This is a genomic window from Streptomyces sp. NBC_00425 (assembly GCF_036030735.1).
In the GTDB taxonomy this organism is placed as follows: Bacteria; Actinomycetota; Actinomycetes; order Streptomycetales; family Streptomycetaceae; genus Streptomyces.
The window spans coordinates 6,970,900-7,027,016 of record NZ_CP107928.1 but is presented as its reverse complement, the minus strand read 5'-3'; the positions used below and the strand labels follow the sequence as shown (position 1 = coordinate 7,027,016).

Here is a 56,117-nt window from a genome sequence, read left to right as displayed (position 1 = left end):
AGCGTGAAGACGGTCCCGTCGGGGCTGAGCACGATCAGGGCGCCCTCGTCGAGGAACACGCGCGCCGTGGCGTAGCCGGACGCGACGACCCGATCGGCCCTCGCGGCGGACTCCCACAGCAGCTCGCCCGTCCCGACGTCGACGGCGGCGACCCGTCCGGAGGCGCTGGCCGCGAACACCGCCCGTCCCTGTCCGTCGGCGGCCGGCCTGCCGGGCTGCTGCAGCGTCGTCGCGGTCTGCCACAGCCGCTTGCCCGTCCCGGGCGCATGGGCGACCAGCTGGCCTCGGGAGTTGGCGAAGCAGAGCACCCCGCCCACCAGCGCCACCTGTCCGCGCGGACTGCCGGGCAGCTTCAGCTTCCGCACCGCGCCGGTGCCCGGGTCGATCAGCAGGACCTCGCCGTACGCCGACTCGTCGAAGGTCCGCTCGCCCCGCGGGACCTGCGCCACGAAGACCAGGTCGCCGTCGACGGAGCCGACGTAGTCGACGTCGCCGTCCGGCACGCTCACCTTGCGGGTCGAGCCGTCGGCGGGGTCCACGGCGTAGAACACGTTGCGCGAGGGTGTGCCCGCGTCGGTGCAGTCGGCGTACGGGACGCCGTCGGCCTCCTGGAACTCACAGGAGTAGGTCGACTTGGCAGGCACGGTGGCCGTCCAGCGCACAGCGCCGCCGCGCAGTTCGCGGGCGGTCACGCGGTAGCCGTCCGCGGTCAGCAGGAGGTCGCCGACGACCGCGGGTTCGACGGAGCTCGTCCCGCGCAGCGGGCGCGACCAGAGCAGCTTGCCGGTGGCGGTGTCGAGGGCGAGTGCGGTGGCGCTCTGGTCGTTGCCCGCCTTGTTCATCACGAACTCCGACACCACCAGCACGCCGTCGTGCACCCCGAGGACCCTGCTGTTGAATCTCATCTGCGGCAGCCCCGGGGGCAGGGACTCGGCGCGCCAGGCGATCCGCCCGCTCGCCCCGTCGACCCGGACCGGGAGGGTGCCGTCGCCGCCGCAGTACAGGGCGCTCTTGCCCATCACACAGGACAGGGAGGCGTTGTCGGGGGCCCCGCCGCCCAGCGGTTTCTTCACCCCGGTCACGGCGGCGCCGTACACCGAGGTCTGCCAGGGCTTCCAGCCGCCCGGCAGGGGGTCCCAGCCGACGGACGGGCCGCCGGTCGCGCTGCCCGATTCCTCGGTCCTGCTGAAGGGCGTCAGGTCGAGCAGCAGATACCCGGTGACGGCCAGGGCGAGGACACCCGCCGTCCCGGCCGCCACCGGCCACCGGCGCAGCCGGGAACGGCGGCCGGGGCGGGCCCCCATGGTGGGGCGGCCCGGTTCGTCGTCCGTCGCGGGCGGCGGCGGCAGGCGCAGGGACACCGTCTCCATGTCCCCCGCCGCGGGCCCGGGCAGCACCCGGGCGAACTCCTCGGCCAGCTCCTCGAGTCCGGGCCGGCTCCCGGCGTCCTTGGCCAGACAGCGGGTCAGGACCGTGCGCAGCGGCTCGGCCACCGCCTCCACCTTCGGTTCCTCCTGCATCACCCGCCACGCCGTCAGATACGGGCTGTCCGCGTCGAAGGGGCCGCGTCCGGTCGCGGCGAACACCAGCAGCGCGCCGAGGGAGAACACGTCCGAGGCGGGGCCGACCGAGCGGGCGTCCGAGAACTGCTCGGGCGACATGAACGGCGGGGTGCCGATCATCTTGCCGGTCTCGGTGAGCGTCTGGTTCTCCGCAGCCCGGGAGATCCCGAAGTCGATGACGCGCGGCCCGTCGTGGGCCATCAGGACGTTGCCGGGCTTGAGGTCCCGGTGGACGACACCGGCCCGGTGGATCTCCCGCAGTGCCTCCACCAGGCCGAGGGCGAGCCGGCGCAGTTCCGCGCCGCGCAGCGGGCCGTGGTCGCGAATGCGTGCGGAGAGCGTGGGGCCCGACACGTACTGCGTGGCCATCCAGGGCCGTACGGCCTCCGGGTCGGCGTCCACGACCGGGGCGGTGAACGCGCCGCTCACCTTGCGGACCGCTTCGATCTCCTGCCGGAAGCGGGCGCGGAACACCGGGTCCTCGGCGTACTGGGCGTGCACCACCTTGACGGCGACCTCGCGCCCCGAGCGGGACCGGCCGCGGTAGACGACGCCCATGCCTCCGGCCCCGAGCCGGTCGACGATCCGGTAGCCGCCGAGTGCCTTCGGGTCGTCCTTGTGCAGCGGCACCGCGCCCGTCCCCCTCTCGCGCAGATCATTGAGGTGCCAGCATAGGGAAAGCCCCCAGGGGACGGAGACTTGAGGGAAAGGGGTTCACCCCCCGCGGACCGAGGACGCCGCCCTCACTCCGCCCTCGGACGTACCAGGCCCGACTCGTAGGCGATCACCACGAGCTGCGCCCGGTCGCGCGCGCCCAGTTTCGCCATGGCCCGGTTCACATGCGTCTTGACCGTGAGCGGGCTGACCTCCAGCCGTTCGGCGATCTCGTCGTTGGAGTGACCGCCGGCGACCAGCACGAGGACCTCGCGCTCGCGCACGGTGAGTGCGCCGAGCCGGGCGGTACGGGTCGGGTCGTGGTCGTCGTCCGCGCCGCCCTGGGCGAGGAAGCGGGCGATCAGGCCCTTGGTGGCGGTCGGCGAGAGCAGCGCCTCGCCGCCCGCGGCGATCCGGATCGCGCTCAGCAGCTCCTCGGGCTCGCTGCCCTTGCCGAGGAAGCCGGAGGCCCCGGCCCGCAGCGACTGCACGACGTAGTCGTCCACCTCGAAGGTCGTCAGGATGACCACCCGGACATGTCCGAGCGTGGGATCGGCGCTGATCAGCCGGGTCGCGGCGAGGCCGTCCGTGCCGGGCATGCGGATGTCCATCAGGACGACGTCGACGGGCCCCTCCTTGGCCAGCCGCACCGCCTCCGCGCCGTCGGACGCCTCACCGACCACCTCCATGTCGGGCTCCGAGTCGACGAGCACGCGGAAGGCGCTGCGCAGCAACGCCTGGTCGTCGGCGAGCAGGACGCGGATGGTCATACGGGATCCTCTGCGGTGCGGGGCTCGGCAGTGCGGGACGGCGAGCTACGGGACGGCTCCGTAGCGGGCGACTCCCTGCGGGACGGCTCCGTGCGGGGCTGCGGGGGGCGGCAGCGGGCGGCTGAGGGCCCGCCGGACGGGAGCTGCCCGGCGCCGGGCTCCTCGGCACGGCTCCCGATGGCCCGGGTCTCCGGCTCGGCGGCGCCGGCACGGGGCTTGACCGGCAGGATCACGTGGACGCGGTAGCCGCCGCCGTAACGGGGGCCGGTGGTGAGGGTGCCGCGCAGCGCCGTGACGCGTTCGCGCATGCCCAGCAGACCGTGGCCGCTGCCCGCCGCCGGCGGGGCGTCGTCGTCCGGCGGCTGCCCGTCGTCGAGGACCGTCACCTCGATGTTCGCCCCCACCCGTACGACGCTGACCTCGGCCTTCGCTGCCGGTCCGGCATGCTTTTGGACGTTGGTGAGGGCTTCCTGGATGACCCGGTAGGCGGCCAGGCCGACGGCGGCCGGGAGCTTCGTCTCCTGGTCGGCGCGGGCCACCTCGACCGGGAGGCCGGCGCTGCGGAAGGTGCCGGCGAGCTCGTCCAGGCGGTCCAGGCCGGGAGCGGGCTCGGTGGGGGCCTCCGGGTCGCCGGACTGGCGCAGCAGACCCACCGTGGCCCGCAGCTCGTTGAGCGCGGAGCGGCTGGCCTCGCGGACGTGCGCGAGGGCCTCCTTGGCCTGGTCGGGCCGCTTGTCCATGACGTGCGCGGCGACCCCGGCCTGGACGTTGACCAGGGCGATGTGGTGGGCGACGACGTCGTGCAGGTCGCGGGCGATGCGCAGTCGCTCCTCGGCGACCCTGCGGCGGGCCTCCTCCTCCCTGGTGAGCTCCGCCCGCTCGGCACGGTCCCGGATGGCCTGGACGGCCGCCCGGCGGCTGCGGACCGCGTCGCCCGCGGTGGCGCCGATGCCGGTCCAGGCGAGGATCCCGAGGTTGTCCTGGGCGTACCAGGGCAGCGGTCCGGCGAGCATGGCCGCGCCGGTGAGGACCGTCATGGTGAGCAGGCCGGCCCTCAGGGTGGTGGGGCGGTCGGTGGCGGAGGCGACGGTGAAGAGGGCGACGACGGCGGACATCGCCACGGGGGCGCGGGGGTCGCCGGTTATGGACTCGGCCACGGACGCCGCGCCGGTGAGGACGAGGACCGTCATGGGGGCGCGGCGGCGCAGGACGAGCGCCGCGGCGCCGAGGGTCATGAGCAGGAGGCTGAGCGGGTCCGGTGTGCGGATGCTCCAGCTGACGCTCTGCTCGCCGTGCGGGTCGACGAGGGAGCCGGCGAGCATGCAGAGGAAGACGCCTGCGGCGAGGGCGGCGTCGAGGGCGAGGGGGTGGGCCTTGAGGCGGCACTCCGCCCGGGAAAGGAGGGTCACTCTCTGGTTGCCGTCGCTTTCCTCGCCGTAGCTGGGGGCTGCCGCCCCCAGACCCCGCTGTCGGCCCCGAACGGGCCTCGTCCTCGATCGCCGGACGGGCTGAAGGACCGTGACCGGTGCCGAGACCCCGGCCGGGGCTGAGGGGGCGTCGGTGTCAGCCCGGGATCAGGCCGTCGTCGCTCAGCATCTCCCGGACCTCCTCCAGACTCGCGTCCGGCGAGGGGAGGATGAGCTCGGAGGGTTCCAGAGCCTCGTCCGGCAGGGGGGCTCCGAGGCGCCGTACGGCGTCCAGGAGGGCGCCGAGGGTGCGGTGGAAGCCGTCCTCGTCGCCGCTCTCCATCTCCGCGAGGAGGTCGTCGTCCAGCTTGTTCAGTTCGACGAAGTGGGAGTCGGCCAGTTCCCACTGGCCCTCCCCCATGATCCGTACGATCACGTCGCCCTCCTCGGCTCCGGGCCCCGGCGCCGGTTACTGCTTGTCGAAGCGCGGGGTGTCCTGCGGCTGCTGCTGGGACTGCGGTTGGCCCGTGCCGCCTTCGATGGCCTGCTGACCGGCGGACGGGCCGCCGGCGAGCTCGGCCTTCATGCGCTGCAGCTCCAGCTCTACATCCGTACCACCGGAGAGCCGGTCCAGCTCGGTCTGGATGTCGTCCCTCGCGATGCCCGTCGGGTCGTCCAGGGCGCCGGAGGCGAGGAGCTCGTCGAGGGCGCCGGCACGGGCCTGGAGCTGGGCGGTCTTGTCCTCGGCGCGCTGGATGGCCAGGCCGACGTCGCCCATCTCCTCGGAGATGCCGGAGAAGGCCTCGCCGATGCGGGTCTGGGCCTGGGCGGCGGTGTAGGTGGCCTTGATGGTCTCCTTCTTCGTACGGAAGGCGTCCACCTTGGCCTGCAGGCGCTGGGCCGCGAGAGTGAGCTTCTCCTCCTCGCCCTGGAGCGTGGCGTGCTGCGTCTCGAGGTCGGTGACCTGCTGCTGGAGGGCGGCGCGGCGGGAGAGCGCCTCGCGGGCGAGGTCCTCGCGGCCGAGCGCGAGCGCCTTGCGGCCCTGGTCCTCCAGCTTGGAGGACTGGGACTGGAGCTGGTTCAGCTGGAGTTCCAGCCGCTTGCGCGAGGTGGCGACGTCGGCGACGCCGCGGCGGACCTTCTGCAGGAGCTCCAGTTGCTTCTGGTACGAGTAGTCGAGGGTTTCGCGCGGGTCCTCGGCCCGGTCAAGGGCCTTGTTCGCCTTCGCGCGGAAGATCATCCCCATACGCTTCATGACACCGCTCATGGGCTTCGCGCGCCCCCTTCTGACGGACTCCGGCTCTCAGGTCTGCGACAGAACCCACAGTACGGGCCCTGCCTCCATTGACGCACTGTTCGGGGGCGGATGCGCTCCTCCCCAAGGACGACTGACGGGGCCCGGGCTCCGGCGTGAGGAGTAGGTGACCGTCAGGGGCGCGACGCGCCGCCCTTCGCCCCTCTTCCTCGTTCTCGCCCGGTCTGTCCCTTCTACAGACGACTGGTGTTGCCGGATCGTTCCCCTCCGGGCTGGGGTCCATGCCCAGAAGCGCTTACCCTTGGGTTTTGTGTTCCGTAGCCGTGCCAAGGAAGAGAAGGCCCCCGCTGACGCGGTGGTGACCGACTCCAAGCAGCCCCGTGACCCTCAGGCGAAGAAGGGCAGGCCCACGCCCAAGCGCAGTGAGGCCCAGACCCAGCGCCGCAGCGTCGCCAACACCTCGACGTCGCGCAAGGACGCCGCCAAGCGGCAGCGCGACGAGCGCCGCGCCCAGATGGACCGGCAGCGCCAGGCGCTGGCCGGCGGCGACGAGCGCTATCTGCCGGTCCGCGACAAGGGCCCCGTCCGCAAGTTCGCGCGCGACTTCATCGACGCGCGGTTCAACGTGGCGGAGTTCTTCCTGCCGATGGCCGTGGTCATCCTCGTGCTGAGCATGGTGCGGGTGGGCTCGTTGCAGACCATCGCGCTGCTGCTGTGGCTGATCGTGATCGTCCTGATCGTGCTGGACTCGTTCGCCACCGGCTTCCGGCTGCGCAAGCGGCTGGCCGAGCGCTTCCCCGACCAGAACCGCCGGGGCGCGGTCGCCTACGCGCTGATGCGCTCGCTGCAGATGCGCCGGCTGCGGCTGCCCAAGCCGCAGGTCAAGCGTGGAGCGCAGCTCTGAGCACTGCGGCTTTCTCCGGGGGAGCGGCCGAGGCCTGGCTGAACAAGCTGGGCGGGCTGCGTGACGTCGTGCGTCAGGAGCTGGTGGCCCGGCAGCTCGACGAGCAGATGGCGGGGCGCTATCCCGTGGGGCAGCGGTTGCGGGTCCTCGACGTCGGGATGGGGCAGGGCACGCAGGCGCTGCGGCTGGCCCGGCTCGGTCACCAGGTGACCGGGCTGGAACAGGACGCGACCATGGTCGCCGCGGCCCGCGAGGCCCTCAAGGGCGAGCCCGAGGGCATCCGGGAGCGGATGCGGATCATCGAGGGCGACGGCCGGGACACCGGGGTCCACTTCCTGCCCGGCAGCTTCGACGTGGTGCTGTGCCACGGCGTGCTGATGTACGTGGAGGCGCCGGACGCCCTGCTGGCGGGGCTGGCGCGGATGCTGGCTCCCGGCGGGCTGCTGTCGCTGCTGGTGCGCAACGCGGACGCGCTGGCCATGCGGTCCGGGCTGGCCGGGGACTGGGCGGGCGCGCTGGCTTCCTTCGACACCGTCTCCTACCGCAACCGGCTGGGCCTGGACGTCCGGGCGGACCGGCTGGCGACGCTGACCGACACGCTCGCCGGGATCGGGGCGCCGCTGCAGGCCTGGTACGGCGTGCGGGTCTTCACGGACACGGCCGCGGACGACGCGGAGATCCCCGGCGACCTCGAACGGCTGCTCTCCGCCGAGGAGCGGGCCGGGCGGACCGACCCCTACCGGCAGGTCGCGGCGCTGCTGCACCTGTGCGGGGTGCGCGGCTGAGCCGGGTGCGCGCCTGAGCGGACGTGTTCCGCTCGTTCGGGTGAACGGCCGCCCGCCGCACGACGCGGGTGAACGGGGGCGGGACGGCCGTGGTCCGGCCGCCCCGCCGCAGGGCTACGCCTCGTTCGCGTGCAGGCTCATCGGGCCGTAGATCTCGGTGGACTCCTCGTAGAGCCGCACCTGGTCCGCGCCGCCTTCGAGGAGGTCCTTCCAGACCTCCCCGATCCAGGACTCGGCGTCCCCCTGTGTGGTGAACTCGTCGGGCTGCACCGCGGGTTGGACCTCCGTCCCGTCGGCCTTCTCGAACCGCCACGTCCATGCCGCCATGTACGCCTCCCAGCTGTGACCACGTGCAGAGCAGAAGCCGGATCCAGGTCCGGCTTCCGCCCTGAGCCTAGGGCCTGTCCGGCGGCCCGTGCCGAAGACGCGGGATCTCGTGGGCTCCGGGCCGGCGCGGGCCGGATGCGCGGGACCAGGCCGGACGCGCGAAAATCAGCTCCGTGGAAGTCACTCTGCTCGGTACCGGCGCCCCCGCGGGACTGCCCCGCCCCGACTGCTCCTGCGCCGTGTGCGCGACCTCGCTCGGCGTGCACGCGCGGGCCGCGACCGCGCTGCTCGTGGACGGCGCCCTGCTGCTCGACCTCACGCCGGGCGCGGCCTTCGCCGCCGCGCGGGCGGGGCACTCGCTGGCCGGCGTCGGCCAGGTGCTGCTGACGCATCCGCACGACGGTCCGCCGGTGGAGGTGCCGGCCGGGCTGCCGCAGCCCGGCCGGGTGCCGGACGGGCAGGAGTTGGCGCCGCTGACGGGGCATCGGGTGCGGGCGGTGGCGATGGACGCGCCGGGCACCGGGTACGCGGTGACCGGGCCCGACGGGCAGCGGCTGCTGTATCTGCCGCCCCGGTGCGCGCCGGCCGGCCTGGAGGAGGGGTCGGAGCACGCAGGGCGCTACGACATGGTCCTCCTGGACGTGGTGGGGCGGCCGGACGCGCTGGCGAAGCTGCGGGCGGTCGGGGCGGTGGGGCCGACGACGGACGTGGTCGCCGTCCACCTGGACCATGACGTGCCGCCGGGCGCGGAGCTCGGCCGGCGGCTCGCGGCCGCGGGCGCGCGGGCGGTGCCGGACGGGGCGACGCTGACGGTGGGGGTGTACGAGGACGTGCCCGACGTGCCGCGGCGGACGCTGGTGCTGGGCGGAGCCCGGTCGGGCAAGTCGGTGGAGGCCGAACGGCGGCTGGAGTCCTTCCCGGACGTGTTGTACGTGGCCACCGGCGGGACCCGGGGCGGCGACACCGAGTGGGCGTCCCGGGTGTCCGCGCACCGGGAGCGGCGCCCGGGTTCCTGGCGGACGACGGAGACCTGCGACCTCGTCCCGTTGCTGGCGCAGTCCGGGGCGCCGCTGCTGATCGACTGTCTGTCGCTGTGGCTGACGGACGTGATGGACGCGGCCGGGGCGTGGGACGACGCGGTGTGGGCGGACGGCGGCGAGAAGACGCTGCGGGCGCGGGTGCGGGAGCTGGCGGACGCCGTGCGCTCGGCCCGGCGGACCGTCGTCCTGGTGTCCAACGAGGTCGGCTCGGGCATCGTGCCGGCGACGGCGTCCGGACGGCGCTACCGCGACGAACTGGGGCGGCTGAACGCGGCGGTCGCGGCGGAGTGCGAGCAGGTCGTCCTGGTGGTGGCGGGCCAGGCGCAGGTACTCCGCGGCTGAACCCCGGCACTGAACCGGCGTCCCCGGCAGGCCCGTTCCGGCACCCGGGTGCGCCCACCGCCCGTCGAGCCGCGGGCCAGGCGGTGTGCCCCGGCGCTGAACCGCCGTCCCGGCAGGCGCGGTTCGTTGTTCGGGTGGGGTGCCTTCGGCCGGCGCTCGTACCGGTGGGCCGTGGCCGTGCGGTTCGCCGGCGCAGCGGTCAGGGTCTGCGGGCGACGATCCGGTAGGCGTTCGAGAAGCGGGTGCGGCGCAGGGCCGGGGCCAGGAGGTGGTCGAGGGCGGCGGCCAGGGTGATCAGCGGGCCGGCCGCCGGGCGCAGCCGGGTGCGGCGCAGGCAGAGCGAGGCCGCGGCCGCCAGGTCCCCCGGCGCGTGCGGGCCGCTGCGGTCCGCCACGACGATCTCGCAGCCCCGGGCTTCGAGTTCGGCCCGCAGGTTGGCCTGCGGGATCAGTTGGAGGTGGCGGGGCTGGTCGTGGTCGGGCCACCACTTGCCGAGGACGGCGGCAAAGGCGCTGGCCGGATCCGGGAGTTCGAGGAGCAGATGGCCGCCGGGACGCAGGGCCGTCAGCGCCGCGGCGAGCTCCTGCCGTGGGTCCCGGGTGTGTTCCAGGTGGTGGAGCATGCTGACGACGTCGTAGCGGCCGCGCAGCCGGGACAGCGTCTCGGGGTTCGTCAGCCGTCCCATGTGGGCCTCGTCGAGCCGTCCGGCCGCGTGCGCCCACCGCACCGCGGGCGCCGGGTCCACCCCGTCGAACGCCGTGTAGGCGAACAGGTCCCTCGCCGCCTCCGGGAAGGCCGCGTCTCCCGTCCCGACGTCCAGCCAGCTCTCCGGCTCGGGGAAGGGCAGCATGGTGCGGGCCGTCGCCCGCAGGCGTCCGCGGGTGGTCCGGCGGTGGTCCTCCCGCGCGGCGTAGAGCTCCAGTCCCTCGGCGGTCAGGCGCGGGTTCTGGAAGGCGTGCCGGCAGTCCCGGCATTCGTCGACCACGAACGTGCCCGGCCTGGGGTGGCGCAGGTCGGGTGCGCGCAGCCGGGTGCGCAGGCTCTCCGAGCCGCACCAGGGGCAGTCGTCGCGACGCGGCTCGTGGACGGGCCTGGGGGGCATGAGCGGCTCCGGGAGGGCGAGGCGGACGAGGGACAATGTGCGGCAAAACGGAACGTATGGGATAGCGACCACGGGTGCAACGACGTCGGGCGGGCGTGGTGGCGACGGGGCGCGGAACCGTTCGATCGGTGCCGGTACTGTTCGGCGAATGAGCTCGCTTAATCTCGACGACTTCACCGATCTGATCGAGCGTCCCGACGGCGGCGTGCGCCGCGACGCGGAGGCCCGCCGGGAACGTCAGATCGTGCCGCCCGGGTCGCTGGGGCGCCTGGACGACCTCGGCGAGTGGCTGGCGGCGGCGCAGGGCTCGTCGCCCGTGCGGCCGATCGTGCGGCCGCGGGTGGTGCTGTTCGCGGGCGACCACGGGGTGGCCGAGCTCGGTGTCTCCGTCCGGCCGCCGGGCGGCGCGGCGGAGTTGGTGCGGGCGGTCCTGGAGGGCGGCCGGCCGGTCTCCGTGCTCGCCCGCCGCCTCGACGTCCCCGTGCGGGTCGTCGACATGGCGCTGGACTGCGATCCGGACGCCTTCCCGGAGGACGTCGTACGGCACCGGGTGCGGCGCGGCAGCGGCCGCATCGACATCGAGGACGCGTTGACGGCGGAGGAGGCCGAGGCCGCCTTCGCGGCGGGCGTGGCCGTCGCCGACGAGGAGGCCGACTCGGGAACCGACCTGGTCGTGCTGGGCGACGTCAGTGTCGGCGGGACGACGGCCGCGGGCGTGCTCGTGGCGGCGCTGTGCGGGACCGACGCGTCCGTGGTGACGGGGCGCGGCGGGGAGGCGATCGACGACCTGGCGTGGATGCGCAAGTGCGCCGCCGTCCGGGACGCGCTCCGGCGGGCGCGGCCGGTGCTCGGCGACCAGTTGCAGTTGCTGGCGACGGTGGGCGGCGCCGACCTCGCCGCCATGACGGGCTTTCTGCTCCAGTGCGCGGTACGGAAGTTGCCGGTCGTCCTCGACGGTGTCGTGGCGGCCGCCTGTGCGCTGGTCGGGCAGCGCGTCGCGTTCCGGGCGCCGGACTGGTGGCTGGCCGGGCACGCCAGCGGCGAACCGGGTCAGGCCAAGGCACTCGACCGGATGGCCCTGGAACCGCTCCTCGACCAGGGCGTGAAGGTCGGCGAGGGCGCCGGCGCGCTGCTCGCCCTGCCGCTGGTGCGAGCCGCCGCGGCGCTGGCCGCCGAGCTTCCGGAGAAACCCGAGGTCTCGCCGGAGGAGACGAAGGACGACACAGGGGCGGACACCCGGAACGAGACCCGGGAGGGGACTCGGGAAGGGGCCGGGGCGGAGCCCCAGGCTGGGCCCGAAGACCACTAAAGTGGACAGGCGGCACCAAAGGAGCGGTTTTCCACAAGTGCACCCATATGATCACCGCTCATGGGCAACACCCGGGGCGCCGCCGCCTTCGCCGTCTGGTACCTGCGCGCCGTCGCGTCCGTCAACTTCCTCAGCGCGGTGTGGGTCACCCTGGGGCAGGACGTACGACGGCACAACCAGGCCGACTTCTTCACGCCGTACCTGCTGACGGCCGGGTTCGCGTCCGGGCTCTTCACCGCGTTCCTCGCCGTCACCATGGGGCGGCGCAAGCGGGCCGCGTGGATCCTGAACCTGGCCCTGAGCGGGTCCTTCCTCGGGCTGCTCGCCCTGGCCATGGCGTTCCCGGAGATCCGGCGCCATCCCCAGAACTGGGTCTCGCTCGGGCTGACCGCCGTGTTCGTCGCCGCGCTGCTGGCCGGGCGGAGCGCGTTCTACGCCAAGGGCGACCGGTCCAACCCGCGGCTCGCCGCGGCCGTCGGCGCGGGCGGGCTGCTGGGCGCCTCGCTGCTGGCCGCGCTGCTGGTGACGGTCACCGACCGGGCGTCCGCGCCCTCCACGTTCCTCGAACGCTGGCGCTACGGCGCGCTGCGGCTGGTCTCCGTCACGGCGGACGCCCACCGCGTCCCCGGGATCGCGCCTCCCACCTGGGTCGACGTCGCCGTCAACGTGCTGAGCACGGCGCTCCTGCTGGCCGTGCTGTACGCCGCCTTCCGCTCCCGGCGGGCCGTCGACCCGCTCACCGAGGACGACGAGAAGCGGCTGCGGGAACTGCTCGACCGGCACGGCGAGCGGGACTCGCTCGGCTACTTCGCACTGCGCCGGGAGAAGAGCGTGTGCTGGTCGCCGACCGGGAAGGCCGCCGTCGCCTACCGGGTCGTCGGCGGGGTGTCGTTGGCCTCGGGGGATCCGCTCGGCGACCCGGAGGCCTGGCCGGGGGCGATCGAGCCGTGGCTCGCCGAGGCGCGGGCGCACGGATGGATCCCGGCGGTGACGGGCGCGAGCGAGGAGGCCGGGACGGTGTACGCCCGGCACGGGCTGGACGCGCTGGAGCTCGGGGACGAGGCCGTCGTCGAGGTCGCCGACTTCACCCTCGAGGGACGCGCGATGCGGACGGTCCGGCAGGCGTGCAACCGGGTCCGCCGGGCCGGTCACACCGTGCGCGTACGACGCCACGAGGACATCCCGGCCGACGAGATGGCGTACCTGGTGCGGCGGGCCGACGACTGGCGCGACGGGGCCGCCGAGCGCGGGTTCAGCATGGCGCTCGGGCGGCTCGGGGACCCGCGGGACGGGCGCTGCGTGATGCTGGAGTGCACCGACGCCGACGGCGAACTGCGCGCCCTGCTCTCGTTCGTGCCGTGGGGACCGCGCGGGCTGTCGCTCGACCTGATGCGGCGCGACCGCGACGGCGACAACGGGCTGACCGAGTTCATGATCATCGAACTGCTGCGGCGCGCCCGGGAGACGGGGATCGTCCAGGTCTCGCTGAACTTCGCGGTGTTCCGCTCGGTCTTCGAACGGGGCGCACGGCTGGGCGCCGGACCGGTGCTGCGGCTGTGGCGGTCGCTGCTGTGCTTCTTCTCCCGATGGTGGCAGATCGAGTCCCTCTACCGCGCCAACGCCAAGTACCGGCCCGTCTGGGAGCCGCGTTTCCTGCTGTTCGAGAAGAGCGCGGACCTGCCGCGCATCGCCGTGGCGTCGGCGCGCGCCGAGGGCTTCCTGGAGGCGCCCTGTCTGCCCGGTCTGCCGGGGCGTCCGCGCCGGGGGCGCCTGGAGAGCCGGCGGTGAAGCGGCTCGCCGGCTGGGCCCGCGCCGAGTGGGGGCCGCTGTGCCAGGCCGTGTGCGGCCCGCTGGCGCGGCGGCGGTGGCGGGCGGTCCCGATGACGCTGGCGGCGGTGGGGCTGACGTCCCTGACCCAGATCGTGCAGAACCAGTCCTGGGGCTACCGGCCCGTGCAGGACGTCGGTGCGGTGCGGGCCGAGGACCCGCTCTGGCTCGCCCTGTCCCGCACCCCGCTGTCGCTGTTCGTGCCCGCCCTCGACCTGCCGGTCTGGGGCGCACTCGCGCAGATCCTGCTGGTGTTCGGGATCGCGGAGCTCTGCCTCGGCCGGCCGCGCACCCTCCTCGTCGCCTACACCGCCACACTCGCCGGCACCCTGTACGCCCGCGTGGGGCTGGCCCTCGGCCCCGGCGGCCCGTTCGGCCTGCCCGCGTCCGACGCGCTGGTGGTGGACACCGGTCCGTCGGCGGCGGTGGTGGGCCTCGCGGTGTTCCTGGGCTGGCGCCTTCGCGCGTACACGACGGCGGCCGCGGTGATCGTCGCGATGACGGTGGAGGTGCTGCTGAAGAACAACCTGGCCGGCAGGGAGCACCTCGCGGCGATCGCGGCCACGGCGATCCTGTACGCGTGTCTGCGCCGACGGGACCGGACGGACGGCGCGGCCCGGCGCCCTGGCGGCCGGTGGTTCCGCGGCGGGCTCCGGGCGGCGGGCACGGAGGCGGCCACGGAACCGGAACCGGCCCCCGCTCCCCGGCAGCCGCCGACGGGCCCGCAGCCGCCGGACGGGGGGCGCGGCGGCCCGGACCGGCACCGTCGCCCGCGCTCGCCGGACCGGCGCCGTCACCCCCGTTCGCCGGACTGAGCCAGCTCCGCGTCGGTCTTGCCGCCGAGCCAGTCCCCCACCAGCCGGCGGGGCCCGGCCCAGCGCCGGTCGTGCCGGTAGGCGCGCAGCATCGCCTTCGCGCGCGCCCGCGGCCGCCGCCGGTAGAACCGCCGGGCCCAGGGGGAAGCCGGCCGGGCCACCCGGACCAGGCCGATCAGCCCGATGAACGGGACGAACACGCTGAACACGGCTGTCTTGACCTTGCCCTTGGTGAGCACGGCCAGCGAGAAGAGGACGTTCGCGCCGACGGTCGCGAGGACGCTTCCCCGGTCCTGCAGCTCCTCCTCGCTCATCCCGTCGACGCCGAACGGCGAGAAGCCCACGAGCAGCAGTCCGCCCAGCGCCGCCGTGAGGACCACGGCCTCCACGCTCTTGCGGCCCGCCTCCGTCCAGTACACGTCGTCCAGGTGCAGGATCAGCGCGAACTCGTCGAGGACCAGGCCCGTGCCGATGCCGAAGACCACCGCGAAGGCGCCCGCCCCGAAGCCGTGCCGACCGCTCGCCACGGAGCCGAATCCGCCCGCGACGGTCAGCACGACGCCCGGCACGACGTGGTGGATGTGCACCCCACCGGAGCTGATGTTGCCGAACGGGCCCTTGCCGGCCCGGATGAGGCGGGTGATGACCCGGGTGATCAGGAAGGTGGCCACGAACGCGGTCAGGGCGAGGAGCAGCGGGAGCTTGCCCGGTTCGACGATGTTGCGCTGCAGCCAGTCGCCCATGCCCCCAGTCTCACGGGGAGCGGGGCGCACTGCCTCGCGGGCGGGGCGTCCGGGCTAGGCGGTGCGCGGCCCGGCCGGGCCGTGTGCGGCCGGGGCCTGCCCGGTGGACGTCCCCGGCACGATCCGCCGGGCGGGCAGGCCATAGTCTGCGGCGGTGTCCACTGTCTCGCCCCCCGCCTCCCCCCTCGACGGCCTGCGCTTCGCCTTCGGCACCCTCACCGTGCTGCCGGTGCGGGTGACCCGCTGGGACCGTCCGGCCGCCCGTGGCGGGATGCTGAGCGCGCCCCTGGTCGGGCTGGTCGTCGGCGGCTGCGCGGCGGGGCTCGGGCTGCTGCTGCTGTGGCTGGGCGCGAGCCCGCTGCTCGCCGCCGTCGCCTCGGCCGCCGGGCCCGCCGTCCTCACCCGGGGACTGCATCTCGACGGGCTGGCCGACACCGCGGACGGTCTGGGCAGCGGCAAGCCCGCCGAGGACGCGCTGCGGATCATGAAGCAGTCGGACATCGGCCCGTTCGGCGTGCTCACGCTCGTGCTGGTGCTGCTCGCCCAGACGGCCGCCCTGGCCCAGGCGTACGGCGATTCCTGGAGGCGGGGCGCGGTCGCCGCCGTCGTCTCGGCGGTCGCCGCGCGGCTGGCGCTCACCCTGGCCGCCCGCACCGGGGTTCCGGCGGCCCGGCCGGAGGGGCTGGGCGCGGCGGTCGCCGGGGTGGTGCCGCTCGCGGGCGCGGCGGCCGTGGCGGCCGCCTGCGTCGCCGTCGCGGCCGTGGGCGGCGGGCTGTCCGGCACGGCCGACGGGGTGCGAGCGGCCGCCTCGGTCGTCCTGGCCCTCGCCGCCGCCGAACTCCTGCTGCGCCACTGCACGCGCCGCTTCGGCGGGGTCACCGGGGACGTGTTCGGCGGGCTGGCGGAGACCGCGGCGACGACCGCGCTGACGGTGCTGGCGCTGGGCGGGTAGGGCGCGTTCCGGCGTCGCGCGGAGGGCTGCCGCGGCGGGCGGGGAACCCGAGGGGTGTGCGCCGGTCACGGTAGTGCGAGGATCGTCCGGCGGAGACGACGCCACCGACAGGGGCGAAGACTCGCGTGCATGAGCGAACGCACAGGCACGCGTACGCTCGTTCCGGGATTCGCCACGCCGGTTCGCCGCGCCGGTGGGACGCACCCCGGACACGACCGCACCCACGACCCTCATCCGGGGTCGGCTGTCGGGCCCGGTCGACCCGTGCTCCGGCCACAGCAACTCCACATCGGAAGCGAGATTTCACCACCGTGACTGCTCTCACTCTCAGCACCGCCGCGGCGCCCGGCCTGCGGGCCGACGCGATCGTGATCGGTGTCGCCAAGGGCGCAAAGGGCCCGATCGTTGCCCCGGGCGCCGAAGCCGTCGACACGGCGTTCGACGGCCGGCTCGCCGGCGTTCTGGAGACCCTCGGGGCCTCCGGCGCCGAGGGCGAGGTGACGAAGCTGCCCGCACCGGCCGGCTTCAAGACGCCGCTCGTGCTCGCGGTGGGGCTCGGCTCCGAGCCCGAGAAGGACGCCGCGTACGAGCCCGAGGCGCTGCGCCGGGCGGCCGGCGCCGCCGCCCGCATCCTCGGCGGCTCCAAGAAGGCCGCCTTCGCGCTGCCCGTGACCGACGCGGGCGACATCGGCGCGATCGGCGAGGGCGTGGTGCTCGGCGCCTACTCCTTCGACGCGTACAAGCAGAACGCGCGCTCGGGCAACGGCGCCAAGGCCAAGAACGCCAAGGCGCCGCTCGCCGAGGCCGCCCTGCTCGGCGGGAAGCCGCGCGACGCCGCCCACAAGGCCGCGCTGCTGCGCGCCGCCGCCGTCGGCGAGGAGCTCAACCGGGCCCGCGACCTGATCAACATGCCGCCGAACGACCTCGACCCGGAGGCGTTCGCCGGCATCGCGCAGGCCGCGGCGAAGGAACACGGCATCAAGGTGCAGGTCCTCGACGAGAAGGCGCTCGCCAAGGGCGGCTACGGCGGCATCCTCGGCGTCGGCGCCGGCTCGGCGGCGGCTCCGCGCCTGGTCAAGCTGTCGTACACGTCCGCCAAGGCGACCAAGCACCTCGCGTTCGTCGGAAAGGGCATCACCTACGACTCGGGCGGCATCTCGCTCAAGCCCGCCGGGCACAACGAGACGATGAAGTGCGACATGAGCGGGGCCGCGGCGGTCTTCGCCGCGGTCGTCGCCGCCGCCCGGCTCGGTCTCGAGGTGAACGTCACCGGCTGGCTGGCGCTCGCCGAGAACATGCCGTCCGGCTCCGCCACCCGCCCGGGTGACGTGCTGCGCATGTACAGCGGCAAGACCGTCGAGGTCCTCAACACCGACGCCGAGGGCCGTTTGGTCCTCGCGGACGCGCTGTGGGCGGCCTCCGCGGAGAAGCCGGACGCGATCGTCGACGTGGCGACCCTGACCGGCGCGATGATGCTGGCGCTCGGCAGCCGCACCTTCGGGATCATGGCGAACGACGACGCGTTCCGCTCGGCGGTGCACGAGGCCGCCGAGGAGGTCGGTGAGCCGGCGTGGCCGATGCCGCTGCCGGAGCACCTGCGCAAGGGCATGGACTCCACCGTCGCGGACCTCGCGAACATGGGCGAGCGGATGGGCGGCGGACTGGTCGCCGGCCTCTTCCTGCGCGAGTTCGTGGGCGAGGGGATCACCTGGGCGCACCTGGACATCGCCGGTCCGGCGTTCAACGAGGGCGGCCCCTTCGGCTACACGCCCAAGGGCGGCACCGGCACCGCCGTGCGGACCCTGGTGCGGCTGGCGGAGCTGACCGCCGCCGGCGATCTGGGCTGACGTTCCTTTTCCGGTGAGCGGGGACTGTGCGCCTGATCACTCGGTCCATCCGTCGTACGGCGGGTGCGGACCGTATGTGGCCCGGTCGCGCAGTTCCCCGCGCCCCTGGAGTACGTCCCCTCCCGTCCGTCACATGTGAGCGTGGGGTGTCTCACACCCCGGCCCCGTGTCTCGTCGGGGTCCGACAAGTGCGAGGATGGGGCTCGGCAGGACAGGGCCCCCACCACAGGGCCGAGACAGAGCGGCCGGACACCAGCCCCCGACCGGTCACTGGAGACCGGCGTGGCGCACATGCATGGAGGACGTGACGTGGCGAACGACGCCAGCACCGTTTTCGACCTAGTGATCCTCGGCGGTGGTAGCGGTGGTTACGCCGCGGCCCTGCGCGGGGCGCAGCTGGGCCTGGACGTCGCCCTGATCGAGAAGGACAAGGTCGGCGGTACCTGCCTGCACCGGGGGTGCATCCCCACCAAGGCCCTGCTGCACGCGGGCGAGATCGCCGACCAGGCCCGCGAGAGCGAGCAGTTCGGCGTCAAGGCCACCTTCGAGGGCATCGACGTCCCCGCCGTCCACAAGTACAAGGACGGCGTCATCTCCGGCCTGTACAAGGGCCTTCAGGGACTCATCGCCTCCCGCAAGGTGACGTACATCGAGGGTGAGGGCCGGCTGTCCTCCCCGACCTCCGTCGACGTGAACGGACAGCGCGTCCAGGGCCGTCACGTGCTCCTGGCGACCGGCTCCGTGCCGAAGTCGCTGCCGGGCCTGGAGATCGACGGCAACCGGATCATCTCCTCCGACCACGCCCTCGTCCTGGACCGCGTGCCGAAGTCCGCGATCATCCTGGGCGGCGGCGTCATCGGCGTCGAGTTCGCCTCGGCGTGGAAGTCCTTCGGCGCCGACGTGACGGTCATCGAGGGCCTCAAGCACCTCGTGCCGGTCGAGGACGAGAACTCCTCGAAGCTGCTCGAGCGCGCGTTCCGCAAGCGCGGCATCAAGTTCAACCTGGGCACCTTCTTCTCGAAGGCCGAGTACACCGCCGACGGCGTCAAGGTCACCCTGGCCGACGGCAAGGAGTTCGAGGCCGAGGTCCTGCTGGTCGCGGTGGGCCGCGGGCCCGTCTCCGCCGGTCTCGGTTACGAGGAGCAGGGCGTCGCGACGGACCGCGGTTACGTCCTGGTCGACGAGTACATGCGCACCAACGTCCCGACCGTCTCCGCCGTCGGCGACCTGGTCCCCACGCTCCAGCTCGCGCACGTCGGCTTCGCCGAGGGCATGCTGGTCGCGGAGCGTCTGGCCGGCCAGAAGGTCGTTCCGATCGACTACGACGGCGTCCCCCGGGTGACGTACTGCCACCCCGAGGTCGCCTCCGTGGGCATCACCGAGGCCAAGGCCAAGGAGATCTACGGCGCGGACAAGGTCGTCGCTCTGAAGTACAACCTCGCGGGCAACGGCAAGAGCAAGATCCTGGGCACCGCGGGCGAGATCAAGCTCGTCCAGGTGAAGGACGGTGCCGTCGTCGGCGTCCACATGGTCGGCGACCGCATGGGCGAGCAGGTCGGCGAAGCCCAGCTGATCTACAACTGGGAGGCGCTGCCCGCCGAGGTCGCGCAGCTCATCCACGCCCACCCGACGCAGAACGAGGCGCTCGGCGAGGCCCACCTGGCCCTGGCGGGCAAGCCGCTGCACTCGCACGACTGACCCTCGGTCGTACCACGTCGAAGCGACGACCCAGACTTCCGCAATCGTTAAGGAGCAACCGAAACCATGGCGGTTTCCGTAACCCTTCCGGCGCTCGGCGAGAGCGTCACCGAGGGCACTGTCACCCGCTGGCTGAAGGCCGAGGGTGAGCGCGTAGAGGCCGACGAGCCCCTGCTCGAGGTGTCGACCGACAAGGTCGACACCGAGATCCCCTCCCCCGCAGCCGGCATCCTGGCCTCCATCAAGGTCGCCGAGGACGAGACGGTCGAGGTCGGCGCCGAGCTGGCCGTCATCGACGACGGCAGCGGTGCGGCTGACGCCAGCCCGCCTGTGGCTGAGGCCACCGAGCCGGCCCCCGAGCCGGCCCCGGCCGTCCAGCCCTCCACCGAGCAGGCGGCTCCCGCCCCGGCTCCCACCGCCGAGGCCGCTTCCGGCGCCGGCTCCGCCGAGGGCACGGACGTCGTCCTGCCCGCGCTCGGCGAGTCCGTCACCGAGGGCACCGTCACCCGCTGGCTGAAGTCGGTCGGCGACTCGGTCGAGGCCGACGAGCCGCTGCTCGAGGTCTCCACCGACAAGGTCGACACCGAGATCCCGGCGCCCACCTCCGGTGTGCTGCTCGAGATCACGGTCGCCGAGGACGAGACCGCCGAGGTCGGCGCCAAGCTGGCCGTCATCGGCGCCCCGGGCGCGGCTCCGGCCGCCGCTCCGGCCCCGGCCGCCCCGGCTCCGGCGCCCGCCGCCGAGGCCCCCGCCCCCGCGGCTCCGGCTCCGGCCCCCGCCGCGCCGGCTCCCGCCCCCGCTCCGGTCGCCGCCGCCCCGGCCCCGGCTGCTCCGGCGCCCGCGCCGGCCGTTCCGGCCCCGGTCACCCCGGCTCCGGCCGCGGCTCCCGCGCAGCCTGCCGACGAGGGCGCCTACGTCACCCCGCTGGTGCGCAAGCTCGCCGCCGAGAACGGCGTCGACCTGGGCGCCGTCAAGGGCACCGGCGTCGGCGGCCGCATCCGCAAGCAGGACGTCATCGCCGCCGCCGAGGCCGCGAAGGCCGCCGCCGCTCCGGCTCCGGCCGCAGCCGCCCCGGCCGCCCCCGCCGCGAAGAAGGCCCCGACGCTCGAGGCCTCCCCGCTGCGCGGCCAGACCGTGAAGATGCCCCGCATCCGCAAGGTCATCGGCGACAACATGGTCAAGGCGCTGCACGAGCAGGCGCAGCTGTCCTCGGTCGTCGAGGTCGACATCACCCGGCTGATGAAGCTCCGCGCGCAGGCGAAGGACTCCTTCGCGGCCCGCGAGGGCGTGAAGCTCTCCCCGATGCCGTTCTTCGTCAAGGCGGCGGCCCAGGCGCTGAAGGCCCACCCGGCCGTCAACGCCCGGATCAACGTGGACGAGGGCACGATCACCTACTTCGACACCGAGAGCATCGGTATCGCGGTGGACTCGGAGAAGGGCCTGATGACCCCGGTCATCAAGCACGCGGGCGACCTGAACATCGCCGGCATCGCCAAGGCCACGGCCGACCTGGCGGGCAAGGTCCGCGCGAACAAGATCACCCCGGACGAGCTGTCCGGCGCGACCTTCACCATCAGCAACACCGGCTCGCGCGGCGCGCTGTTCGACACGATCATCGTGCCGCCGAACCAGGTCGCGATCCTCGGCATCGGCGCGACGGTCAAGCGTCCGGCCGTCATCGAGACGGAGGAGGGCACGGTCATCGGCGTCCGCGACATGACGTACCTGACCCTGTCCTACGACCACCGTCTGGTCGACGGCGCCGACGCGGCCCGTTACCTGACCGCGGTCAAGGCGATCCTCGAGGCCGGCGAGTTCGAGGTCGAGCTCGGACTCTGACCCCCTCGGTCCGGCAGCACAGGCGCCCCCGTCCGGTTTCCCGGGCGGGGGCGCCTTTGTCTCGGTTCCGGGAGGGTGCGCCCGACGGGCTCGCCGACGACGCGCTGCCCGCGGTTCCCGACCGCTGAGCCGGCTCGGGGCCGACCCGCGCGCCGGCCCCGGTCACGCTCGTGTAAGTCTCGTCTCACCTGCGTAAAAGCACCCCCGCGTGCCCTTCTGGAAAGCGCTCACGGCCGTATTGTCTAAACGTCAAACGCCCCCGGGGGCCCGTGGGGCCTCTCCTCAAAGGAGCTCTCATGACCGCGCCCGTCGTCCACTCGCTGCGCGAACAGATCCGCGAGCACATCGTGGAGGGGATCGTCAGCGGGCGCTGGCAGCCGGGCGAGCGGATCGTGGAGCGCCGGATCGCCACCGAGCTGGAGGTCAGCCAGACGCCGGTGCGGGAGGCGCTGCGCGAGCTGGAGTCGCTGCGGCTGATCGAGTCCGCGCCGAACAAGGGCGTGCGGGTGCGCAACCTGACGGCGGCCGACCTGGAGGAGAGCTACCCGGTCCGGGCGGGCCTTGAGGCGATCGCGGCGGAGCTGGCGGCCGGAAGGCTGGCCGAGGACTGCTCGGCGCTCGAACCGCATGTCGCCGCCCTCTACGAGGCCGACCGCGCGTCCGACGGCACCGGCCAGGTGCGGCACACCGTCGGCTTCCACCGCGAGCTGGTGCGGGCGGCCGGGAACTCCGTGCTGCTGCACACCTGGGAGGGCCTCGGCATCGAGGTGTTCACGGCGCTGTCCATCCGCTGGCTGGGGACCGTGCAGCAGTCGTACGCGGAGGAGCACGAGGAGCTGGTGCAGGCGTTCCGGCGGCGGGATCCGCGGATCGCGGAGCTGGTGAAGGCGCACGTCCTCGGGTGCGCTCCCCGCCCGTAGGGCGGGCGTACGACCCGGGCGGGGCCGGCGCACGCCCTCCGGGCGGGGCCTGGCGCAGGGCGGGGATCAGCTGCGTCCAGGGGAGCGTGCACGCGCTCATACGTGGGCTCCGACCTGCGAAAACCGCCGAAATGTACGGCACGCGGTGCCTGCCCGAAAGGCACCGCGTGCCTACTTTCTCGTGATCAAGAGGTTTTCCCCCTCAACCCTTTGATCGATCATCGATCAGCGGGTTATTGTCGCCGACGGGTCTCGCGCGGAGCCGTACAACGACGCCGCATCCGGGCTCCACGCCCTGTCCTGCCAAAGACCTAGGGCACCCCGAACCCTTGCCGATGAGGGAACCCCCTTCGACTGAGGAAGGCGGCGACATGACCGACCCCCAGGCCATCCAGCCCAGTGCGCTCGACCAGCTCCCCGACCGGGACCCGGAGGAGACCGCCGAATGGCAGGCCTCGCTGGACGCGGTCGCCAAGGCGGCCGGGCCGCACCGTGCCGCATACCTGATGCGCCGCACGCTGGAGCGTGCCGAGGGCAACGGCATCGCGCTGCCCAAGCTGCTCGAGACGGACTACGTCAACACCATCCCCACCGCCGCCGAGCCCTCCGCGCCCGGTGACCCGGAGATGGAGCGCAGGATCACCGCGTGGAACCGCTGGAACGCGGCGGCCATGGTCACCCGCGGCAGCAAGCACGGCGTCGGCGGCCACATCGCCACCTTCGCCTCGGCCGCCTGGCTGTACGAGACCGGCTTCAACCACTTCTTCCAGGGCAAGGAGGCCGACGGCTCGGGCGACCAGCTCTACATCCAGGGCCACGCCTCCCCCGGCATCTACGCCCGCGCCTTCCTCGACGGCCGGCTGACCGAGCGGCACCTCGACAACTTCCGCCAGGAATCGGGCGGTGAGGGTCTCCCGTCGTATCCGCACCCCCGCCGGCTGCCCTGGCTGTGGGAGTTCCCGACGGTGTCGATGGGCCTCGGCCCGCTCTCCGCCATCTACCAGGCGCGCTTCAACCGCTATCTCACCAACCGCGGCATCAAGGACGTCTCCGCGTCCCACGTGTGGGCGTTCCTCGGCGACGGCGAGATGGACGAGCCCGAGTCGACGGCGGCGCTCGCACTGGCCTCCCGCGAGGGCCTGGACAACCTGACCTTCGTCATCAACTGCAACCTGCAGCGACTCGACGGCCCGGTCCGCGCCAACTTCAAGATCGTGCAGGAGCTGGAGGCCCAGTTCCGCGGCGCCGGCTGGAACGTGATCAAGTCGCTGTGGGGCTCCGCCTGGGACGAGCTGTTCCAGCTGGACACCACCGGCGCGCTGGTCCGCCGACTGCGCGAGGTACCGGACGCCCAGGTGCAGACGTACCAGACGCGCGGCGCCGCCTACATCCGCGAGGACTTCTTCGGCAAGGACCCGGCGCTCGCCGAGATGGCGAAGCTGCTGAGCGACGACAAGATCCTCGAGTGTTTCCACCTCTCCCGCGGCGGTCACGAGGCGCGCAAGGTGTACGCCGCCTACAAGGCCGCCGTCGAGTTCAAGGGCGCCCCGACGGTCATCCTGGCCCAGACGGTCAAGGGCCACACGCTCGGCGAGGGCTTCGCGTCGAAGAACGCCAACCACCAGATGAAGAAGCTCTCGGTGGACGAGTTCAAGGCGATGCGCGACCTGCTGGAGCTGCCGATCTCCGACGCGCAGTTCGTCGACGGGGTCGTCCCCTACGGGCACCCGGGCGCCGACTCCCCCGAGGTCCGCTACCTCCAGGAGCGCCGCGCGGCCCTCGGCGGCCCCGCCCCGGCCCGCCGTACGCACGCCCTCGCCCCGCTGCCGGCCCCCGCCGACAAGACGTTCTCCTCCTTCGACAAGGGCTCCGGCTCGCAGAGCCTGGCGACGACCATGGCCTTCGTCCGCCTCGTCAAGGACCTGGTCCGCGACAAGGAGACCGGCAAGCGCTGGGTGCCGATCGTCCCCGACGAGGCGCGCACCTTCGGCATGGAGAGCCTGTTCCCGTCACTGGGGATCTACTCCCCCAAGGGCCAGACGTACGAGCCGGTCGACCGCGACCAGCTGATGTACTACAAGGAGGCCGAGAACGGCCAGATCCTCAACGAGGGGATCACCGAGGCCGGTTCGATGGCCGACTTCATCGCCGCATCCAGCGCGTACTCCACGCACGGCGAGGCGATGATCCCGTTCTACATCTTCTACTCGATGTTCGGCTGGCAGCGCACGGCCGACCAGATGTGGCAGCTCGGCGACCAGCTCGGCCGCGGCTTCCTGGTCGGCGCCACCGCGGGCCGGACGACGCTGACGGGCGAGGGCCTGCAGCACGCCGACGGCCACTCCCCGGTCATCGCCGCGACCAACCCGGCCGCCCTCAGCTACGACCCGGCGTTCGCGTACGAGATCGCGACGATCGTCAAGGACGGTCTGCGCCGGATGTACGGCGAGGCCGCCCCGGGCGAGGACCAGGACGTCTTCTACTACCTGACGGTCTACAACGAGCCGATGCCGCAGCCGGCCAAGCCGTCGGCGCCCGGCGTCGACGAGGGCATCCTCAAGGGCCTGTACCGCTTCAACACGGCGGAGTCGGCCGGCGTGCAGGTGGCGGCGGCCAACGCGCCGCGCATCCAGCTGCTGGCCTCGGGCACCGCGATCCACTGGGCCCTGAAGGCGCAGAAGCTGCTCGCCGAGGAGTGGGGCGTGGCCGCCGACGTGTGGTCCGCGACCTCCTGGACCGAGCTGCGCCGCGACGCTCTGGACGCCGACGCGGCCCTGCTGCGCGGCGAGGAGCGCCAGCCGTTCGTGCGCCGGGCGCTGCAGGGCGCCGAGGGCCCGGTCCTCGCGGTCTCCGACTACATGCGCCAGGTCCCCGACCAGATCGCGCAGTGGGTCGAGCAGGACTGGTCGTCGCTGGGCGCGGACGGCTTCGGCCTCTCCGACACCCGTGACGCGGCCCGCCGCCACTTCGGCGTGGACGCCGAGTCGATCGTCGTCGCCGCCCTGGCGCAGCTCGCCCGGCGCGGCGAGGTCAAGGCGGCTTCGGTGAAGGAAGCGCGCGAGCGTTACGGCCTGTAGGTCACGGTTCGACGAAGGGGGGTGCGGCTCCGGCCGTGCCCCCCTTCGCCGTCGGCGGGTCCCGGCATCATGTCCCCATGCGCGCTGCCCGCCTCATCAAGATGGTGCTCCTTCTGCAGTCCCGGCCGACCATGACCGCGTCCGAGCTGGCGCGGGAGCTGGAGGTCTCGGAGCGGACCGTCACCCGGGACGCGCAGGCGCTCTCCGAGGCGGGCGTGCCGGTGTACGCGGAGCGGGGGCGCGCCGGGGGCTACCGGCTGGTCGGCGGGTACCGGACGCGGCTGACGGGGCTCGGGCGCGGCGAGGCCGAAGCGCTGTTCCTGAGCGGGGTGCCGGGGGCGCTGCGGGAGATGGGGTTGGAGGACGTGGCGTCGGCCGCCCGGCTGAAGGTGTCGGCGGCTCTGCTGCCGTCCCTGCGGGACGCGCCGCGCGCGGCGGCGCAGCGGTTCCATCTGGACGCGCCGGCCTGGTTCCGGGAGCCGGAGGCGCCGGCGCTGCTGCCGGTGATCGCGGAGGCGGTGTGGGACGACCGGTGCGTGCGGGCGCGTTACCGGCGCGGGGAGGAAGAGGTCGAGCGGGAGCTGGAGCCGTACGGGCTCGTGCTCAAGGCGGGGGTCTGGTACCTGTGCGCCCGGGTGCCGGAGGGCGACGTGTTCCGGACGTACCGTCTCGACCGTTTCCTGGCGGCCGAGCCTGCGCAGGATCGTTTCCTCCGGGATGAGGAGTTCGATCTGCCGGGTTTCTGGGCCACGCAGGCCGAACGGTTCGCGCGCTCGCTCCTGCGAGCCGAGGTCGTCGTCCGGCTGTCGGAGGCCGGCGTGCGCCGGCTGCCGTACGCCGTCGACCCGGTGGCGGCGCGGGACGCGCTGGCCGACGCCGGGGAACCGGACGGGCGGGGCTGGGCGACGGTCTCCCTGCGGGTCGAGTCGCTGGAGGTGGCGCACACCCAGCTCACGGCGCTGGGACCGGAGGCGGAGGTGCTCGCCCCGGCGGCCCTGCGGGAGTGGTTCGCCGCGGACGCGCTGCGGCTGGCGGCGCGATACGGGTCCCGGGAAAGCTGACACGGCCCGACACGGGCCCCGGAAAGACCGACGCGGCACGACACCCACCCCGCCGAACCCGACGCGGCACGACACCCACCCCGCCGAAACCCGACGCGGCACGACACCCACCCCGCCGAACCCGACGCGGCACGACACGGGACCCGGGGAAGCCGACGCGGCACGACACGGGACCCGGGGAAGCCGACATGGTGCGATACAGACGCCGGGAAGGCTGACGCGGCGCGGAAACGCGGCGGGAATACCGCGCACTCCGGGTGCGTCCCGCATCTCCAGGCACGATGCTGGACGCGTGATGGACGAGACGGAGTTCTGGGAGCTGGTGGACGCCTCCCGCGAGGCCGCCGAGGGCGATCCCGAGGAGCAGGCCGACCAGCTCGTGGAGCGGCTGCTCCGGCTGGACCCGGAGGCCGTGCTCGACTTCGCCCGGCACTTCGAGTCGCGCTACAACCGCGCCTACCGCTGGGACCTGTGGGGCGCCGCCTGGCTGCTGCTCGACGGGGCGAGCGACGACGCCTTCGACTTCTTCCGGTGCTGGCTGATCGGTCAGGGCCGCGAGGTCTTCGAGGGCGCGCTGCACGGCGACCCGGACTCGCTCGCCGACCTGCTGGACGACTTCGACGAGGAGATCGACGGCGACGGCGAGGAGCTCGGCTACGCGGCCGACGAGGCCTACGAGCAGCTCACCGGGATGGTCGCCCCGGATCTGGGCATTGCGCCGGCCGCCGCCGAGCCCGAGGGCGCGCCCGTCGACTTCGAGAACGAGGGGGCGCTGGCCGAGCGGTATCCCCGGCTGTGGCAGCGCTTCAAGGAATGAGCGTCGGCGGGCGGCTGCGTCCCGACGGCCGGCCTCACGCCGCGAACCTGCGGCGGGTGGTGTCGGCGGGGAGATAGGCCTGCGGCTGGTCGGCCCGCACCGCGTGGTGCATCGGGGCCCGGTTGGCCTGCTCCAGGGCGGAGGCGGTGGCCGCCGCCGGGCCCAGGACGACCGCTGCGACGGCGCACAGCACGGTCCAGGGGCTGCGGGCGGCCCTGGCGAGGACGCCCTGCTGCGTGGTCTGCGCGGCCCCGGTACGGCTGCTGTTCATGATCCCCACCTCCGGTCGGTGCTTCGTGTCGTGCACGACCGTAGGACGGTGGCATGGGAGAACCCTGAACGCGGCCTAAGGCGTTGCTGTGAGAGCGTGCGCGGCCGTCCTGCCCTGGAGGCGGGCGGCCGTCTCGCGGATCTCCGGGAGGCGGGCGGCGAGGGCGGCGCCGGGACAACTCGTCATGAAGCCGTCCCGGTGGCCGGCCAGGGCGGGCAGGGTGGCGGTGGTCCCGGCCGCGTACCGGCTGTGGCTGTTGCTGGAGGTCAGCCGCACGTGCGACCGCGGATCGACGCCGGACAGGCCGAGCTTCCAGGCGGCCAGGGCGGCGATCGCGTCGACCATGGCCTGCGGCACCGGCACCCCGGAGGTGAACGTGCCCAGCGCGGCGATGCCCACCGTGCGGTGGTTGAAGCCCTGGGTGTGCGCCCCGGTGACGGCGCGGTCGACGCCGCCCGCCCGGCCCTCGTAGATGGTGCCGCAGCGGTCGACGAGGAAGTTGTAGCCGATGTCGTCCCAGCCCCGGGCGGCGGTCTGGCCGGTGTACAGGGAGCGGATGATGCGGGGCGCGTCGGCGCAGTCGTAGCCGTTGGGCGAGTCGGTGTGGTGGACGAAGACGGCGACGGCCCTGTCGTCGTAGCGCGGCGGCGGCTGTGCGTGCCGGGCGAGGGCGTCCAGCCAGGCGGTGCGCGGCACGACGGGCGGCCGGGCCGCCCGGTGCCCGGCGGCGGGACGGGCGGCGGCGGGACGGGGGGTCCGGCCGGCGGAGGCGGCGTCGCCGACGCCCCCCGCGCACGCCCCCAGGGCGGCCACGGCGGCGAGCCCGGGCAGACAGCCCAGGAGCACGAGGAGCGGGCCCGGTATCCGCGTGCGGCGCGGACGGCGCGTTCCCCGCGGACCGTGCGACGCCGGTCGGAGGGCACACATGACCCCACTGTCCGACGAATCCGCTCCGTCCGCGATGTGGCGTGTGCCACCCGGTGGAACCATCATCCCGGTCCGTGACGTTTTCCGGAGTACACGCACGCGTGGCCGTCGGGCCGCACGCGCGCGTTCCGGCCATGACGGACGGACAGCTGATCACTGGACCCCTCCCGCGCGTACTAGGACACGACCTGGGGGATCCAAGAGAAAAAAAGGGGGGCCGGTGGACCTGCTCGACATTCTGCTGGTGCTGGTGATCCTGGCCTACGCCGCTTCCGGCTACCGGCGGGGCCTGGTGGCCGGCTGCGTGTCGTTGGCCGGTTTCGTGGGCGGTGCGGTGGTCGGCGTGTGGGTCCTGCCGTGGCTGATGGATCCGGTGACTCCGGGAACCACCGCGGCCACCGTGACAGCCGTGTTCACGGTGCTCCTTCCGGCGGCGGTCGGGCACGAACTGGCGGGGCGGCTGGCGTTGCGGCTGCGCCGGGAGCTGGACCGCGGGCCGCTGCGGGTGGCGGACGGGATCGGCGGCGCGGCGGCCAACGTGGTGGCGGTGCTGATCGTGGCGTGGGTGGCGGCGAGCGTGCTGGGCGCGTCCTCGTCGCCGGTGGTCACGTCGTCGATACGGGACTCACGGCTGCTGGGGGCCGTGCAGGACGTGATGCCGGACACCACGCCCACCTGGTTCGCGCGGGCCACGTCGGCGCTGACCCAGGCGGGCTTCCCGCAGGTCTTCAACCCCTTCGAGAACGAGTCGACGGCCGAGGTCGCCGAGCCCACCGGCGACAGCGTCACGGCGAGCGCCACCGAGGCGGCCAAGCGCAGCACGGTGAAGATCGAGGGCGTCGCGGGCGACCAGGGCCGCGAGGGCAGCGGCTTCGTGTACGCCGACGAGCACGTGATGACCAACGCGCACGTGGTGGCGGGCATCGACAGCCCGACCGTGCGGATCGGCGGCGTCGGGCCGTCGTACGACGCGCGCGTGGTGCTCTTCGACCCGGACAAGGACGTGGCGGTGCTCTACGTGCCGTACCTGAAGGCGCCGGTGCTGGTCTTCGACGACGAGGCCACGCGCGGGAACCCGGCGGTGGTGGCCGGCTATCCGCAGGACGGCGACCTGAACCTGCAGGCGGCCACGGTCGCGGGGCGGGTGAAGGCGACCGGCCGCAACATCTACAACGACGAGATCGTCACCCGGGAGATCTACTCGATCCGCTCCACCGTGCGCCCCGGCAACTCCGGCGGCCCGCTGCTGACCACGACCGGCCGGGTCTACGGCGTGGTCTTCGCGCGCTCCACCTCCGACGACGAGACGGGATACGTGCTGACGGCGGCGGAGGTCGCCGGCGACGCGAAGCACGCGGCGACCGCCACCCGGCCCGTGGACACGGGGAACCTGGCCCCTCCCTGAGCGGCGGTGCGGTCCCCCGCCGCGGCGCCGCTGCGATCCGTCCGAAGGGGCCTTACACCGGCCGGCCCATCAAGACGTCGTCCACGTATGCGCCGTCCAGCAGGAACTCCTCGGGGAGGACCCCCTCCACCGTGAACCCCTCGGCCTCGTAGAGCTTCCGCGCCGGGGTGTTGTGGCCGAGGACGCGCAGGGTGACGCGGCGGGCGCCCTGCCGGCGGGTCTCCTCGACGGCGGCCCTGACCAGCGCCCGTCCGACGCCGTGGCCGCGCGCCTCGTCGAGCACGGCGAGGCCCTGGATCTGCCGGACGTGCGCGTTGGCGGCGAGCGGGGTGGGCGGGACGAGACGCACGTATCCGACGACGCGGCCGTCCAGTTCGGCGACCAGGAAGTCCCGGGGAAGGTGCCGCTCGTCGAAGAAGGAGTCGTACGGCGGCTGCGGCTCGGGCATGACGGCGTGCAGCGGGGACCAGGTCAGCCGGTCGACGAGACCGAGCGCCTGGTCGTCGGCGGCTGACGCGGCCCGTATGCGGGGTGGGGACGGCTCGGACATGGCCGCCACCCTAATGCGGGCGGACGGCGACCCGGCCGGGGTTTTCCCGGGCCGGGGGGCAGGATGGCGGTATGGAACGTACGCGAATCGCGGTGGCCGGGGCATCCGGACTGATCGGCAGCGCATTGGCGCGGTCCCTGACCGCGGACGGGCACGAGGTGGTCCGGCTGGTGCGCCGGGCGCCCCGGGGGCCGTCGGAGCTGCGCTGGGACCCCGAGAAGGGGCAGGTGGACGCGGCCGGGCTCGCCGGGTGCGACGCCGTGGTCAACGTGGCGGGCGCGGGGGTCGGCGACCGGCGCTGGAGCGACGCCTACAAGAAGCGCATCCACGACAGCCGGGTGCACGGCACGGCGGCGCTGGCGCGGGCCGTCGCCTCGCTCGACGAACCGCCGCGGGTGTTCGTCAACGGCAGCGCGATGGGCTTCTACGGCGAGACGGGCGACCGGGTCGTGGACGAGAGCGCCCCGGCCGGCAGCGGCTTCCTGCCGGAGCTGTGCGTGGAGTGGGAGGCGGCCGCGGGTCCCGCCCAGAAGGCGGGCGTGCGTACGGCGTTCACCCGGACCGGGCTGGTCGTGGCGCGCGGCGGCGGGGCCTGGGGCAAGCTGTTCCCGCTCTTCACGGCCGGGCTCGGGGGGCGGATGGGCGACGGCAGCCAGTACTGGTCGTACATCGCGCTGCACGACGAGGTGGCGGCGATCCGGCACCTCCTCGACCGCGACGACCTGTCGGGCCCGTTCAACCTCACCGCGCCCGAGCCGCTGACGAACCGTGAGATCACCGCGGCGATGGGGCGGGTGCTGCACCGGCCGACGCTCTTCGCGGTGCCGGCGCCGGTGCTGCGGACGGTGCTCGGCGAGATGGCCGGGGACGTGCTGGGCAGCGCGCGGGTGGTGCCGAAGCGGCTGCTGGAGTCCGGGTTCACCTTCGCGTTCCCCGGGATCGAGGATGCCGTCCGAGCAGCCTGATCCGCCACGCGACCGTATGCGACCGGCGTGCGACCGTGCCCTGTCCATGCGCGACTGTTCTTGACCGATCACGGCCCTACCCTCGACCCGAACTCGGGTATCCCGGACGGCCGTCGGGGGCATGACGTCTCCACCGGCCGCGCAACCTCGAGGAGGGGCACGTGCTTGAGCCCGCGTACCAGGCAGACGTCGTCGTGGTGGGAGCCGGAGTCTCCGGACTCTCCGCCGCGCACCGGCTGACCAGCGCAGGAGTAAGAACCGTAGTCCTGGAGGCCGCCCCTTGCGTGGGCGGTCGCATGGCGACGGAGAAGGTCGACGGGTTCCGGCTCGACCGCATCGGGCAGCTGCTGTCCACGGCGTACCCCGAACTGACCCTGACACCGGGGCTCGACGCGCTCGCCTTGCGTCCGTTCGCGCCGGGGGTCCTGCTGCACAGCGACGGACGCCATCACCGCGCCGGCGCACAGGCGGGCGCGGGGAGCGCAAGGGGCGCACTCCACGCGGTGCGCGCCCTGGCGAGCACTCCCCGGCCGGGTGCGCTGCCCCGCCCGCGTGCCGGCGGCTCCCTGCCGGCTGCGGGACGGCCGCCCGCCCCGCCCAGGCTCCGGGCGGGCGCGCCGCTGGGCACCGCCGTGGACCAGGCCCGGCTCGGCGCCGCGCTCACCCGGCTCGCGGCCACCCCCGCCGAGCGTCTGCTGCGCCGCCCGGAACTGCCCGCCGCCCAGGCCCTCGCCGCCCGCGGGCTGCCCGCCCGCACGGTGGACGGCTTCGTGCGCCCGCTGCTCGCCGCGCTGCTGTGCGACCCGGATCTCACCACCTCGAGCCGGTGCGCGGACCTCGCGCTGCGCGCCTTCGCGGCCGGCCGGCTGGCGCTGCCGAAGGGCGGCGCCGAGGCGCTGCCCGACCTCCTCGCACGGACCCTGCCGCCGGGCTCCGTGCGCACCGGGGTGCGGGTCACCTCCGTCTCCACCACCTCGGTGACCACCGCGGGGCACGGCGAGTTCCGCTGCCGCGCGGTCCTGGTCGCCACCGACGCGCGCAGTGCGGCACAGCTGCTGCCCGGGCTGCGGGTGCCCGACTTCCACCCGGTGACGATCGTCCACCACACGACGGACGAGCCGCCCGGGACCGGCGCCTCGCTGCTCCTGGACGCCGACCGCGGCGGGCCGGTCGCGCACACGGCGGTGGTCAGCCGGATCGACCCGAGCCGCGCGCCCGCGGGCCGCACGCTGATCTCGTCCACCGTCCTCGGCACACCCCCGCCGGGCGTCGACACCGCCGTACGCATGCATCTGTCCCGGCTGTACGGCGTCTCCACCGCGCGCTGGGAGACGCTGGCGGTGCATCACACCGCCGAGGCCGTGCCCGCGATGCGCGCACCGCACGATCTGCGGCGCCCGGTGCGGCTGCTGGCGGGCCTGTACGTGTGCGGCGACCACCGGGACACCAGCACCGTGCAGGGAGCGCTGCACTCGGCGCACCGGGCGGCGTCCGCGATCGTCTCCGATCTGCGCGCCGCCGGTTCCCTGCCCCTGGCCGACCCGCGCCCGACGGCCCCCGAGGAGCAGGCAGCGGCGTGACCGGGAGGCCGGGAGGCCGGGGCGGAGCCCCCGGCCTCCCGGACTCCGGACTCCGGACTCCGGACTCCGGACTCCGGACTCCGGACTCCGGACTCCGCCTCCAGCTCCCGGCCTCCGCCCGCCCACCACACGTCTCCGGTCAGCGCAAGGGCGGCGGCCACGCACTTCAGCCCGTCCGGCGCGGGAGGAGCCCGGGGGTGGTCAGCCCAGCGCCGCCACCTTGTCGCGGTAGGTGCGGGCCGGGGACGCGTCCTTGTACGGCTCCAGCCTGCGTTCGAAGTCCCTGACGTACTCCAGGGCCCGGACCGACCGCATCTCCGCCGCCTGGCCGGCCGCCTCCGCGGCCAGCTGGCAGGCCTGGTCGAGTTCGCCCAGGCCGAGGCGGGCTGAGGCGAGGACGACACGGCAGAACAGCCGGCTGCGGGCATGGGCGGCCGGACGCAGCTGCAGGGAGCGCTCGGCGTGCTGGGCGGCCGCCCGGAACTGCTGCAGGTCGCGGTGGCAGTGCCCGAACTCGTCGGCCAACTGCGCCTCGTCGAAGAAGCGCGCCCAGTACGGCGTCTCGTCACCGGACTTGGCCGCCTCGAGCGCGCGCTCGGCGCGGACGAGGGCCGCGGTGGAGGCGCGCACCTCGCCGAGCACCGCGTGCCCGCGCGCCTCCGCCGCGTGCAGCAGCGCCTGCACGACGGGCGGCGCCCCCGTGCCGACGCCCTGCTGGGCCACCCGCGCGAGCTGCACCGCCTCCCGGCCGTGACCGAGGTAGACGGCCTGGCGGCTCATGGTGACGAGGACGAAGGAGCCGTAGGCGCGATCCCCGGCCACCTGGGAGAGGCGCAGGGCCTGCACGAAGTAGCGCTGGGCCAGGCCGTGCGCGGCGATGTCGAAGGAGGTCCAGCCGGCCAGGCGGGTCAGGTCGGCGGCCGCGCCGAAGAGGCGCCGGCCGGTCTGCTCGCCGTACGTGCCGCGCAGCATGGGCTCGCACTCGTGTTCCAGGTAGCGCACGAGGGCCTGCCGGGCGTGGCCGCCGCCGTACCGGTCGTCGAGGGAGCGGAAGAGCTCGCCGACCGAGCGCAGCGCGGAGATGTCGCCGCCGGTGACCCGCTGGCCGGGGCCGCGCTCGGCGCCCTGACCGCGCCGGCGCGGCACGGCGGACGGCCCGGCCGCCGCAGATCCCGGCGGGACGGCCGCCGCCGGGGTCTGCGCCGGCGAAAGCGGCGACACGAGCGACGCCGGGAGCGACGGGGAGGGGTGTGGGGAGGAGTGCGGGGAGAGGTGTGGGGAGGGATGCTGCGGCGTGGTGGGCCGCATGGCCGGGCGGCCCTGGACGGGCACCCGGGCGGGCGGCTCGCTGCGGGCGACCTTCTCGTCGGCCCGCCCGATCAGCCAGTCACGGCTCGGCACCACGAGCCCTGCCGGGGTGAAGGCGATCTTGCGCAGCTCGGCATGGCTGCCTGAGTCCTTGCGCCACAGTCCCCCAACGATGTCGACAGCCTCCTCGGGCGTGCCGGCGAACTCCAGTCCCGCGTAGACGGGGGCACACGCGTCCAGACCGAGGTCCTGGGCGCTCAGACGGCGGCCCAGACGCCGGGTGAAGACCTCGGCGATCAGGGCGGGGGTGGTGCCACGGGGCTGCTGCCCGCGCAGCCACCGGGTGACGGACGTCTTGTCGTATCTCAGGTCCAGCCCGTGCTCGAGGCCGAGCTGATCGACCCGACGGGCCAGTCCCGCGTTGGAGAATCCCGCTTCTGCGATGAGCGCGGCGAGCTGACGGTTTGGCGTGCGCTGCGCGGGTCGTTCCGTCATCTGCGGTGCGGTCTCCTGCCTTCCGGGCCTCCGACGTGCCCGGATGAAGTGCGCTGATGGGTGTGATCAGCCCTTTTGGCCTCGCGAACGGCGCGAATGTAGCGGAGCGTAAGCGGGCGATCGCACATCTCGAGGTTCATTCATCCGATCGTGTGAGGATTGGCTGTGCGGCTGACGCGTGGCACGCGGTCGTACAGTGGCTTGGGCGCGTCACGCGCCTGACGACTTTCAGGGAGGCGCTTGCCGTGAGCGAGTTGCGGTTCGTCCGGATGGGGTTCGGCGGGGACGCCGTCGAGTACCAGGAGGCGTGGGACGAGCAACGCCGCGTGCACGCGGCGCGCTTCGCCGACGAGGTCCCGGACACCGTCCTGCTCCTGGAGCACCCGGCCGTGTACACCGCCGGCCGGCGCACGGCCGACGCCGAACGCCCCCTCGACGGCACCCCGGTCGTCGACGTGGACCGCGGCGGCAAGATCACCTGGCACGGCCCGGGCCAGCTGGTGGGCTACCCGATCCTGAAGCTGCCGCGTCCGGTGGACGTCGTCGCGCACGTACGCCGCCTCGAGGACGCCCTGATCCGCGTCTGCGCCGAGTTCGGGCTGGAGACCACCCGGGTCGAGGGCCGCAGCGGGGTGTGGGTGCTGGGCGACCCGGTGGAGACCCGCCCCTCGCTCGGCGGCCTGTCGCTGGACTTCGACCCCCGGCTCACGGACGAGGAGTTCGACCCGCGGCTGAACGGGCCGGAGTACGCCCCGTCCAACGCCGGCCAGCGGCGCGAGGACCGCAAGATCGCGGCGATCGGCATCCGGGTCGCCAAGGGCGTCACCATGCACGGCTTCGCGCTCAACGTGAACCCGGACAACAAGTGGTTCGACCGGATCATCCCGTGCGGCATCCGGGACGCGGGCGTCGCCTCGCTCGCCGGCGAACTGGGCCGGGACGTGACGATCGAGGAGGTGCTGCCCGTGGTGGAGCGGCACCTGAGGGACGTCCTGGAGAATGCCGAGCTGAAACCGCGCGAGATCGAGAAGGCGACCGCCTGACCCCGCAGGGCCCGGCAGGGCTCGAAAAGCACGGGCGTACCCTGGTGTACGCCGAAGAATCGAAAGTCTAAGCAGACAGGCAGGGAGCCGACGTGTCCGCAGTCGCACCCGACGGACGCAAGATGCTGCGCCTGGAGGTCCGTAACAGCCAGACCCCCATCGAGCGCAAGCCCGAGTGGATCAAGACCCGGGCGAAAATGGGTCCCGAGTACACGAAGATGCAGAACCTCGTGAAGAGCGAGGGTCTGCACACGGTGTGCCAGGAAGCCGGCTGTCCCAACATCTACGAGTGCTGGGAGGACCGCGAGGCCACCTTCCTCATCGGCGGCGACCAGTGCACCCGGCGCTGCGACTTCTGCCAGATCGACACCGGCAAGCCCGAGGCGCTGGACCGCGACGAGCCGCGGCGCGTGGGCGAGTCCGTCGTCACCATGGACCTGAACTACGCCACCATCACCGGTGTCGCGCGTGACGACCTGGCGGACGGCGGGGCGTGGCTCTACGCCGAGACCGTGCGGCAGATCCACCTGCAGACGGCCGAGCGGGAGGCGGGGCGCACCAAGGTCGAGCTGCTGGCCCCCGACTTCAACGCCGTCCCGGAGCAGCTCGCCGAGGTCTTCTCCGCGCGGCCCGAGGTCTTCGCGCACAACGTCGAGACCGTCCCGCGGATCTTCAAGCGGATCCGGCCGGGCTTCCGTTACGAGCGTTCGCTGGGCGTCATCACGGCGGCCCGCGACAACGGCCTGGTCACCAAGTCGAACCTGATCCTCGGCATGGGCGAGACCCGCGAGGAGGTGAGCGAGGCGCTGCGGCAGCTGCACGACGCGGGCTGCGAGCTGGTCACCATCACGCAGTACCTGCGGCCCTCGGTGCGCCACCATCCCGTCGAGCGCTGGGTCAAGCCGCACGAGTTCGTGGAGCTGAAGGAGGAGGCCGACCAGATCGGTTTCTCCGGCGTGATGTCGGGTCCGCTGGTACGGTCCTCCTACCGTGCCGGACGCCTCTACCAGATGGCCGTCGAGAAGCGCGGTTCCTTCGTCGCCGGCCAGGCGGTCTGACGCAGCGTCACCTCTCTTGCGCCGTACGGGCGCAAGCCGAGTGTGTGAATTCGCGCACAAGCACCTACTCGCCAGTAGTGACCGATATGACGCGGTCCCGGTCGTCCTCGCAGATGAGGGCGTACGCCGGGGCCGCGTCAGCGTTTCGGCCCCCCGCACGGAGGCTTCATTCGCGTTTGACCGGCCGGTCACGCCCTGGTAACACCAATCAGTGACGCTGGTATCACACCACGTAGACCCGAGTCCGAGCCGTACGAGGGGGAACCTCCACCATGCAGGCCGCGCCCGTTAGCGCCACCGCCATCCCGTCCTTCACCACCGCACTGCGCGCCGTCGAGTCGCTGCTCATGAGCAGCGGACAGCGCACCGCCCGCCGCAACGCCTGGACCTCCGTCCTGGAGGACCGCCGTCGCGCCAAGGACCGTGTCGAGGCGCAGCGCATCCTCGAGACCGTCACCTCCGGCCGCCCCTGAGCTCCTGCCCGCGATCCCTCGGCCCACACCCGCCTCCTGCCGTCGTAGGCGCTCGTGGGGGCACGTAGACTTCGTGGCATGGCGAGAAGTGACAGCGCGGCGGACGCCGCTAACCCCGGGCGACTGAAGCAGATCGCCCTGACGTTCAAGATGACCCGCAAGGCCGACAAGACGATCGGCCTGGTGCTCGCGGGCGTCTTCCTCCTCACCTTCGGCGTCTTTCTCGCGATCGGCTTCCTGCTCGGCCATCCGGTCTACCTGGGCATCCTGGGCTTCCTGCTCGCCTTCCTGGCGACGGCGATCGTGTTCGGACGCCGGGCCGAGCGAGCCGCCTTCGGTCAGATGGAGGGCCAGCCGGGCGCCGCCGCGGCCGTCCTCGACAACATCGGCCGGGGCTGGACGACCACTCCCGCCGTCGCGATGAACCGCAGCCAGGACGTGGTGCACCGGGCTGTCGGCAAGGCCGGCATCGTCCTGGTCGCCGAGGGCAACCCGAACCGGGTGAAGAGCCTCCTGGCCGCCGAGAAGAAGAAGATGAACCGCATCGTCGCGGACGTCCCCGTGCACGACGTGATCGTCGGCTCCGGCGAGGGCCAGGTGGAGCTGAAGAAGCTGCGCACCACCCTGCTGAAGTACCCCCGGGTGCTGGCCGGACCCCAGGTCACCGCCACCAACGACCGGCTGCGCGCGATGGGCGACCTGATGAGCAACATGCCGCTGCCGAAGGGCCCGATGCCCAAGGGCATGCGGCTGCCGAAGGGCGGCGGCGGCAAGGCCCGCTGAGCCCCGCCGGCCCCGCGCCCGTGACGCTACGAGGAAGGGGCGCCCGGATCCATCCGGGCGCCCCTTCCTCGTACCACCGCTTCAGCGCTTTGCCCGTGTGCCGTGCCGCCGCGTGTGGGCGACGCCTCAGAGGCGGACCTCGACCGTGCGGGCCAGCCGGTCGTGCAGACCGCGGCCGTCGCGGTCCCAGACCAGCGCCGGCACGGCCAGGCAGAGCAGGACCGTGCGCGCCACGGAGCGCAGCGGGCTGACGGCGCCGGTGTCGGCGGAGACCACGCGCAGACCGAAGAGACGCTTGCCCGGGGTGAAACCGATCGTGCCGACGGTCAGGGCGCTCATGACGAAGAAGACGAGCAGCGCCCAGTTGCCCGTGGCGGGCCGATAGCCGTCCGTGATCAAGCTGTATGCGATCAGGACACTGAGCCCCCAGTCCAGGGCCAGCGCGCCGAGCCGTCGGCCGGGACGGGCGATCGAGCCCGGGCCCTCCTCCGGCAGACCGAGCTGCTCACCCCGGTATCCGAAGTCGGCGCCGGCGTCCTCCATGGCCGAGCGGGGTCCGGAGAGCCACGATCCGAGTGCTTGCCTGTTGTCCACGCGTCCACGGTACTGCCCGCGTTTCGTGATGCGGACAGGTGGGGTGGACCGGGGCGAGGTCCGGTTAACTTGTGCGAAACAAATGGGTCACGCCCGAGAAATCACCCGTCCCTAGGGTCGACGACAGCGTGTGCCACCGCACTGGCAGCACGAACGAACTACCACCCCGGCTCGACGGCCGGGAGTAGGAGGAGCTGGATGTTCCAGAACGCCGACGAGGCCAAGAAGTTCATCGCGGACGAGGACGTCAAGTTCGTCGACGTCCGCTTCTGCGACCTGCCGGGCGTCATGCAGCACTTCACGCTGCCCGTCGAGGCGTTCGACCCGGACGAGGAGCTCGCCTTCGACGGCTCGTCGATCCGCGGCTTCCAGGCCATCCACGAGTCCGACATGGCGCTGCGCGCCGACCTGTCGACGTCGCGCGTGGACCCCTTCCGCCGCGACAAGACGCTGAACATCAACTTCTTCATCCACGACCCGATCACGGGCGAGCAGTACTCCCGTGACCCGCGCAACGTGGCGAAGAAGGCCGAGGCGTACCTGGCGTCGACCGGTATCGCCGACACCGCCTACTTCGGTCCCGAGGCCGAGTTCTACGTCTTCGACAGCGTGCGCTTCAAGACCTCGGAGAACGAGTCCTTCTACCACATCGACTCCGAGGCCGGCGCCTGGAACACCGGTGCGCTCGAGGACAACCGCGGTTACAAGGTCCGCTACAAGGGCGGCTACTTCCCGACCCCGCCGGTCGACCACTTCGCCGACCTGCGCGCGGAGATCTCCCTGGAGCTGGCCGCGTCCGGCCTCCAGGTCGAGCGCCAGCACCACGAGGTGGGCACCGCCGGCCAGGCCGAGATCAACTACAAGTTCAACACGCTGCTCGCCGCGGCCGACGACCTCCAGCTCTTCAAGTACATCGTGAAGAACGTCGCCTGGCGCAACGGCAAGACCGCGACCTTCATGCCGAAGCCGATCTTCGGCGACAACGGCTCGGGCATGCACGTCCACCAGTCCCTGTGGAGCGGCGGCTCCCCGCTGTTCTACGACGAGACCGGCTACGCGGGTCTGTCGGACATGGCCCGCTACTACATCGGCGGCATCCTCAAGCACGCGCCGTCGCTGCTGGCCTTCACCAACCCGACGGTGAACTCCTACCACCGTCTGGTGCCGGGCTTCGAGGCTCCGGTCAACCTGGTGTACTCGCAGCGCAACCGTTCCGCCGCCATGCGCATCCCGATCACGGGCTCCAACCCGAAGGCCAAGCGCGTCGAGTTCCGCGCGCCCGACTCCTCCGGCAACCCGTACCTCGCCTTCTCGGCCCTGCTCCTCGCGGGCCTGGACGGCATCAAGAACAAGATCGAGCCGGCCGAGCCGATCGACAAGGACCTGTACGAGCTGGCCCCCGAGGAGCACGCGGGCGTCGCGCAGGTCCCGACCTCGCTCCCGGCCGTCCTCGACCGCCTCGAGTCGGACCACGAGTTCCTCCTCGCCGGCGACGTCTTCACGTCCGACCTGATCGAGACGTGGATCGACTACAAGCGCACGAACGAGATCGCCCCGCTGCAGCTCCGCCCGCACCCGCACGAGTTCGAGCTGTACTTCGACGTGTGATATCGCCCCAGGTCAGAGCGGGTTTCCGCTCCCCTGGGCCGTGTGTGCCGTCGGCCGTGTCCTTCCTCGTCGGAAGGGCACGGCCGACGGCCTGTTCGCTGCCCGGCCGGCGAGGAACGGGACGCCCTGGCGCTCATAGACACGGTGGGAAACCAACAGGGCTCCTGTGCCAGCGAGTCGAGACGTCGAACGCCTCACTCAACGGCACAGGAGCCTTGACTCAGCCGAGGGAGGTCAGCCCTCAGCACTGCGGGCAAATTTATGCATTGTCGTAATATGCATAGCAGGTGTATGCCGCACCTTGGGTGTGGTGGGCGTAGGAAGTCTCGCCCTTCGCCACCCAGCCACTTGAATGGTCGATGTTGATGACCCTGACCGTCGACTTGTGCTTCACGTCCGCGATGTAGTTGGAGTAGCACTTCCTCCCGGTTCCAGCCGACGTGACCTCCTGCCCATAGCACCACCTGCCATGAGTCACGTCCTTGCAGGTATTCTCATTCAACGCGGCCGGACGTTTCAGCTGCACGGCCGAATCGTTGATTTCCAGCTTTACGACGCCCCACTCGGAGGGGTTACCCAGTTCCGCCGGCGGGCTGACGCCGTCACCCCTCTTGTGGACGACGGGCTGCCCAATCACGAGGCCGTCGGTGGCCTCTGCCACGGTAGCGATTCCGCCCTGCGGGGCGTTAGCCGCTGCCGGGGTGGCAAGAGCGGAGACCGCAAGCACGGCGCCCGAAATGCCGAAAAATATCGACTTTCCAAAGCTCTTCATTTTTCCCCCATTTCCACCCCCGCTGTCGAGGGCCAGGAAAGATCTTCAACGAGGACGCTGCGAAGGTCAAGGCTTGGCCGATTTACAGCCCCGGAACGGCCTGAAATCGTTTGCCGGGCACTGGTATTCACGGGCGGGCCATCACACCGAGTACTCATCCTCCACCGGCATCACACGATCTCCATGCAACGGACGTGCGACCGGCCCCGGCCCGTCGGACGGCCCCTGCCCCGTCGGACGGGCCGACTGCGACGCCCCCGTTTTCCGGTTTTTCCGGGCGGGGGCGTCGTCGTATGGTTTCTGGCACTGCTGTTCGACGGGGGGAGTCGCAGGTATGCCCGAACAGGACGACAGCGAGCGCGAGTTCGACCTCAGATGGGCGGACGCCGCGACGCACAAGGAGCCCTCGGCGCGGGCCCGGATGCTGGCCGCCCGGTGGAAGGAGAACCCCCCGGAGCCGGTGCCGTTCCGCGCCGATCCCGGCCCGGCGGCGCGCCGCCGTTCGTCCTGGCTGTCGACGACGCTCGTCCTCGCCTGCGTGATCGGCGTGATCCTGCTGCTGGGGTACGCCCGCTTCCGGGCTCCGTACTAGAGGGGGCGCGGGAAATGTCGGTGGACATCCGGGGCGGGACAGCGGCGGCGGAGCTGCTCGCGGCGGGCACTCCCGTGCGGGAGACGGTGGCCGGGGCCGGTCCACGGGCCTGGCTCGCGCTGGACCAGGGAGCGCGACAGCCGGACCTGCATGCGTGGGACGGTCTGGCCCACTGGGAGCGCGTCGTCCCGCTGCCGGCCGACCTGTCGCTGCTCGACGAGCCCCGGCTCGCGCTGGCCCTGTGTCATCGCGACGGCCGGACGCGCGAGGCGGCGCTGGAACCGGCCGCCCGGTACGCCGGTCTGCTGCCACTGGTCGTCGTGCGGTGCGCCGACTGGGCCGCGCCCGTGCGGGAGCGGGCCCGCGAGGTCCTGGGCGAGCGGCTCGGCCCGGCCGACGCGGAGACGCTCGCGCCGCTGATCCTGCTGCTCGCCCGCCGGGAGCGGGGCCGCTTCGCCGCGGACCTGCTCACCGAGCTGCTGCGCGCCGGGCCGCGCGGCCCGCTCACCGGCCTCCTGTCCCACCCCGACCTCGCCGTACGCCGCTTCGCCCACCGGCTGGCGGTCGAGCAGAAGCTCCTCTCCCCCGGCGAACTCGCCCTGGCCGCCCACCGGGACCCCGACACCGTCGTCCAGCGCCTGTGCGCGGACGCCGTCCTGGCCTGCCTCGCGGCCGACGGCGCGGACCCCGACGACACGATCGGGCTGCTCCTGACCGCCCGCGGTGCGGCGGTGCGCGCGGCGGGCGTGACCGCGCTGCGACGAGCGGGGGCGCCGGAACGGGCCGCGGGGTTCCTGGGCGACCGGTCGGCTGTGGTGCGGGCGTGCGCGCGCTACGTCGTGCGGCAGCACGGCGGTGACCCGGCCGCCTGGTACCGCGAGCGGTGCGCGGCGCCGGCCGTCCTCTCGCCCGGGGCGGACCGTGCGCCCGGGGCGGACCGTGCGCCCGGGGCGGACCTTGCGCCCGGGGCCGTCCTCTCGCCCGAGGGCGCACTCGAGCCCGGGGCCGTCCTCGGGCTGGCGGAGTGCGGCGAGCGTGCCGACGCGGAGGTGCTGTGGCCGCTGTCCCGGCATCCGGACGCACGCGTACGGTCCCGGGCGGTGGCCGGGTTGCGGATGCTCGACGCCGACGACGTACGGCGGTTGTGGCCGCTGCTCGACGATCCGGCGCCGGGCGTGGTGCGGGAGGTCGTCGCCTCGGTGCTCCCCTCGGCGGAGGCGGTGCCGGCGCCGTGGCTGACCGAGCGGGTCGGCGCCGGGTGGCCCCCGCATGTGCGGTTCGCCGCGTTCCGGCTGCTCGTCCGGCGCGGCGGGGACCTGCGCCGCGGCGCTCTGCTCGCCCTGCTCGACGGTCCGGACCCGGAGCTGCGCAGGCGGGCCGCGCAGGTTGCGGAGCTCTGAGCCGGAGGCGGCCCCGGTGCCCGGCGGCCCGACCGGTGACACCGGGCGGCCGCACCGGCCGTGCACAGGGAGGTTTTGCTCCGCCTGGGGCCGTTACGGGGCCGTTCATGGGGGTGCGGCGGTGCACACTGGCAGTGGGACGAGTGCCTGACTGCGGGGTGATGCAGATGCGGAGCCGTTTCCAGAGCGATCGGCGGCTGACCGTGCGGATGACGGTCACGTTGTTCCTGCTCGGACTGTTGTACGTGGCGTTCGTCGCCGCGTTGATCGTGTTGCTGAAGTCCTGGGTGCTGGTCGTGGTCGTGGCGGCGGGGATGCTCGGCGCCCAGTACTGGTTCTCCGACCGGGTCGCCCTGTTCGCGATGCGCGGGCGGGTCGTGGAGCGGGAGGAGTATCCCGAGCTGCACGCCGTGATCGACCGGCTGTGCGCGATCGCCGACCTGCCCAAGCCGGTGGTCGCCGTCTCCGACCTGGGCATGCCGAACGCGTTCGCGACGGGACGCAGTCCCGAGCACGCGGTGGTGTGCGTGACGACGGGCCTGCTGCGGCGGCTGGAGCCGGCCGAGCTGGAGGGCGTCCTCGCGCACGAGCTGTCCCATGTGGCGCACAAGGACGTCGCCGTGATCACCGTCGCGTCGTTCCTCGGTGTGATCGCCGGACTGATCGTGCGGTTCGCTTTCTACTCCCAGGTGTTCGGCGGCGGGCGCAGGGACCAGAACACCGCCGCCGTCTTCGCCGCGGTGATGGGCGTCTCGGCGGCCGTGTACGCGCTCAGCTTCCTCATGATCCGCGCCCTGTCGCGGTACCGGGAGCTGGCGGCGGACCGGGCGGCGGCGCACCTGACCGGCCGTCCCTCGGCGCTCGCGTCCGCACTGACGAAGGTCTCCGGCGACATCGCCCGTATCCCGACGAAGGACCTGCGGACGGCCCAGGCGTTCAACGCCTTCTACTTCACCCCGGCGCTGGGCGCCGAGCCCGGTGTGGCAGGGCTGTTCTCCACCCACCCGAGCCTGGAGCAGCGGCTCGACCAGCTGGGCCGGATCTCCGCGGAGCTGGGCGAGGCGGCCACGCCCGGAAGGGCGGGCTGACGGGCATGGGGTTGCTGGACATCCTGCTCGGCCGGACGAAGCCGGTCGCGCCCGACCTCGATCAGCTGTTCGCGCTGCCCTCGGCGGCGGTGACGCTGGAGGCGGCGGCCGGGTTCACCCCGACCGGGCAGGGCGCCGTGTGTTTCGCGACCGTCGAGGGCTCGGCCTTCGAGCAGACGCATCGGGAGGTGCAGGCGCTCCTCGACGCCGACACCGAGCGCACCGGTCCTCCGGTACGGCTTCTGCGGGACGACTACGGCTACTCCTGGCTGGTCTCCGAACGCGCCCCCGACCAGCTGGCGCTGCTGGTCAACGATCTGCACGCGGTGAACAGCGCGATGGAGGTCAACGGCTTCGGCCCCCAACTGCTCTGCTCCCTCGCCGGGTTCGAGAGGGCCGCGGGGCCGTCGGCGGGGCCCCGGGGGGCGGACGGGCAGCGGCTGGCGCTGGTGTACCTGTACAAGCGGGGCGCCTACTACCCGTTCGCGCCGCTGCCCGGCGCGGGACAGCGACGCGACAACGCACTGGAGTTGCAGGTGAAGGCCGCCCTGGCGGACGACCTGCGGATCGAGCCGGACCTGAGCCGCTGGTTCCCGGTGTGGGGAGCCCCCGGCCTGTAGGGCCCGTCCGGCGGTCGGACGGCCCTACAGGTCGGACGGCCCTACTTGGCGCCCTCGTCACGGCGGTGCCGCAGCGGACGCTCGCGGCGGTAGCGGCGCTCCCACTTGGCCTGCAGGTCACGGCGCTCGCGGTACGCCTTGTACGAGGTGGGCGCGGCTGCCGGGCCCGGGGCCGGGCCGGGCGCGGACGACGAGGTCGGTGCGGCCGCTGCGAGCCCGTACCGCACGTACAGGAACAGCACGGCGACGGCGACGAGCCAGTAGAGCGGGTGGCCGAATCCCAGGACCACCAGGACGACGGCCGCGGAGAGAACGACGGTGCCCATGGCGTGCCTCCTTCCTGGGCGACGATGGTGACTGAGTGTGGCGATGGGGGCCGGGTGGCGTCTCAGAATACGAAATCCGTCACTCACCGTGCATCTCCTTTTTCTGCGCGCGGGAGTGCAGCAAGGAGCGGTTCGGGCGGCCGGTTGTCCGTGAGCCGGTTGTCAGTGGTGTCGGGGAGGATGCGGTCAGGAACGGGTGACGGGCGTGACGAGGCCCCGGGGCGGTGCGTCACGGGGGACGGAGGCAGGATGGGCGACGGGCTGCGGCACATCGACGTGGCGGAGCGGCGGGCCAGGCTGGCCCTGCGGCACCGGCTGGCCCCCGGGGCTCGGGGCACGACGCCGGAGGCGGTCGCCGACGCCCTGGTCGCCCTGCACGCCACGGACCCGGCGACGGTGTACCTGGCGGTGGGCGCCCGGCTGGCCGACCCTGCGCAGACGGTGACGCAGACCGACCGCGCGCTGTACGCCGACCGCACTCTCGTGCGCATGCACGGTATGCGGCACACGGTCTTCGTGTTCCCCACGGAGTCGACGGGGGTCGTGCACGCCTCGACCGGCATCGTGGTCGCCGCGCGGGAGCGGGCCAAGCTGCTGAAGGACATGGCGACGGCGGGCGCCCCCGACGCGGCCTGGCTGAAGGAGGTCGAGGAGTCGGCGTTGGCCGCTCTGGCCCGTCTCGGGCAGGCCACTTCGGGGGAGCTGGCCGCCGAGGAGCCGCGCCTGCGGGAGCGGTTCGTGTACGCGGCGGGCAAGCCCTACGAGGGCCTGCACAGCGTGGGGACACGGCTGTTGAAGGTGCTGGGGGTGGAGGGCAAGGTGGTCAGAGGGCGCCCGCTGGGCTCGTTCACGTCGAACCAGTTCCGCTGGGCCCTCGCTCCGCGGCATCCCGAACTGCCCGCCACCGAGGCCCAGTCGGACCTGCTGCGGCGCTGGCTCGCCGCGTGCGGCCCGGCCACGGAGGCCGACCTGAAGTGGTGGACGGGCTGGCGGGTCACGGAGGTGCGCCGCGCTCTGACGGCGATCGGGGCGCGCGCGGTGACCCTGGACGAGGGCACCGGGTACGTCCTCGGCGACGACGTGGAGGCCGTGCCCGGGCCGGCCGAACCGTGGGCGGCCCTGCTGCCCGGCCTCGACCCGACGGCGATGGGCTGGCAGGGCCGGGACTGGTATCTGGCCCCGGAGCTGCGCCCCGCCCTGTTCGACTACAGCGGGAACGTGGGACCGACGGTGTGGTGGAACGGCCGGGTGGTGGGCGCGTGGGCGCAGCGGGCCGACGGGGAGATCGTGTGGCGGATCCTGGACACACGCGGTGTGGGGAGCGAGGCCGAGGCGGCGATCGCCTCGCGGGCGGCGGCGCTGGGATCGTGGCTGGGCCCGACCCGGGTGACGCCGAGGTTCCGGACGCCGATGGAGAAGGAGCTGGTGAGCTGACCCGCGCGCCGGCCTCGCACCGGCCGGACGCGGGCCTCGCCCCCCGGTGGGCGCGGACCGGCCCGCGCGCTCGACGGACGTCCACCTGCCCGCGGCCGGCTGCTCGCGCCGACAGGCGGACGTCCACCGCCGCCGGTTGCCGCACCGGCTCCGGCGCGTACCGGTGCGTCAGCGCCGGGCGTCGTCCCGTGTGACGGCGCCCGGCGCCCGCCTCACCGGCTGTACCGCAGCAGCGCCCGCACCATGTGGCAGGTCGTGTCCGACGGCGGATGCAGGCCGATCAGCTCCGCCGTGCTGCGGATCCGCTCGTTGCGGGCCTGGTTCGGCATATACACGCCCAGGTCGAGCAGGGCGATGGCGAGGCGCATGGCCTTGAGGCGACGGTTGTGCATGACGTACCACTCACGCGGCCGCCCGGGCGGCAACGCCTGCTTCACCACCGGCCCGTAGGGCAGGTCGAGCTGGACGGAACGCTTCGCGGTGGACTGGGTCGGCAACGGCTTCGGCTTCAGTGCGGCAGCGGGCACAGGCATCCTCCTGTCGCGGTCAGGGCTCGGTCCGGAATCTCCGGCCAACCCTCGAACACTGCTTACAGTTTACCGCCTGGGACTGACATCGCGCAGGCCTGAACGGGCCGTCAAAAGTCCAGGTGAGTAAGGGTTTTGCGGCCATGTCACAGCAGGTTCGGGTGAGGCGGGCGAGGCGGCGAGAAAATCGAACAGACCGCATGGCGGGCCGACCGGACGCACCGGGACGCGACGACGCCGGCCGCCTCGCCTCCCGGGACGGCTTCCGGGCTACCGTGACCGGCATGGAGATCTGGATCAACCCCGCCTGTTCCAAGTGCCGCAGCGCCCTCACCCTGCTCGACGCCGAGGGTGCCGACTACACCGTCCGCCGCTACCTGGAGGACGTCCCGACCGAGGACGAGATCGAGGCGGTGCTCGACCGCCTCGGCCTGGAGCCGTGGGACATCACACGCACCCAGGAGGCCGCGGCCAAGGAACTGGGGCTGAGGGACTGGGCGCGGGACGCGGACACGCGCGGGCGCTGGATCGCGGCCCTCGCCGCACACCCGAAGCTCATCCAGCGCCCGATCATCACCGCCGACGACGGCACCGCCGTGGTGGCCCGCACCGACGAGGCCGTCCGGGACGTGTTGTCCCGGTAGCGGTAGCGGTAGCGGTAGCGGTAGCGGTAGCGGTAGCGACGTGTGACGCACGCCACTCGAACTGACTCCTGGGGCCGCTGAGCAACCTCGTTCGGTATCTCGTACATAGCGGCGTACGCTCCCCTACCTCTCAGGAGGCGCGCATGTCGCGCAGGAGAACTGTCGGCACGAAGAAGAAGATCGCGCTGCTCGTCAGCGCGGCGGCGGTCGCGGGCGGTGGCGCCTTCGCCATGGCGAACACCTCGAACGCCGCCCAGACCCCGCAGAACGCGACGCCGCTGTCCGCCGCGAACTCGACGGTGTGCCAGGGCCTCGCCACCGCCCTCGGCAACAACCAGAAGTTCATCGACGGACAGCGGGCGGCCCCGGACGCCCAGTCCCAGGCCCGCATCGCCAACCGCGAGGCCGTCATCACGCAGATCAAGGTGCAGCAGAAGGCGTCCGGGTGCACCGTCGGGGAGTCGGCTCAGGACTCCCAGACGGGCGGCGCCCAGACCGGCGGCGCTCAGACCGGCGGCGCCCAGACCGGCGGCGCCCAGGCGACCCAGCCCTCGCAGGCGGCCTCGGCCCCCGCGGGCGGCACCGGGAACAACGGCAACGCGGGAAACGGCGCCGCCTCCGGTCGGCAGGTCTGCAACGGCTCCACGGTGACCCTCTCCGGCGAGGGCGGGGCCCCGGCCGCGTCGAGCAACCAGTTCCCGGCGGGGACCAGGCTGAAGGTCACCAACCTGGACAACAACAAGTCCACGACCGTGGAGGTGACCTCGGTCTCCGGGAGTTGCGCCCTGCTCAACAACGCGGCCTTCGAACTCGTCCGTGAACCGGGCAAGTTCCTGATCCGCCGGGCCGTGATCGAGAAGGTGGGGTGAGACTCGGCCGCACAGGAACCGGCCGCACAGGAACCCGTTGACACGGCGGCCCGTTCCGGAGGGCGCGGCGGGCGGCAGCGCGTGAGGGGAGACGTCCGGCAGGACGGTCGTCCCGAGTTCGCGCACCGCACTGCCTCGCCCGCCCGGGCCGCCAGGGTGTGCGCGTCATGGGTCCTGCTGTTCGCGGCCACGAGCAGCAGGACCGGCGCGGGGTGGGCCGCACGGGCATCGGCAGGACGCGCGGCAGGTACGCCGCCTCGTATCCGGCGAAGCACCGGGTCGGGTCGAGGAGGAACAGGCGGCGTACGCGTGCGGGGCGCGCAGCGCGAGGCGGGCCGCGATCCACGGTTTCCCGACGGGGTGCTCCGGCCGCCGCGGAGAGCGGCTGACGGCCCGGATGCCCCCTCGGGGACCGTTCACTCCCGTCGCATACGAGACGCCGCCCGGCCGGGACGGCCACTCCCGCCGGGGGCGACGAAGGGCCGGGCGGGCGCCTCACGGCGTGAGCCGGGCCACAGAACCACCAGGTAACACGGGGTTCACATTCGAGCAATGATCGGGAAATCGCCTGTTGACAAGCTTCGGGACAAACAGGCGGCGCCCCAGTGCCGCAGCGCCGCAGCACCCGCAAAGTGCGTCAGACACACCCCCGAAGGAAGTGGCCCGTGACCTTCAAGGCTGAGTACATCTGGATCGACGGCACCCAGCCGACGGCGAAGCTCCGTTCCAAGACGAAGATCATCGGGGGCGAGCCCGCCGGTCTCGAGGAGCTGCCGATCTGGGGCTTCGACGGGTCCTCCACGAACCAGGCCGAGGGCCACTCCTCGGACCGTGTCCTCAAGCCGGTCTTCACCTGCCCCGACCCGATCCGCGGCGGCGACGACATCCTCGTCCTGTGCGAGGTCCTCGACATCGACATGACGCCGCACGAGTCCAACACGCGTGCCGCGCTCGCCGAGGTGTCCGAGAAGTTCGCCGCGCAGGAGCCGATCTTCGGCATCGAGCAGGAGTACACCTTCTTCCAGGACGGCTACCCGCTCGGCTTCCCCAAGGGCGGCTTCCCGGCCCCGCAGGGCGGCTACTACTGCGGTGTCGGCGCGGACGAGATCTTCGGCCGCGAGGTCGTCGAGGCGCACCTCGAGAACTGTCTGGCCGCCGGCCTCGCGATCTCCGGCATCAACGCCGAGGTCATGCCCGGCCAGTGGGAGTTCCAGGTCGGCCCCGTCTCCCCGCTGGAGGTCTCCGACCACCTGTGGGTGGCCCGCTGGCTGCTCTACCGCACCGCCGAGGACTTCGGCATCTCCGCCACCCTCGACCCCAAGCCGGTCAAGGGCGACTGGAACGGCGCCGGCGCGCACACCAACTTCTCCACCAAGGCGATGCGCGAGGGCTACGACGCGATCATCACCGCGTGCGAGTCGCTCGGTGAGGGCTCCAAGCCGCTCGACCACGTCAAGCACTACGGCGCCGGCATCGACGACCGTCTGACGGGCCTGCACGAGACCGCCCCGTGGAACGAGTACTCCTACGGCGTCTCCAACCGCGGCGCCTCGGTCCGCATCCCGTGGCAGGTCGAGAAGGACGGCAAGGGCTACATCGAGGACCGCCGTCCGAACGCCAACGTCGACCCGTACCTGGTGACCCGTCTGATCGTGGACACCTGCTGCTCGGCGCTGGAGAAGGCCGGCCAGGTCTGATCCCCCGAACTCCCGCAAGGGGCGCCCGCCGACTCGGCGGGCGCCCCTTGCGCATGCCCCGCACCTCCCGGGGAGCTCGGGGAGCCGACTGAGGCGGAGTTCACGCCGAGGACGCGTCCAAGCTGTGAGAGGACTCTCCTGTTGCGGGCAGGTGTCTGCTCTAATGGGGCCATGGCCACCTTCCAGAAGCACACCGCGACGGGTCGCCATGACCTCGAGCCCTTCTGGCCCTCCCGTCAGCACCACGACTTCGACCGGGTGTGTTGCCGCGCGACGAACGCGCCGGCCCTCTAAAGCCGTACACCCCGGCCTTCGGCCAGCGCGCACGACGTACGTCCCTTCCGACGAACTCCTCGCGCGAAAGAGCTGACCTCTCATGGCGACCACTCGTTCCCTCTCCGCCGCTCCCTCTCCCGCCTCTCCCGCCCCGGGCGGCTCCGCCCGGCACCGGCTGCGCGCCGTCGACCGGGACGAGGTGGTGGACGTCGCGGACTTCCTGCCGCCGGGCGCCACCTGGCTGCCCGCCCCGCAGCACACGCTGCCCAGCCTGCCCGGCCGACCGCCCATGGTCGGCTACCTGGTGCTCGTCCCGGCCGACCAGCAGCCGCCGTTCCTGCCGGTGGCGGTGCCGGACCGGGCCCCCGCCGACACCGGCGCGGCCGGCGAACCCCTCGTGCGCGTCGACCCCGTGCAGCGCACCGCCGAGGTCGACGGACAGCGACTCGACCTCACCTACCTGGAGTTCGAGCTGCTCGCGCATCTCGTCGCCCACCCGAACCGGGTGCACACGCGCGACCAGCTCGTCACCACGGTGTGGGGCTACGGCCATGTCGGCGACGGCCGCACGGTCGACGTCCACATCGCCCGGCTGCGCCGCAAGCTGGGCGCCCGGCACCGTCAGTCGATCCAGACGGTGCGCCGCGTCGGCTACAAGTACACCCCGCCGACCGCCCGCTGATCCGTTCCCTCTGCCGACGGCAGAGCGCGGTTCCGTTCCGGGCGGCCACCGGGCACAGTCACCGGCATGAGACTTCTGGTGCTGGGTGGAACGGAGTTCGCGGGACGGGCCGTCGTCGAGGCGGCCCTCGGACGCGGCTGGGAGGTGACGGTCCTCAACCGGGGACGGCAGGCGCCCGTCCCCGGCGCCCGGTCGCTGACCGGCGACCGGACCGCGCCCGGGGGCCTCGCCGCCCTGGCCGACGGCGACTGGGACGCCGTCGTCGACACATGGTCGGCGGCGCCCCGCGCGGTGCACGAGACGGCGCGGCTGCTGCGGGGCCGCGCCCGGCGGTACGTGTACGTGTCCAGCTGCTCGGTGTACGCCTGGGCCCCGCCCGCCGGGTACGCCGAGGACGCCCCCCTCGTGCAGGGGGCCGCCCCCGACGCCGAACAGAGCGAGTACGTAAAGGACAAGCGCGGCGGCGAGCTGGCGGTCGTCGACGCCTTCGGCGCGGACGCGTCCGTCCTGGTACGGGCCGGGCTGATCCTCGGCCCCTACGAGAACGTCGGGCGGCTGCCCTGGTGGCTGACCCGGATCGCCCGCGGCGGCCCGGTCCTCGCACCCGGTCCGCACGGCCTGCCCCTGCAGTACATCGACGTCCGCGATCTCGCCGAATGGATCCTCGGCGCGGTCGGACAGGGGCTGAGCGGGCCGTACAACCTGATGAGCCCGCAGGGCCACGCCACGATGGGCGAACTGCTGGAGGCGTGCGTACGGACCACCGGCTCGGACGCCGAACTGCGGTGGACGGCTCCGGAGATCGTCCTCGGCGCCGGCATCGAGCCGTGGACCGAGCTGCCCGTGTGGGTGCCGCCGGGCACCGACATGCACGACGCCCTGCACGCGGCGGACGTCTCACGGGCCGTGGGAGCCGGGCTGTCCTGCCGTCCCGTGGAGGAGACCGTCGCCGACACCTGGAGCTGGCTGACGTCCATCGGCGGCGTCGCGCCCCAGCGTCCGGACCGGGCCCGCAAGGGCCTCGACCCGGAGCTGGAGGCGAAGGTGCTCGCCGCGGCGACCGCCCCGGCGGGCGTGGAGGGTGTACCTGACACCACCCCCTGACCGGGGGCTTCGGCCAGTGACCGCCGGTCCGGGCTCGGCCAGACTGACGGCATGAACACCCACACGAAGAGCGGCGACGTCGGTTCGAGGGCACGGGGGATGGGGCTCGCCGCCGCGCGGGGGCTCGCTCTGGCCGTGGTGTCGCTGCCGCTGAGCATCCTGGGCTTCTGCCTCTCCCTCGTGTCCATGGCGCTGATACCGATCGGGGTCGGCCTCGTCACCACGCCGTACGTGGTGAAGGGCGTGCGCGCCTACGCCGGCCGGCGACGGGCGCTCGCCGAGCGGTGGGGCGGGGTGAGCATCCCGTCGGCGTACCGGCCGGCGCCCGGGACCGCGAACCCGTGGACGCGCACCTTCGCTCTGCTGCGGGACCCCGCGACCTGGCGGGACCTGCGGTGGCTGCCGGTCGACATGACGGCCGGGTTCGTCACCGCGCTGCTGCCCGCCGTCCTGGTCCTCTATCCACTGGAGGGGTTCGCGCTGCCGCTGGGGCTGTGGCGGACGATGACGGGCGGACCCCACGTGGAATACGGACCGTACTTCTACGGCTTCGTGCCGGTCAGCGACCAGACGACGGCGTTCGCCGCCGCCGCCCTGGGCGCCGTCATCCTGGTCGTCGCCCACCGGTACGCCGTGAGCGCCTTCCAGGTCCACTTCCGCCTCACCAAGGCGATGCTCTCCCCCAGTCAGGCCGAACTCGCCGAACGCGTGCGGGTGTTGACCGAGACCCGGCGGGACGCCGTGGACACCTCCGCCGCCGAGCTGCGGCGCATCGAGCGGGATCTGCACGACGGCGCCCAGGCCCGGCTGGTGGCGATGGGCATGGACCTCGGCACCGTCGAGATGCTCGTCGACAAGAACCCCGAGAAGGCCAAGGAACTGCTCGCGCAGGCACGTCAGTCGTCCGCCGAGGCGCTCTCCGAACTGCGCGACCTGGTGCGCGGCATCCACCCGCCGGTGCTCGCCGAACGCGGACTGGGCGACGCCGTGCGGGCGTTGGCGCTGCGACTGCCGGTCACGACGGAGGTCGACGTGGAACTTGCGGGCCGGGCCGAGGCGCCGGTGGAGTCGGCGGCCTACTTCGCGGTGAGCGAGGCGCTCACCAACGCGGTCAAGCACTCCGGAGCGGACCGGATCTGGGTCGACCTGCGTCACTCGGACGGCAGTCTGCGGATCTCCGTCACCGACAACGGCAAAGGCGGCGCGGCGGTCGGGGCGGGCACGGGGCTGGCCGGCCTCGAACGGCGACTGGGTACATTCGACGGCGTCCTGGCCGTCAGCTCTCCTGCCGGCGGTCCCACCATGGTGACCATGGAGATCCCTTGCGTGTTGTCCTAGCCGAGGACCTCTTCCTGCTGCGGGACGGTCTCGTCCGGCTGCTGGAAGCCTACGACTTCGAGATCGCCGCCGCCGTCGAGACCGGGCCCGAGCTGGAGCGGGCCCTCGCCGAACTGGAGCCGGACGTCGCGGTGGTCGACGTCCGGCTCCCGCCCACGCACACGGACGAGGGACTGCAGTGCGCGCTCCGGGCCCGCCGGGACCGGCCCGGGCTGCCGGTGCTCGTCCTCTCCCAGCACGTCGAGCAGCTGTACGCGCGCGAACTGCTCGCGGACGGCAGCGGCGGCGTCGGCTATCTGCTGAAGGACCGGGTCTTCGACGCGGAGCAGTTCGTGGACTCCGTACGGCGGGTGGCGGCCGGCGGGACGGCGATGGACCCCCAGGTGATCCAGCAGCTGCTGGCCCGGCGCTCGCACGACGGGCGGGGTCCGGTGGACCGGCTCACCCCGCGCGAACGGGACGTCATGGAACTGATGGCGCAGGGACGGTCGAACGCGGCGATCGCGGGCAAACTGGTCGTGACCGAGCGGGCCGTCGCCAAACACACCGCGAACATCTTCGTGAAGTTGGGCCTGGAGGTCTCCGACGACGACAACCGCAGGGTACTGGCGGTGCTGGCCTACCTGGACCGGGGTCGCTGAGCCCGCCAACTGGTGTGTCGCGCGGTGGTTTTGGGGTTGTTTCGCCGTACGGGACTCTCATCAATTTCTGAGCGGGCTGAACACCTGTGAAGCGTCGTGCGTAAAGGAGGGAGCAGCTTCAGCTTCACTCCTGTCGGGCGCCTCGATGCTGCCCCGCAAGGAAGTCAGAGGAGTTCCATGGGACGCAACATACGTAAACGCCGTTCGTCGATGGCCACGAAGGCCGTGGCAGCATCGGCGGCCCTAGCGCTCGGCGGGGGCGGGCTGATCTGGGCGAACTTCTACGCTTCGGCGCACGAATCGAATAACTCGGGTCAGAACCAGACCAAGGCCGCCAACGCGGCCGCGCAGGTCGCCACGATCTCCTGCCCGGATGTGGGGCAGAAGCTGACGAGCGTGCCCAACGGGGCCAAGCAGGGCGTCGCGACAGAGCTGGCCAACCTCGACAAGCAGATCACCGAGGCGTACACCCGTCTCGCGTCGACGCGTCAGGCCCAGGCCGGCGACGCCGGCTTCGTCCAGAACGCGATCGTCGGCCCCCTCAAGGAGAAGCGGGGGGCCACGATCGACCGCATCCGCATCAACATCCAGCGCGCCGGCGGCCAGTTCGACAACTCGCTGAGCCAGCTCGCGGCCTGCACCACCCAGGCGGCGAACAACACCAACGCCGGCCAGGGCGGGCAGAACAACAACAACGGCGGCCAGCAGAACAACGGCGGTCAGAACAACAACAACGGCGGCCAGAACAACAACGGCGGCCAGCAGAACAACGGCGGCCAGAACAACAACAACGGCGGCCAGCAGAACAACGGCGGCCAGCAGGGCGGCAACGGCGGTCAGGCCGGCAACGGCCCCGTGGCGTCGGACTTCGTCGACATCACGAAGGTCCAGGCCAACGTCAAGGCCAAGCCCCGCAAGAACGGCCAGGCCTCGACCGGCACGTTCACCACCCGTTGCGGCGTCAACGCCAACAACAAGTTCAACACCGACAACGTCATCGTGGCGCCCGGCGTGACCAACGGCGCGCACCACCTGCACGACTACGTCGGCAACCAGTCGAACGACGCCTTCGCCAACAACAACACGTTCGCGGCCGCCCAGACCTCCTGCCAGAACCAGCAGGACAAGTCGTCCTACTACTGGCCGGTGCTGCGCGTCCAGGACGGCACGAAGGAGTTCGACCAGAACCGGGACGGCGGTGGCAAGGAAGGCAACGTCGGCAAGGTCCTGAAGGCCAAGCAGGCGGAGATCAAGTTCGTCGGCAGCCCGAAGGCCAAGGTCGTCGCGATGCCGCAGTTCCTGCGCATCATCACCGGTGACGCCAAGACCACCACCAACGGTCTGGCCAACGCCAACGCGCACTGGAGCTGCACCGGCTTCGAGAACAAGGTCCAGCTGACCGAGCAGTACCCGATCTGCCCCCAGGGCAGCAACGTGGTCCGCACGTTCGCCTTCCAGAGCTGCTGGGACGGCAAGAACATCGACTCGGCCAACCACCGCACGCACGTCGCCTTCGCCGACGCCAACGGCAACTGCCAGAACGGCTTCAAGGCGATCCCGCAGCTGACCATGCGTCTCGTGTACGCCGTTCCCACCCCGGTCATCCAGAACGGCCAGGTCAAGAACGCCTACGCGGTCGACGGCTTCCCGGAGCAGCTCCACAAGCCGTCCACCGACCACGACGACTTCATCAACGTGATGAACGCGCAGCTGAACAACAAGATCGCGAACTGCGTCAACAAGGGCCAGCAGTGCCAGTAGCACCGGCCTAGCAGGCATACGAGAACCGGCGGTGGGAGATCCCACCGCCGGTTTTCGTATGCCGTCCGTCCGTCTGCCGTCCGTCTGCTGCTCGCACGCCCCGTGCTCCGCGTTCCGGCCTCCGCCATCGCGCGGAGGACTTCAGTGGCTGGAGTGGGTCGCGCCGCCGGACTCCTTGTGCGCGCCGTGGTCGGTGCCCTCCTCGATGTCGCCGCCGAGCGTGGTGCGCAGCGC

At 72.8% G+C, this 56,117-nt stretch carries 52 protein-coding genes and 1 pseudogene (2 of these 53 only partly in view); 36 read left to right on the top strand and 17 right to left on the bottom strand.

All coding sequences use genetic code 11. The annotated features are described in order from the left end of the window. From OHS82_RS30810 to OHS82_RS30790, 5 genes are all read right to left on the bottom strand, one after another. Positions 1-2,192, bottom strand: partial view of a protein kinase domain-containing protein gene (locus OHS82_RS30810; protein ID WP_057583394.1) — the 5' portion only. The gene continues 25 nt to the left of window position 1, outside the view; 2,192 of the gene's 2,217 nt are visible here — the first part of the coding sequence; it begins with the start codon at positions 2,190-2,192; its stop codon lies beyond the left edge, outside the window. A gap of 113 nt (positions 2,193-2,305) precedes the next feature. Beyond that, complete coding sequence (locus OHS82_RS30805; protein ID WP_057583392.1) at positions 2,306-2,986, bottom strand: response regulator; 681 nt, start codon at positions 2,984-2,986, stop codon at positions 2,306-2,308. Next, a complete protein-coding gene (locus OHS82_RS30800) occupies positions 2,983-4,395 on the bottom strand; it encodes a sensor histidine kinase (protein WP_242433407.1) in 1,413 nt (470 codons plus the stop codon). Before OHS82_RS30800 ends, OHS82_RS30805 begins: the two co-directional genes overlap by 4 nt. 154 nt (positions 4,396-4,549) lie before the next feature. After that, complete coding sequence (pspAA, locus tag OHS82_RS30795; RefSeq protein WP_057583389.1) at positions 4,550-4,828, bottom strand: PspA-associated protein PspAA; 279 nt, start codon at positions 4,826-4,828, stop codon at positions 4,550-4,552. Between the two features lie 33 nt (positions 4,829-4,861). Continuing rightward, the gene (locus OHS82_RS30790; protein ID WP_079041578.1) at positions 4,862-5,659 is read right to left on the bottom strand and encodes a PspA/IM30 family protein; all 798 of its coding nucleotides are present in this window, start codon (positions 5,657-5,659) and stop codon (positions 4,862-4,864) included. Between the two features lie 298 nt (positions 5,660-5,957). On the opposite strand from OHS82_RS30790, the gene OHS82_RS30785 reads away from it, so the two are divergent. Together OHS82_RS30785 and OHS82_RS30780 are read left to right on the top strand one after the other, a co-directional pair. Further along, positions 5,958-6,551, top strand: a complete 594-nt coding sequence (locus OHS82_RS30785) for a DUF3043 domain-containing protein (protein WP_057583385.1) — start codon at positions 5,958-5,960, stop codon at positions 6,549-6,551. A gap of 83 nt (positions 6,552-6,634) precedes the next feature. Beyond that, positions 6,635-7,336, top strand: a complete 702-nt coding sequence (locus OHS82_RS30780; RefSeq protein ID WP_057583383.1) for a class I SAM-dependent methyltransferase — start codon at positions 6,635-6,637, stop codon at positions 7,334-7,336. 114 nt (positions 7,337-7,450) lie between these two features. Here the strand turns inward: OHS82_RS30780 and OHS82_RS30775 are convergent, their stop codons facing one another. Beyond that, positions 7,451-7,663: a hypothetical protein gene (locus tag OHS82_RS30775; RefSeq protein ID WP_057583381.1), complete on the bottom strand. Its 213-nt coding sequence runs from the start codon at positions 7,661-7,663 to the stop codon at positions 7,451-7,453. Between the two features lie 173 nt (positions 7,664-7,836). Between OHS82_RS30775 and OHS82_RS30770 the strand changes: the two genes are divergently transcribed. Beyond that, positions 7,837-9,045, top strand: a complete 1,209-nt coding sequence (locus tag OHS82_RS30770) for a bifunctional adenosylcobinamide kinase/adenosylcobinamide-phosphate guanylyltransferase (protein WP_057583379.1) — start codon at positions 7,837-7,839, stop codon at positions 9,043-9,045. 199 nt (positions 9,046-9,244) lie between these two features. Here the strand turns inward: OHS82_RS30770 and OHS82_RS30765 are convergent, their stop codons facing one another. Continuing rightward, a complete protein-coding gene (locus OHS82_RS30765) occupies positions 9,245-10,147 on the bottom strand; it encodes a class I SAM-dependent methyltransferase (protein WP_057583377.1) in 903 nt (300 codons plus the stop codon). Positions 10,148-10,295: 148 nt separating this feature from the next. Here OHS82_RS30765 and cobT point away from each other — a divergent pair, with 148 nt between their 5' ends. The 3 genes and pseudogenes from cobT to OHS82_RS30750 form a co-directional block, all read left to right on the top strand. Next, positions 10,296-11,456, top strand: coding sequence for a nicotinate-nucleotide--dimethylbenzimidazole phosphoribosyltransferase (gene cobT / locus OHS82_RS30760; protein ID WP_079041577.1), 1,161 nt, complete (start codon positions 10,296-10,298; stop codon positions 11,454-11,456). Between the two features lie 60 nt (positions 11,457-11,516). After that, positions 11,517-13,244 carry a phosphatidylglycerol lysyltransferase domain-containing protein gene (locus tag OHS82_RS30755; RefSeq protein WP_328435012.1) on the top strand — a complete coding sequence of 576 codons (1,728 nt, stop codon included), beginning with the start codon at positions 11,517-11,519 and terminating at the stop codon, positions 13,242-13,244. Continuing rightward, a pseudogene (locus OHS82_RS30750) lies at positions 13,241-13,879 on the top strand (hypothetical protein); the annotation flags it as partial. The gene OHS82_RS30755 and the pseudogene OHS82_RS30750, both read left to right, overlap by 4 nt. Before the next feature lie 197 nt (positions 13,880-14,076). Here the strand turns inward: OHS82_RS30750 and OHS82_RS30745 are convergent. Next, the gene (locus tag OHS82_RS30745) at positions 14,077-14,841 is read right to left on the bottom strand and encodes a hypothetical protein (protein ID WP_328435010.1); all 765 of its coding nucleotides are present in this window, start codon (positions 14,839-14,841) and stop codon (positions 14,077-14,079) included. Between the two features lie 154 nt (positions 14,842-14,995). On the opposite strand from OHS82_RS30745, the gene OHS82_RS30740 reads away from it, so the two are divergent. From OHS82_RS30740 to OHS82_RS30705, 8 genes are all read left to right on the top strand, one after another. Further along, positions 14,996-15,793 carry an adenosylcobinamide-GDP ribazoletransferase gene (locus OHS82_RS30740; protein WP_328435009.1) on the top strand — a complete coding sequence of 266 codons (798 nt, stop codon included), beginning with the start codon at positions 14,996-14,998 and terminating at the stop codon, positions 15,791-15,793. A 311-nt stretch (positions 15,794-16,104) separates the two neighbouring features. Beyond that, a complete protein-coding gene (locus tag OHS82_RS30735) occupies positions 16,105-17,640 on the top strand; it encodes a leucyl aminopeptidase (RefSeq protein ID WP_328435008.1) in 1,536 nt (511 codons plus the stop codon). Positions 17,641-17,949: 309 nt separating this feature from the next. Beyond that, the gene (gene lpdA, locus OHS82_RS30730) at positions 17,950-19,338 is read left to right on the top strand and encodes a dihydrolipoyl dehydrogenase (protein ID WP_057583368.1); all 1,389 of its coding nucleotides are present in this window, start codon (positions 17,950-17,952) and stop codon (positions 19,336-19,338) included. A 66-nt stretch (positions 19,339-19,404) separates the two neighbouring features. Next, positions 19,405-21,177: a 2-oxoglutarate dehydrogenase, E2 component, dihydrolipoamide succinyltransferase gene (gene sucB, locus OHS82_RS30725; protein WP_328435007.1), complete on the top strand. Its 1,773-nt coding sequence runs from the start codon at positions 19,405-19,407 to the stop codon at positions 21,175-21,177. 296 nt (positions 21,178-21,473) lie between these two features. After that, the gene (locus OHS82_RS30720) at positions 21,474-22,097 is read left to right on the top strand and encodes a GntR family transcriptional regulator (RefSeq protein WP_057583364.1); all 624 of its coding nucleotides are present in this window, start codon (positions 21,474-21,476) and stop codon (positions 22,095-22,097) included. A gap of 371 nt (positions 22,098-22,468) precedes the next feature. Then, a complete protein-coding gene (gene aceE / locus OHS82_RS30715) occupies positions 22,469-25,174 on the top strand; it encodes a pyruvate dehydrogenase (acetyl-transferring), homodimeric type (protein ID WP_057583362.1) in 2,706 nt (901 codons plus the stop codon). A gap of 77 nt (positions 25,175-25,251) precedes the next feature. Beyond that, entirely contained in the window at positions 25,252-26,235 is a 984-nt protein-coding gene (locus OHS82_RS30710) for a helix-turn-helix transcriptional regulator (protein WP_057583473.1), read from the top strand. A gap of 295 nt (positions 26,236-26,530) precedes the next feature. Beyond that, positions 26,531-27,052 carry a DUF4240 domain-containing protein gene (locus tag OHS82_RS30705; protein WP_057583360.1) on the top strand — a complete coding sequence of 174 codons (522 nt, stop codon included), beginning with the start codon at positions 26,531-26,533 and terminating at the stop codon, positions 27,050-27,052. Between the two features lie 34 nt (positions 27,053-27,086). Here the strand turns inward: OHS82_RS30705 and OHS82_RS30700 are convergent, their stop codons facing one another. Both OHS82_RS30700 and OHS82_RS30695 read right to left on the bottom strand, forming a co-directional pair. Continuing rightward, positions 27,087-27,323, bottom strand: coding sequence for a hypothetical protein (locus tag OHS82_RS30700; RefSeq protein WP_057583470.1), 237 nt, complete (start codon positions 27,321-27,323; stop codon positions 27,087-27,089). A 75-nt stretch (positions 27,324-27,398) separates the two neighbouring features. Then, the gene (locus OHS82_RS30695; RefSeq protein WP_242433412.1) at positions 27,399-28,169 is read right to left on the bottom strand and encodes a peptidoglycan recognition protein family protein; all 771 of its coding nucleotides are present in this window, start codon (positions 28,167-28,169) and stop codon (positions 27,399-27,401) included. A 301-nt stretch (positions 28,170-28,470) separates the two neighbouring features. On the opposite strand from OHS82_RS30695, the gene OHS82_RS30690 reads away from it, so the two are divergent. Then, the gene (locus OHS82_RS30690) at positions 28,471-29,655 is read left to right on the top strand and encodes a MarP family serine protease (RefSeq protein WP_328435006.1); all 1,185 of its coding nucleotides are present in this window, start codon (positions 28,471-28,473) and stop codon (positions 29,653-29,655) included. A gap of 52 nt (positions 29,656-29,707) precedes the next feature. Here OHS82_RS30690 and OHS82_RS30685 read toward each other — a convergent pair whose 3' ends face one another. Then, entirely contained in the window at positions 29,708-30,205 is a 498-nt protein-coding gene (locus OHS82_RS30685; protein WP_057583357.1) for a GNAT family N-acetyltransferase, read from the bottom strand. Between the two features lie 71 nt (positions 30,206-30,276). Between OHS82_RS30685 and OHS82_RS30680 the strand changes: the two genes are divergently transcribed. After that, positions 30,277-31,170, top strand: coding sequence for a TIGR01777 family oxidoreductase (locus OHS82_RS30680; protein ID WP_199863965.1), 894 nt, complete (start codon positions 30,277-30,279; stop codon positions 31,168-31,170). Between the two features lie 161 nt (positions 31,171-31,331). Then, positions 31,332-32,750, top strand: coding sequence for an NAD(P)/FAD-dependent oxidoreductase (locus OHS82_RS30675; protein ID WP_057583355.1), 1,419 nt, complete (start codon positions 31,332-31,334; stop codon positions 32,748-32,750). Positions 32,751-32,951: 201 nt separating this feature from the next. Here OHS82_RS30675 and OHS82_RS30670 read toward each other — a convergent pair whose 3' ends face one another. Continuing rightward, a complete protein-coding gene (locus OHS82_RS30670) occupies positions 32,952-34,553 on the bottom strand; it encodes a regulator (RefSeq protein ID WP_328435005.1) in 1,602 nt (533 codons plus the stop codon). Between the two features lie 245 nt (positions 34,554-34,798). On the opposite strand from OHS82_RS30670, the gene lipB reads away from it, so the two are divergent. The 4 genes from lipB (at position 34,799) to OHS82_RS30650 (ending at position 37,910) form a co-directional block, all read left to right on the top strand. Next, positions 34,799-35,596: a lipoyl(octanoyl) transferase LipB gene (gene lipB, locus OHS82_RS30665; RefSeq protein WP_057583353.1), complete on the top strand. Its 798-nt coding sequence runs from the start codon at positions 34,799-34,801 to the stop codon at positions 35,594-35,596. A 92-nt stretch (positions 35,597-35,688) separates the two neighbouring features. Further along, positions 35,689-36,654 carry a lipoyl synthase gene (gene lipA, locus OHS82_RS30660; RefSeq protein WP_057583351.1) on the top strand — a complete coding sequence of 322 codons (966 nt, stop codon included), beginning with the start codon at positions 35,689-35,691 and terminating at the stop codon, positions 36,652-36,654. 272 nt (positions 36,655-36,926) lie between these two features. Further along, a complete protein-coding gene (locus tag OHS82_RS30655) occupies positions 36,927-37,127 on the top strand; it encodes an SCO2195 family GlnR-regulated protein (protein WP_057583349.1) in 201 nt (66 codons plus the stop codon). Between the two features lie 78 nt (positions 37,128-37,205). Continuing rightward, complete coding sequence (locus tag OHS82_RS30650; protein ID WP_057583347.1) at positions 37,206-37,910, top strand: DUF4191 domain-containing protein; 705 nt, start codon at positions 37,206-37,208, stop codon at positions 37,908-37,910. Between the two features lie 126 nt (positions 37,911-38,036). Here the strand turns inward: OHS82_RS30650 and OHS82_RS30645 are convergent, their stop codons facing one another. Continuing rightward, positions 38,037-38,504: an RDD family protein gene (locus OHS82_RS30645; RefSeq protein WP_057583345.1), complete on the bottom strand. Its 468-nt coding sequence runs from the start codon at positions 38,502-38,504 to the stop codon at positions 38,037-38,039. A gap of 198 nt (positions 38,505-38,702) precedes the next feature. Here OHS82_RS30645 and glnA point away from each other — a divergent pair, with 198 nt between their 5' ends. Further along, on the top strand, positions 38,703-40,112 hold the full coding sequence (gene glnA / locus OHS82_RS30640; RefSeq protein ID WP_057583343.1) for a type I glutamate--ammonia ligase: 1,410 nt from the start codon (positions 38,703-38,705) through the stop codon (positions 40,110-40,112). 259 nt (positions 40,113-40,371) lie between these two features. Here the strand turns inward: glnA and OHS82_RS30635 are convergent, their stop codons facing one another. Continuing rightward, on the bottom strand, positions 40,372-40,884 hold the full coding sequence (locus OHS82_RS30635; RefSeq protein WP_328435004.1) for a hypothetical protein: 513 nt from the start codon (positions 40,882-40,884) through the stop codon (positions 40,372-40,374). 334 nt (positions 40,885-41,218) lie between these two features. Between OHS82_RS30635 and OHS82_RS30630 the strand changes: the two genes are divergently transcribed. The 4 genes from OHS82_RS30630 to pspAB all read left to right on the top strand — a co-directional run bounded on the left by OHS82_RS30630 (position 41,219) and on the right by pspAB (position 44,584). Continuing rightward, on the top strand, positions 41,219-41,476 hold the full coding sequence (locus OHS82_RS30630) for an SCO2583/SCO2584 N-terminal domain-containing protein (RefSeq protein WP_057583339.1): 258 nt from the start codon (positions 41,219-41,221) through the stop codon (positions 41,474-41,476). 14 nt (positions 41,477-41,490) lie between these two features. After that, on the top strand, positions 41,491-42,876 hold the full coding sequence (locus OHS82_RS30625) for a hypothetical protein (RefSeq protein WP_328435003.1): 1,386 nt from the start codon (positions 41,491-41,493) through the stop codon (positions 42,874-42,876). A 167-nt stretch (positions 42,877-43,043) separates the two neighbouring features. Next, positions 43,044-43,964: a zinc metalloprotease HtpX gene (gene htpX, locus OHS82_RS30620; RefSeq protein ID WP_328435002.1), complete on the top strand. Its 921-nt coding sequence runs from the start codon at positions 43,044-43,046 to the stop codon at positions 43,962-43,964. 5 nt (positions 43,965-43,969) lie between these two features. Next, positions 43,970-44,584, top strand: coding sequence for a PspA-associated protein PspAB (gene pspAB, locus OHS82_RS30615; protein WP_057583335.1), 615 nt, complete (start codon positions 43,970-43,972; stop codon positions 44,582-44,584). Between the two features lie 41 nt (positions 44,585-44,625). Here the strand turns inward: pspAB and OHS82_RS30610 are convergent, their stop codons facing one another. Further along, a complete protein-coding gene (locus tag OHS82_RS30610; RefSeq protein WP_328435001.1) occupies positions 44,626-44,910 on the bottom strand; it encodes a hypothetical protein in 285 nt (94 codons plus the stop codon). Positions 44,911-45,159: 249 nt separating this feature from the next. Between OHS82_RS30610 and OHS82_RS30605 the strand changes: the two genes are divergently transcribed. Further along, entirely contained in the window at positions 45,160-46,344 is a 1,185-nt protein-coding gene (locus tag OHS82_RS30605) for a winged helix DNA-binding domain-containing protein (protein WP_057583332.1), read from the top strand. A gap of 212 nt (positions 46,345-46,556) precedes the next feature. On the opposite strand, the gene OHS82_RS30600 is transcribed toward OHS82_RS30605, so the two are convergent. Beyond that, complete coding sequence (locus OHS82_RS30600; RefSeq protein ID WP_057583329.1) at positions 46,557-46,871, bottom strand: hypothetical protein; 315 nt, start codon at positions 46,869-46,871, stop codon at positions 46,557-46,559. 284 nt (positions 46,872-47,155) lie between these two features. On the opposite strand from OHS82_RS30600, the gene OHS82_RS30595 reads away from it, so the two are divergent. From OHS82_RS30595 to OHS82_RS30555, 9 genes are all read left to right on the top strand, one after another. Continuing rightward, complete coding sequence (locus tag OHS82_RS30595; RefSeq protein WP_328435000.1) at positions 47,156-47,515, top strand: arsenate reductase family protein; 360 nt, start codon at positions 47,156-47,158, stop codon at positions 47,513-47,515. A 143-nt stretch (positions 47,516-47,658) separates the two neighbouring features. Then, entirely contained in the window at positions 47,659-48,384 is a 726-nt protein-coding gene (locus tag OHS82_RS30590) for a hypothetical protein (RefSeq protein WP_328434999.1), read from the top strand. Positions 48,385-49,049: 665 nt separating this feature from the next. After that, positions 49,050-50,081, top strand: coding sequence for a glutamine synthetase (gene glnII / locus OHS82_RS30585; RefSeq protein WP_057583325.1), 1,032 nt, complete (start codon positions 49,050-49,052; stop codon positions 50,079-50,081). A gap of 171 nt (positions 50,082-50,252) precedes the next feature. Further along, a complete protein-coding gene (locus OHS82_RS30580) occupies positions 50,253-50,375 on the top strand; it encodes a hypothetical protein (protein WP_266728206.1) in 123 nt (40 codons plus the stop codon). Between the two features lie 82 nt (positions 50,376-50,457). After that, positions 50,458-51,039, top strand: coding sequence for a winged helix-turn-helix domain-containing protein (locus OHS82_RS30575; RefSeq protein WP_328434998.1), 582 nt, complete (start codon positions 50,458-50,460; stop codon positions 51,037-51,039). Between the two features lie 66 nt (positions 51,040-51,105). Further along, positions 51,106-52,143, top strand: a complete 1,038-nt coding sequence (locus OHS82_RS30570) for an NAD-dependent epimerase/dehydratase family protein (RefSeq protein ID WP_057583321.1) — start codon at positions 51,106-51,108, stop codon at positions 52,141-52,143. Positions 52,144-52,194: 51 nt separating this feature from the next. Continuing rightward, positions 52,195-53,481 (top strand): sensor histidine kinase, encoded by a 1,287-nt coding sequence (locus tag OHS82_RS30565; RefSeq protein WP_057583319.1) that lies wholly within the window; start codon positions 52,195-52,197, stop codon positions 53,479-53,481. After that, the gene (locus tag OHS82_RS30560; protein ID WP_057583317.1) at positions 53,466-54,122 is read left to right on the top strand and encodes a LuxR C-terminal-related transcriptional regulator; all 657 of its coding nucleotides are present in this window, start codon (positions 53,466-53,468) and stop codon (positions 54,120-54,122) included. Before OHS82_RS30565 ends, OHS82_RS30560 begins: the two co-directional genes overlap by 16 nt. A 177-nt stretch (positions 54,123-54,299) precedes the next feature. After that, a complete protein-coding gene (locus OHS82_RS30555; RefSeq protein WP_328434997.1) occupies positions 54,300-55,883 on the top strand; it encodes a DUF1996 domain-containing protein in 1,584 nt (527 codons plus the stop codon). A gap of 141 nt (positions 55,884-56,024) precedes the next feature. Here the strand turns inward: OHS82_RS30555 and OHS82_RS30550 are convergent, their stop codons facing one another. After that, on the bottom strand, positions 56,025-56,117 hold the 3' portion of the coding sequence (locus OHS82_RS30550) for a hypothetical protein (RefSeq protein WP_057583313.1). It continues 336 nt past the right edge of the window; only the last 93 of its 429 coding nucleotides appear in the window; its start codon lies off the right edge, out of view; it ends in the stop codon at positions 56,025-56,027.

Bases quoted from the DNA above. Each gene is read 5' to 3' on its own strand.
- OHS82_RS30805 (WP_057583392.1), bottom strand. From the start codon at position 2,986: ATGACCATCCGCGTCCTGCTCGCCGACGACCAGGCGTTGCTGCGCAGC.
- OHS82_RS30790 (WP_079041578.1), bottom strand. From the start codon at position 5,659: ATGAGCGGTGTCATGAAGCGTATGGGGATGATCTTCCGCGCGAAGGCG.
- OHS82_RS30775 (WP_057583381.1), bottom strand. From the start codon at position 7,663: ATGGCGGCATGGACGTGGCGGTTCGAGAAGGCCGACGGGACGGAGGTC.
- OHS82_RS30765 (WP_057583377.1), bottom strand. From the start codon at position 10,147: ATGCCCCCCAGGCCCGTCCACGAGCCGCGTCGCGACGACTGCCCCTGG.
- cobT (WP_079041577.1), top strand. From the start codon at position 10,296: ATGAGCTCGCTTAATCTCGACGACTTCACCGATCTGATCGAGCGTCCC.
- OHS82_RS30755 (WP_328435012.1), top strand. From the start codon at position 11,517: ATGGGCAACACCCGGGGCGCCGCCGCCTTCGCCGTCTGGTACCTGCGC.
- OHS82_RS30745 (WP_328435010.1), bottom strand. From the start codon at position 14,841: ATGGGCGACTGGCTGCAGCGCAACATCGTCGAACCGGGCAAGCTCCCG.
- sucB (WP_328435007.1), top strand. From the start codon at position 19,405: ATGGCGGTTTCCGTAACCCTTCCGGCGCTCGGCGAGAGCGTCACCGAG.
- OHS82_RS30720 (WP_057583364.1), top strand. From the start codon at position 21,474: ATGACCGCGCCCGTCGTCCACTCGCTGCGCGAACAGATCCGCGAGCAC.
- aceE (WP_057583362.1), top strand. From the start codon at position 22,469: ATGACCGACCCCCAGGCCATCCAGCCCAGTGCGCTCGACCAGCTCCCC.
- OHS82_RS30710 (WP_057583473.1), top strand. From the start codon at position 25,252: ATGCGCGCTGCCCGCCTCATCAAGATGGTGCTCCTTCTGCAGTCCCGG.
- OHS82_RS30705 (WP_057583360.1), top strand. From the start codon at position 26,531: ATGGACGAGACGGAGTTCTGGGAGCTGGTGGACGCCTCCCGCGAGGCC.
- OHS82_RS30700 (WP_057583470.1), bottom strand. From the start codon at position 27,323: ATGAACAGCAGCCGTACCGGGGCCGCGCAGACCACGCAGCAGGGCGTC.
- OHS82_RS30685 (WP_057583357.1), bottom strand. From the start codon at position 30,205: ATGTCCGAGCCGTCCCCACCCCGCATACGGGCCGCGTCAGCCGCCGAC.
- OHS82_RS30680 (WP_199863965.1), top strand. From the start codon at position 30,277: ATGGAACGTACGCGAATCGCGGTGGCCGGGGCATCCGGACTGATCGGC.
- OHS82_RS30670 (WP_328435005.1), bottom strand. From the start codon at position 34,553: ATGACGGAACGACCCGCGCAGCGCACGCCAAACCGTCAGCTCGCCGCG.
- OHS82_RS30655 (WP_057583349.1), top strand. From the start codon at position 36,927: ATGCAGGCCGCGCCCGTTAGCGCCACCGCCATCCCGTCCTTCACCACC.
- OHS82_RS30650 (WP_057583347.1), top strand. From the start codon at position 37,206: ATGGCGAGAAGTGACAGCGCGGCGGACGCCGCTAACCCCGGGCGACTG.
- glnA (WP_057583343.1), top strand. From the start codon at position 38,703: ATGTTCCAGAACGCCGACGAGGCCAAGAAGTTCATCGCGGACGAGGAC.
- OHS82_RS30635 (WP_328435004.1), bottom strand. From the start codon at position 40,884: ATGAAGAGCTTTGGAAAGTCGATATTTTTCGGCATTTCGGGCGCCGTG.
- OHS82_RS30630 (WP_057583339.1), top strand. From the start codon at position 41,219: ATGCCCGAACAGGACGACAGCGAGCGCGAGTTCGACCTCAGATGGGCG.
- OHS82_RS30625 (WP_328435003.1), top strand. From the start codon at position 41,491: ATGTCGGTGGACATCCGGGGCGGGACAGCGGCGGCGGAGCTGCTCGCG.
- htpX (WP_328435002.1), top strand. From the start codon at position 43,044: ATGCGGAGCCGTTTCCAGAGCGATCGGCGGCTGACCGTGCGGATGACG.
- pspAB (WP_057583335.1), top strand. From the start codon at position 43,970: ATGGGGTTGCTGGACATCCTGCTCGGCCGGACGAAGCCGGTCGCGCCC.
- OHS82_RS30610 (WP_328435001.1), bottom strand. From the start codon at position 44,910: ATGGGCACCGTCGTTCTCTCCGCGGCCGTCGTCCTGGTGGTCCTGGGA.
- OHS82_RS30605 (WP_057583332.1), top strand. From the start codon at position 45,160: ATGGGCGACGGGCTGCGGCACATCGACGTGGCGGAGCGGCGGGCCAGG.
- OHS82_RS30595 (WP_328435000.1), top strand. From the start codon at position 47,156: ATGGAGATCTGGATCAACCCCGCCTGTTCCAAGTGCCGCAGCGCCCTC.
- OHS82_RS30590 (WP_328434999.1), top strand. From the start codon at position 47,659: ATGTCGCGCAGGAGAACTGTCGGCACGAAGAAGAAGATCGCGCTGCTC.
- OHS82_RS30580 (WP_266728206.1), top strand. From the start codon at position 50,253: ATGGCCACCTTCCAGAAGCACACCGCGACGGGTCGCCATGACCTCGAG.
- OHS82_RS30575 (WP_328434998.1), top strand. From the start codon at position 50,458: ATGGCGACCACTCGTTCCCTCTCCGCCGCTCCCTCTCCCGCCTCTCCC.
- OHS82_RS30570 (WP_057583321.1), top strand. From the start codon at position 51,106: ATGAGACTTCTGGTGCTGGGTGGAACGGAGTTCGCGGGACGGGCCGTC.
- OHS82_RS30565 (WP_057583319.1), top strand. From the start codon at position 52,195: ATGAACACCCACACGAAGAGCGGCGACGTCGGTTCGAGGGCACGGGGG.
- OHS82_RS30555 (WP_328434997.1), top strand. From the start codon at position 54,300: ATGGGACGCAACATACGTAAACGCCGTTCGTCGATGGCCACGAAGGCC.